Source organism: Sphingomonas sp. GC_Shp_5 (assembly GCF_026540855.1).
In the GTDB taxonomy this organism is placed as follows: domain Bacteria; phylum Pseudomonadota; class Alphaproteobacteria; order Sphingomonadales; family Sphingomonadaceae; genus Sphingomonas.
In genome coordinates, this window is the sequence record NZ_JALNUP010000014.1 from 1 (window position 1) to 54396 (window position 54396).

Annotated in this window: 62 protein-coding genes, 2 tRNA genes, 1 other RNA gene, 1 pseudogene and 1 other annotated feature (1 of these 67 only partly in view); of the genes and pseudogenes, 44 read left to right on the forward strand and 22 right to left on the reverse strand. The window is 66.1% G+C overall.

Features of this window, described 5'->3' with window-relative positions:
* The first annotated feature begins 203 nt into the window (after positions 1-203).
* The 6 genes from OXR60_RS12055 to OXR60_RS12080 all read left to right on the forward strand — a co-directional run bounded on the left by OXR60_RS12055 (position 204) and on the right by OXR60_RS12080 (position 8081).
* On the forward strand, positions 204-785 hold the full coding sequence (locus OXR60_RS12055; protein ID WP_267396159.1) for a CvpA family protein: 582 nt from the start codon (positions 204-206) through the stop codon (positions 783-785).
* A complete protein-coding gene (locus OXR60_RS12060) occupies positions 782-1231 on the forward strand; it encodes an iron-sulfur cluster assembly scaffold protein (RefSeq protein WP_267396160.1) in 450 nt (149 codons plus the stop codon). The genes OXR60_RS12055 and OXR60_RS12060 overlap by 4 nt, the downstream gene beginning before the upstream one ends.
* Entirely contained in the window at positions 1224-2987 is a 1764-nt protein-coding gene (locus OXR60_RS12065; RefSeq protein WP_267396161.1) for a cation:proton antiporter, read from the forward strand. Before OXR60_RS12060 ends, OXR60_RS12065 begins: the two co-directional genes overlap by 8 nt.
* A complete protein-coding gene (locus OXR60_RS12070) occupies positions 2984-3310 on the forward strand; it encodes a DUF423 domain-containing protein (protein ID WP_267396162.1) in 327 nt (108 codons plus the stop codon). The genes OXR60_RS12065 and OXR60_RS12070 overlap by 4 nt, the downstream gene beginning before the upstream one ends.
* Before the next feature lie 76 nt (positions 3311-3386).
* Positions 3387-3442: a sequence feature (sul1 is cis-regulatory element that is thought to sense ions involved in sulfur or methionine metabolism; They are found in Alphaproteobacteria), on the forward strand.
* A gap of 70 nt (positions 3443-3512) precedes the next feature.
* Positions 3513-4985: a SulP family inorganic anion transporter gene (locus tag OXR60_RS12075; RefSeq protein ID WP_267396266.1), complete on the forward strand. Its 1473-nt coding sequence runs from the start codon at positions 3513-3515 to the stop codon at positions 4983-4985.
* A gap of 249 nt (positions 4986-5234) precedes the next feature.
* The gene (locus OXR60_RS12080; RefSeq protein WP_267396163.1) at positions 5235-8081 is read left to right on the forward strand and encodes a TonB-dependent receptor; all 2847 of its coding nucleotides are present in this window, start codon (positions 5235-5237) and stop codon (positions 8079-8081) included.
* Between the two features lie 78 nt (positions 8082-8159).
* On the opposite strand, the gene aroB is transcribed toward OXR60_RS12080, so the two are convergent.
* On the reverse strand, positions 8160-9260 hold the full coding sequence (aroB, locus tag OXR60_RS12085; protein WP_267396164.1) for a 3-dehydroquinate synthase: 1101 nt from the start codon (positions 9258-9260) through the stop codon (positions 8160-8162).
* Positions 9257-9823 (reverse strand): shikimate kinase, encoded by a 567-nt coding sequence (locus tag OXR60_RS12090; RefSeq protein WP_267396165.1) that lies wholly within the window; start codon positions 9821-9823, stop codon positions 9257-9259. The genes aroB and OXR60_RS12090 overlap by 4 nt, the downstream gene beginning before the upstream one ends.
* 71 nt (positions 9824-9894) lie before the next feature.
* Between OXR60_RS12090 and OXR60_RS12095 the strand changes: the two genes are divergently transcribed.
* From OXR60_RS12095 to OXR60_RS12110, 4 genes are all read left to right on the forward strand, one after another.
* Positions 9895-10029 (forward strand): hypothetical protein, encoded by a 135-nt coding sequence (locus tag OXR60_RS12095; protein WP_267396166.1) that lies wholly within the window; start codon positions 9895-9897, stop codon positions 10027-10029.
* On the forward strand, positions 10013-11818 hold the full coding sequence (locus OXR60_RS12100) for a hypothetical protein (protein WP_267396167.1): 1806 nt from the start codon (positions 10013-10015) through the stop codon (positions 11816-11818). Before OXR60_RS12095 ends, OXR60_RS12100 begins: the two co-directional genes overlap by 17 nt.
* Positions 11819-11948: 130 nt before the next feature.
* The gene (locus OXR60_RS12105) at positions 11949-12863 is read left to right on the forward strand and encodes a tyrosine recombinase (RefSeq protein WP_267396168.1); all 915 of its coding nucleotides are present in this window, start codon (positions 11949-11951) and stop codon (positions 12861-12863) included.
* 9 nt (positions 12864-12872) lie between these two features.
* The gene (locus tag OXR60_RS12110; protein ID WP_267396169.1) at positions 12873-13820 is read left to right on the forward strand and encodes an acetyl-CoA carboxylase carboxyltransferase subunit alpha; all 948 of its coding nucleotides are present in this window, start codon (positions 12873-12875) and stop codon (positions 13818-13820) included.
* A gap of 118 nt (positions 13821-13938) precedes the next feature.
* On the opposite strand, the gene OXR60_RS12115 is transcribed toward OXR60_RS12110, so the two are convergent.
* Together OXR60_RS12115 and OXR60_RS12120 are read right to left on the reverse strand one after the other, a co-directional pair.
* Positions 13939-14106: a Flp family type IVb pilin gene (locus OXR60_RS12115; protein ID WP_267396170.1), complete on the reverse strand. Its 168-nt coding sequence runs from the start codon at positions 14104-14106 to the stop codon at positions 13939-13941.
* A gap of 117 nt (positions 14107-14223) precedes the next feature.
* The gene (locus OXR60_RS12120; protein WP_267396171.1) at positions 14224-14424 is read right to left on the reverse strand and encodes a Flp family type IVb pilin; all 201 of its coding nucleotides are present in this window, start codon (positions 14422-14424) and stop codon (positions 14224-14226) included.
* A gap of 31 nt (positions 14425-14455) precedes the next feature.
* On the opposite strand from OXR60_RS12120, the gene OXR60_RS12125 reads away from it, so the two are divergent.
* The 5 genes from OXR60_RS12125 to OXR60_RS12145 all read left to right on the forward strand — a co-directional run bounded on the left by OXR60_RS12125 (position 14456) and on the right by OXR60_RS12145 (position 17860).
* Positions 14456-14884, forward strand: coding sequence for a (deoxy)nucleoside triphosphate pyrophosphohydrolase (locus tag OXR60_RS12125; RefSeq protein WP_276046567.1), 429 nt, complete (start codon positions 14456-14458; stop codon positions 14882-14884).
* Positions 14885-15040: 156 nt separating this feature from the next.
* Positions 15041-15289, forward strand: coding sequence for a hypothetical protein (locus tag OXR60_RS12130; RefSeq protein WP_267396172.1), 249 nt, complete (start codon positions 15041-15043; stop codon positions 15287-15289).
* Between the two features lie 474 nt (positions 15290-15763).
* Positions 15764-16213, forward strand: a complete 450-nt coding sequence (locus tag OXR60_RS12135; protein ID WP_267396173.1) for a zinc-finger-containing protein — start codon at positions 15764-15766, stop codon at positions 16211-16213.
* A 184-nt stretch (positions 16214-16397) separates the two neighbouring features.
* Entirely contained in the window at positions 16398-17258 is an 861-nt protein-coding gene (locus tag OXR60_RS12140) for a hypothetical protein (protein WP_267396174.1), read from the forward strand.
* A gap of 68 nt (positions 17259-17326) precedes the next feature.
* On the forward strand, positions 17327-17860 hold the full coding sequence (locus tag OXR60_RS12145) for a hypothetical protein (RefSeq protein ID WP_267396175.1): 534 nt from the start codon (positions 17327-17329) through the stop codon (positions 17858-17860).
* Positions 17861-17883: 23 nt separating this feature from the next.
* Here OXR60_RS12145 and OXR60_RS12150 read toward each other — a convergent pair whose 3' ends face one another.
* Together OXR60_RS12150 and OXR60_RS12155 are read right to left on the reverse strand one after the other, a co-directional pair.
* Complete coding sequence (locus OXR60_RS12150) at positions 17884-18336, reverse strand: hypothetical protein (RefSeq protein ID WP_267396176.1); 453 nt, start codon at positions 18334-18336, stop codon at positions 17884-17886.
* 426 nt (positions 18337-18762) lie between these two features.
* Positions 18763-19218, reverse strand: a complete 456-nt coding sequence (locus OXR60_RS12155; RefSeq protein ID WP_267396177.1) for a hypothetical protein — start codon at positions 19216-19218, stop codon at positions 18763-18765.
* A 408-nt stretch (positions 19219-19626) separates the two neighbouring features.
* Between OXR60_RS12155 and OXR60_RS12160 the strand changes: the two genes are divergently transcribed.
* From OXR60_RS12160 to OXR60_RS12215, 12 genes are all read left to right on the forward strand, one after another.
* Positions 19627-19854, forward strand: a complete 228-nt coding sequence (locus OXR60_RS12160; RefSeq protein ID WP_267396178.1) for a hypothetical protein — start codon at positions 19627-19629, stop codon at positions 19852-19854.
* On the forward strand, positions 19851-20036 hold the full coding sequence (locus tag OXR60_RS12165; RefSeq protein WP_267396179.1) for a hypothetical protein: 186 nt from the start codon (positions 19851-19853) through the stop codon (positions 20034-20036). The genes OXR60_RS12160 and OXR60_RS12165 overlap by 4 nt, the downstream gene beginning before the upstream one ends.
* Before the next feature lie 156 nt (positions 20037-20192).
* Entirely contained in the window at positions 20193-20345 is a 153-nt protein-coding gene (locus OXR60_RS12170) for a hypothetical protein (RefSeq protein WP_267396180.1), read from the forward strand.
* 94 nt (positions 20346-20439) lie between these two features.
* Positions 20440-20631 (forward strand): hypothetical protein, encoded by a 192-nt coding sequence (locus OXR60_RS12175; protein WP_267396181.1) that lies wholly within the window; start codon positions 20440-20442, stop codon positions 20629-20631.
* A gap of 517 nt (positions 20632-21148) precedes the next feature.
* The gene (locus tag OXR60_RS12180; protein WP_267396182.1) at positions 21149-21427 is read left to right on the forward strand and encodes a hypothetical protein; all 279 of its coding nucleotides are present in this window, start codon (positions 21149-21151) and stop codon (positions 21425-21427) included.
* A 278-nt stretch (positions 21428-21705) separates the two neighbouring features.
* Positions 21706-21945, forward strand: coding sequence for a hypothetical protein (locus tag OXR60_RS12185; protein ID WP_267396183.1), 240 nt, complete (start codon positions 21706-21708; stop codon positions 21943-21945).
* Positions 21946-22041: 96 nt separating this feature from the next.
* On the forward strand, positions 22042-22227 hold the full coding sequence (locus tag OXR60_RS12190) for a hypothetical protein (RefSeq protein WP_267396184.1): 186 nt from the start codon (positions 22042-22044) through the stop codon (positions 22225-22227).
* Positions 22228-22316: 89 nt separating this feature from the next.
* Positions 22317-23018 carry a hypothetical protein gene (locus tag OXR60_RS12195; RefSeq protein ID WP_267396185.1) on the forward strand — a complete coding sequence of 234 codons (702 nt, stop codon included), beginning with the start codon at positions 22317-22319 and terminating at the stop codon, positions 23016-23018.
* 1 nt (position 23019) lies between these two features.
* An RNA gene (locus OXR60_RS12200) (hammerhead ribozyme type II) lies at positions 23020-23098 on the forward strand.
* A 14-nt stretch (positions 23099-23112) separates the two neighbouring features.
* Positions 23113-24219 carry a hypothetical protein gene (locus OXR60_RS12205; protein ID WP_267396186.1) on the forward strand — a complete coding sequence of 369 codons (1107 nt, stop codon included), beginning with the start codon at positions 23113-23115 and terminating at the stop codon, positions 24217-24219.
* On the forward strand, positions 24219-25052 hold the full coding sequence (locus OXR60_RS12210) for a hypothetical protein (RefSeq protein ID WP_267396187.1): 834 nt from the start codon (positions 24219-24221) through the stop codon (positions 25050-25052). The genes OXR60_RS12205 and OXR60_RS12210 overlap by 1 nt, the downstream gene beginning before the upstream one ends.
* Before the next feature lie 3 nt (positions 25053-25055).
* Entirely contained in the window at positions 25056-25499 is a 444-nt protein-coding gene (locus tag OXR60_RS12215; RefSeq protein WP_267396188.1) for a hypothetical protein, read from the forward strand.
* Positions 25500-25569: 70 nt separating this feature from the next.
* Here OXR60_RS12215 and OXR60_RS12220 read toward each other — a convergent pair whose 3' ends face one another.
* From OXR60_RS12220 to OXR60_RS12260, 9 genes are all read right to left on the reverse strand, one after another.
* A complete protein-coding gene (locus OXR60_RS12220) occupies positions 25570-26076 on the reverse strand; it encodes a flagellar basal body-associated FliL family protein (RefSeq protein WP_267396189.1) in 507 nt (168 codons plus the stop codon).
* 39 nt (positions 26077-26115) lie between these two features.
* Complete coding sequence (locus tag OXR60_RS12225; RefSeq protein ID WP_267396190.1) at positions 26116-27714, reverse strand: EAL domain-containing protein; 1599 nt, start codon at positions 27712-27714, stop codon at positions 26116-26118.
* Between the two features lie 298 nt (positions 27715-28012).
* The gene (locus tag OXR60_RS12230) at positions 28013-28801 is read right to left on the reverse strand and encodes a hypothetical protein (RefSeq protein WP_267396191.1); all 789 of its coding nucleotides are present in this window, start codon (positions 28799-28801) and stop codon (positions 28013-28015) included.
* Complete coding sequence (locus tag OXR60_RS12235; protein ID WP_267396192.1) at positions 28801-29187, reverse strand: hypothetical protein; 387 nt, start codon at positions 29185-29187, stop codon at positions 28801-28803. The genes OXR60_RS12230 and OXR60_RS12235 overlap by 1 nt, the downstream gene beginning before the upstream one ends.
* 22 nt (positions 29188-29209) lie before the next feature.
* A complete protein-coding gene (locus OXR60_RS12240; protein WP_267396193.1) occupies positions 29210-31222 on the reverse strand; it encodes a hypothetical protein in 2013 nt (670 codons plus the stop codon).
* Positions 31223-31227: 5 nt separating this feature from the next.
* A complete protein-coding gene (locus OXR60_RS12245; protein WP_267396194.1) occupies positions 31228-31482 on the reverse strand; it encodes a hypothetical protein in 255 nt (84 codons plus the stop codon).
* Positions 31483-31496: 14 nt separating this feature from the next.
* A complete protein-coding gene (locus OXR60_RS12250) occupies positions 31497-31910 on the reverse strand; it encodes a hypothetical protein (RefSeq protein WP_267396195.1) in 414 nt (137 codons plus the stop codon).
* Positions 31910-32149, reverse strand: coding sequence for a hypothetical protein (locus tag OXR60_RS12255; protein WP_267396196.1), 240 nt, complete (start codon positions 32147-32149; stop codon positions 31910-31912). Before OXR60_RS12255 ends, OXR60_RS12250 begins: the two co-directional genes overlap by 1 nt.
* The gene (locus tag OXR60_RS12260) at positions 32146-32502 is read right to left on the reverse strand and encodes a hypothetical protein (protein ID WP_267396197.1); all 357 of its coding nucleotides are present in this window, start codon (positions 32500-32502) and stop codon (positions 32146-32148) included. The genes OXR60_RS12255 and OXR60_RS12260 overlap by 4 nt, the downstream gene beginning before the upstream one ends.
* A gap of 53 nt (positions 32503-32555) precedes the next feature.
* Between OXR60_RS12260 and OXR60_RS12265 the strand changes: the two genes are divergently transcribed.
* Positions 32556-32756, forward strand: a complete 201-nt coding sequence (locus OXR60_RS12265; RefSeq protein ID WP_267396198.1) for a hypothetical protein — start codon at positions 32556-32558, stop codon at positions 32754-32756.
* A 1-nt stretch (position 32757) separates the two neighbouring features.
* On the opposite strand, the gene OXR60_RS12270 is transcribed toward OXR60_RS12265, so the two are convergent.
* From OXR60_RS12270 to OXR60_RS12285, 4 genes are all read right to left on the reverse strand, one after another.
* Positions 32758-33315, reverse strand: coding sequence for an N-acetylmuramidase (locus OXR60_RS12270; protein WP_267396199.1), 558 nt, complete (start codon positions 33313-33315; stop codon positions 32758-32760).
* Positions 33316-34067: 752 nt separating this feature from the next.
* A complete protein-coding gene (locus tag OXR60_RS12275; protein ID WP_267396200.1) occupies positions 34068-34436 on the reverse strand; it encodes a hypothetical protein in 369 nt (122 codons plus the stop codon).
* Positions 34433-34762: a hypothetical protein gene (locus OXR60_RS12280; RefSeq protein WP_267396201.1), complete on the reverse strand. Its 330-nt coding sequence runs from the start codon at positions 34760-34762 to the stop codon at positions 34433-34435. The genes OXR60_RS12275 and OXR60_RS12280 overlap by 4 nt, the downstream gene beginning before the upstream one ends.
* A 104-nt stretch (positions 34763-34866) precedes the next feature.
* The gene (locus OXR60_RS12285; RefSeq protein WP_267396202.1) at positions 34867-36261 is read right to left on the reverse strand and encodes a hypothetical protein; all 1395 of its coding nucleotides are present in this window, start codon (positions 36259-36261) and stop codon (positions 34867-34869) included.
* Positions 36262-36267: 6 nt separating this feature from the next.
* Between OXR60_RS12285 and OXR60_RS12290 the strand changes: the two genes are divergently transcribed.
* From OXR60_RS12290 to OXR60_RS12310, 5 genes are all read left to right on the forward strand, one after another.
* Positions 36268-36774: a hypothetical protein gene (locus tag OXR60_RS12290; protein WP_267396203.1), complete on the forward strand. Its 507-nt coding sequence runs from the start codon at positions 36268-36270 to the stop codon at positions 36772-36774.
* Positions 36771-37049, forward strand: coding sequence for a hypothetical protein (locus tag OXR60_RS12295; protein WP_267396204.1), 279 nt, complete (start codon positions 36771-36773; stop codon positions 37047-37049). Before OXR60_RS12290 ends, OXR60_RS12295 begins: the two co-directional genes overlap by 4 nt.
* On the forward strand, positions 37042-38043 hold the full coding sequence (locus OXR60_RS12300) for a tyrosine-type recombinase/integrase (RefSeq protein ID WP_267396205.1): 1002 nt from the start codon (positions 37042-37044) through the stop codon (positions 38041-38043). The genes OXR60_RS12295 and OXR60_RS12300 overlap by 8 nt, the downstream gene beginning before the upstream one ends.
* Positions 38031-38507 (forward strand): GIY-YIG nuclease family protein, encoded by a 477-nt coding sequence (locus OXR60_RS20015; RefSeq protein WP_267396206.1) that lies wholly within the window; start codon positions 38031-38033, stop codon positions 38505-38507. The genes OXR60_RS12300 and OXR60_RS20015 overlap by 13 nt, the downstream gene beginning before the upstream one ends.
* Before the next feature lie 97 nt (positions 38508-38604).
* Positions 38605-38678 (forward strand) — tRNA-Cys (locus OXR60_RS12310).
* 22 nt (positions 38679-38700) lie between these two features.
* Here OXR60_RS12310 and OXR60_RS12315 read toward each other — a convergent pair.
* Complete coding sequence (locus OXR60_RS12315) at positions 38701-39015, reverse strand: hypothetical protein (protein ID WP_267396207.1); 315 nt, start codon at positions 39013-39015, stop codon at positions 38701-38703.
* 196 nt (positions 39016-39211) lie between these two features.
* Between OXR60_RS12315 and OXR60_RS12320 the strand changes: the two genes are divergently transcribed.
* The 6 genes and pseudogenes from OXR60_RS12320 to OXR60_RS12345 all read left to right on the forward strand — a co-directional run bounded on the left by OXR60_RS12320 (position 39212) and on the right by OXR60_RS12345 (position 48819).
* Complete coding sequence (locus tag OXR60_RS12320) at positions 39212-39901, forward strand: protein-L-isoaspartate O-methyltransferase (RefSeq protein ID WP_267396208.1); 690 nt, start codon at positions 39212-39214, stop codon at positions 39899-39901.
* A 25-nt stretch (positions 39902-39926) separates the two neighbouring features.
* Complete coding sequence (locus OXR60_RS12325) at positions 39927-41465, forward strand: TolC family outer membrane protein (RefSeq protein ID WP_267396209.1); 1539 nt, start codon at positions 39927-39929, stop codon at positions 41463-41465.
* Between the two features lie 28 nt (positions 41466-41493).
* The gene (locus tag OXR60_RS12330) at positions 41494-42069 is read left to right on the forward strand and encodes a DUF2497 domain-containing protein (RefSeq protein WP_267396210.1); all 576 of its coding nucleotides are present in this window, start codon (positions 41494-41496) and stop codon (positions 42067-42069) included.
* A gap of 197 nt (positions 42070-42266) precedes the next feature.
* Positions 42267-44303, forward strand: a pseudogene (locus tag OXR60_RS12335) (S9 family peptidase).
* 211 nt (positions 44304-44514) lie between these two features.
* A complete protein-coding gene (locus tag OXR60_RS12340) occupies positions 44515-47205 on the forward strand; it encodes a valine--tRNA ligase (RefSeq protein ID WP_267396211.1) in 2691 nt (896 codons plus the stop codon).
* Positions 47206-47376: 171 nt separating this feature from the next.
* Positions 47377-48819 carry an MATE family efflux transporter gene (locus OXR60_RS12345; RefSeq protein ID WP_267396212.1) on the forward strand — a complete coding sequence of 481 codons (1443 nt, stop codon included), beginning with the start codon at positions 47377-47379 and terminating at the stop codon, positions 48817-48819.
* Positions 48820-48859: 40 nt separating this feature from the next.
* Here OXR60_RS12345 and OXR60_RS12350 read toward each other — a convergent pair whose 3' ends face one another.
* Positions 48860-49744, reverse strand: coding sequence for a diacylglycerol kinase family protein (locus OXR60_RS12350; RefSeq protein ID WP_267396213.1), 885 nt, complete (start codon positions 49742-49744; stop codon positions 48860-48862).
* A gap of 69 nt (positions 49745-49813) precedes the next feature.
* Between OXR60_RS12350 and hemB the strand changes: the two genes are divergently transcribed.
* Positions 49814-50803, forward strand: coding sequence for a porphobilinogen synthase (hemB, locus tag OXR60_RS12355; protein WP_267396214.1), 990 nt, complete (start codon positions 49814-49816; stop codon positions 50801-50803).
* Complete coding sequence (locus OXR60_RS12360; protein ID WP_267396215.1) at positions 50796-53021, forward strand: fused MFS/spermidine synthase; 2226 nt, start codon at positions 50796-50798, stop codon at positions 53019-53021. The genes hemB and OXR60_RS12360 overlap by 8 nt, the downstream gene beginning before the upstream one ends.
* 22 nt (positions 53022-53043) lie before the next feature.
* Here the strand turns inward: OXR60_RS12360 and OXR60_RS12365 are convergent, their stop codons facing one another.
* Positions 53044-53553, reverse strand: a complete 510-nt coding sequence (locus tag OXR60_RS12365) for a hypothetical protein (RefSeq protein ID WP_267396216.1) — start codon at positions 53551-53553, stop codon at positions 53044-53046.
* An 80-nt stretch (positions 53554-53633) separates the two neighbouring features.
* Between OXR60_RS12365 and OXR60_RS12370 the strand changes: the two genes are divergently transcribed.
* From OXR60_RS12370 to OXR60_RS12380, 3 genes are all read left to right on the forward strand, one after another.
* A tRNA-Arg gene (locus OXR60_RS12370) sits at positions 53634-53710 on the forward strand.
* Positions 53711-53849: 139 nt separating this feature from the next.
* Complete coding sequence (locus OXR60_RS12375) at positions 53850-54221, forward strand: hypothetical protein (protein ID WP_267396217.1); 372 nt, start codon at positions 53850-53852, stop codon at positions 54219-54221.
* Between the two features lie 61 nt (positions 54222-54282).
* Positions 54283-54396 carry the 5' end (the start) of a bile acid:sodium symporter family protein gene (locus OXR60_RS12380; RefSeq protein ID WP_267396218.1) on the forward strand. Its footprint extends 891 nt past the window's final position, so 114 of the gene's 1005 nt are visible here — the first part of the coding sequence; its start codon is at positions 54283-54285; its stop codon lies beyond the right edge, outside the window.

Consider the following 54396-nt stretch of genomic DNA (forward strand, 5'->3'; position numbering starts at 1 on the left):
CTCCATCGTCACCCCAGCGCAAGCTGGGGTCTTTGTGGGGCCGGGCGACGACCGCGCCACGAGGAGACCCCAGCTTGCGCTGGGGTGACGCAATGGTGCGCGAGGGTGACCGTAGGCGTCAGCGGGCAGCCCGGTCGGGATTCCTCCCGTACCCCCGTAACCCCACCCTAGCGATCCGGCGCGCGGGCCCCTATCAAGATCCCATGGGGCTTACCGCATTGGACATGATCGTGCTGATCGGCGTTGCGGCCGCGGCGTTGCTCGGGTTGAAGCGCGGCTTCGTCACCGAGGTGCTGTCGCTGTTCGCCTGGGTGGCGATCGTGGCGATGCTGAAGCTGTTCCACGTGCCGCTCGCGGCGATGCTGAGCCGCAGCATCGGCACCGTCTCGGGCGCGGCGGTGGCGGCGTTCGCGATCATCGCCGGCGTCACCTATCTCGGCGGCCGGCTGGTCGCGACCGCGATCGGCAACCGGACGCGGACCTCGGTGCTGGGGCCGGTCGACCGCGCGCTGGGGTTCGGCTTCGGCGCCCTCAAGGGCCTGATCCTCGCGAGCCTCGCCTTTCTGCTGACGACGCTGGTGATCGACACGGTCGGCGGCGGCCCGTCGCGGCGGCCGGCGTGGATGACCGCGTCGCGCACCTATCCGTTGCTCAACGCGACCAGCGCCAGCATCGCCGATTTCGTCGACCGCCGCCGCCGCGGGCTGCCGGTGTTCGGCAGCCGCACGCCATCCGCCGCCCAACCCGCCGCCACCACCGTAGGCAACGAGAGCGACCCGTCATGACCGCGCCTTTGTACAATGCCGAGATCCTGCGGCTCGCCGCCTCGATTCCCCACCACGAGCGGCTGCCGGCGCCGATGGCAAGCGCCGAGCGGCGCTCGCCGATCTGCGGCAGCCGGGTGACGGTGGACGTCATCGTCAACGCGGCGGGGCGGGTGAGCGACGTCGGGCTGCTGGTGCGCGCCTGTGCGCTCGGCCAGGCATCGTCGTCGCTGCTCGCCGCGCATGTGCTCGGCCGCACACCCGAGGAGCTCGCTGCAGCGCGCGACGGGCTGACCGCCTGGCTGGCGCGCGAGGGCGCGGCGCCGGACTGGCCGGGGATGGACGTGTTCGCGCCGGCGCTCGATTATACCGCGCGCCACCCCTCGATCCGGCTCGCGTTCGAGGCCGCTGCCGAGGCGGCCGCGACCGCGCGTGCCACCGCCGACGGAGCGCCCGCGCATGCATGATGCCGCACCGGGATCGATGCTGCGCGACGGCATGGTGCTGCTCGGCGCCGGGCTGTTCTTCGTGCTGCTGTTCCGCCGGCTGGGGCTCGGCGCGACGCTGGGCTATCTGGTCGCGGGCGCGGTGGTCGGGCCGCACGTGCTCGGGCTGGTTGGCGATGCCGAGAGCAAGATGGGGATCGCCGAACTCGGCATCACCCTGCTGCTGTTCCTGGTCGGGCTCGAGCTCAACCCGTCGCGGCTGTGGCGGATGAAGCATGAGATCTTCGGGCTCGGGCTGATCCAGGTGACGCTGTGCGGGGTGGCGCTGACCGCGGTGGTGTGGCTGTTCGGGCGGTTCTCTCTGCCCGCGGCGCTCGCGCTGGGGCTGCCGCTGGCGCTGTCGTCGACCGCGCAGGTGCTGCCGATGCTGCAATCGGCGGGGCGGCTGCGCACGCCGTTTGGCGAGCGCGCCTTCTCAATCCTGCTGTTCCAGGACCTGTCGATCGTGCCGCTGATCACGATCGTCGCGGCGCTGAGCCGCAACCCGGCGGATGCCAACGCGCCGCCCGGCTGGCTGCTCGCGATCTACACGCTGATCGCGGTCGGCGGGCTGATCCTCGCCGGGCGCTTCCTGCTGCGGCCGCTGTTCCGGCTGATCGGCAATCTCGGCGAGCGCGAGATGTTCGTGTTCGCCGGGCTGTTCACGGTGATCGCGAGCGCGGCGGTGATGGAGGCGCTCGGCCTGTCGACCGCCTTGGGCGCGTTTATCGCCGGGGTGATGCTCGCCGACAGCCCGTATCGCCACGAGCTCGAGGCGGATGTCGAGCCGTTCCGCTCGATCCTGCTCGGGCTGTTCTTCCTCGCGGTCGGCATGCTGCTCGACCTCAACGCCATCGCCGAGCGGCCGGTGTTCGTGATCGCGATGGCGCTGGCGCTGATCGCCACCAAGACGGCGGTGATCTCTGCGATCGGCATGGGCTTCAAGATGACCTGGCGCAGCGCGCTGGCGCTGGGGCTGCTGCTCAGCCAGGGCGGCGAGTTCGGCTTCGTGCTGTTCGCCCAGGCGCAGGCGGGCTATCTGGTGGCGCCCGAGGCGGTCAGCCTGTTTACCGCGATCATCACCGTGTCGATGGCGACGACGCCGTTCCTGATGGGGATCACCCGCCGCTTTCGCGAGGAGCCGGTGGCCAAGGACCAGCAGCGCGACGGGCCGACCGCGGACGGCGCCAATGCGATCATCGTCGGCTACGGCCGGTTCGGCCAGACGGTGGGGCAGATGCTCAGCATGCAGGACATTCCGGTGACGCTGATCGACACCGACATCGAGATGATCGACATCGCCGGCGAGTTCGGCGCCAAGGTCTATTATGGCGACGGCACCCGGCTCGATTTGCTGCGCCAGGCGGGCGCCGCCGATGCCGAGATGATCTGCTTCTGCATGGATGGCGACCAGATCCAGCCCGACACGCTGGAAGGTGTGCACGAGGCCTTCCCCAAGGCGGCGATCTACGTGCGCGCGTTCGACCGGCGGGCGCTGGTCAAGCTCAAGAAGGGATCCGCCGATTACGTGGTGCGCGAGGTGCTCGAATCGGCGGTGAAGATGGGGCGGGTGGCGCTGCAGGGGCTCGGCGTCTCGACCGCCGACATCGACCGCGCCGAAAGCTCGTACCGCGCGCGCGACAAGGAACGGCTGCGCATCCAGATCGAGGCGGGCGACATCCGTGCCGCGCGCTCGCTCGTCGCGGCGCAGCAGCCCTGGGGCAATGAGCCGCGATGATCGTCGCGATCCTGGCGGCGCTGTCCGGCGCGCTCGCGGTGGCGGCAGGGGCGTTCGGCGCGCATGGCGCGCACGGCGAGGCCGCCGAATGGCTCAAGACCGGCGGCCATTACCAGTTGATCCACGCGGTCGCGGCGCTGGTCGCAGTGCGGATGGAGGCGCGCGGGCCGGCGTGGCTGTTCGTGGTCGGTGGCGCCCTGTTTGCCGGGACGCTGTACCTGATGGCGATCGGTGCGCCGCGCTGGTTCGGCGCGATCACGCCGATCGGCGGCGCGCTGCTGATCGGCGGCTGGCTGTGGCTGGCGTGGCGTCTGCGCGGCTAGGCTGCCGTCACCGCCGACCTGGCTCGGCCCGGCGGTTTGCATCGATCGTGGTCGCGGGGTAAGGCGCGGTCATTCGCTTGGACCCGGTGAAATTCCGGGTGGCTATTCCGGCCGCCGATCCGCCGGATAACGCAACGCCCCTGCATCTCACACGCGCACCGCCCGGCGGCGCGCGCGGCGGCTCATGCGGACTTTCTCGATCATGACCTTCTCCTTTTCCCGCTATCGCGGCCAATGGTATGCCGGCCCTGCCGCCGCCCGCGGCGACGTGCTCGCCGGCATGGTCGGCACCTTCGCATTGATCCCCGAGGTGATCGCCTTCTCGTTCGTTGCCGGGATCGATCCCGAAGTCGGCCTGTTCGCCTCGTTCGTGATCGGCATCGTGATCGCCTTCACCGGCGGCCGACCGGCGATGATCTCGGGCGCGGCAGGATCGGTGGCGCTGGTCGCCGCGGCGCTGGTCCATGCCCATGGCCTGCCGTATCTGCTCGCGGCGACCCTGCTCGCCGGGCTGTTCCAGGTCGGCTTCGGCCTCGCCAAGCTCGACGTGCTGATGCGCTTCGTGTCGCGATCGGTGCGCACCGGTTTCGTCAACGCGCTGGCGATCCTGATCTTCTCGGCGCAGGTGCCGCAGATGCTCGGCGTCAGCTGGCACACCTATGCGATGATCGCGCTGGGTCTGGCGATCATCTATCTGGTGCCGCGCGTCACCAAGGCGATCCCCTCGCCGCTGATCTGCATCGTGGTGCTCACCGCGATCAGCATCTGGGTGCCGATGCCGCTGCGCACCGTCGCCGATCTCGGCCGGCTGCCGGCGTCGCTGCCGCACCTCGGCTGGCCGGGCGTGCCGCTGGACTGGGCGACGCTCGCGATCGTCGCGCCCTATGCGCTGGCGATGGCCGCGGTCGGCCTGCTCGAATCGATGATGACCGCGAGCGTAGTCGACGAGCTCACCGAGACCACCAGCCCCAAGGCGCAGGAATGCACCGGGCTCGGCCTCGCCAACATCGCCGCCGGCCTGTTCGGCGGCATCGCCGGCTGCGGGATGATCGGCCAGACGGTGGGCAACGTCCGCTATGGCGGGCGCGGGCGGCTGTCGACGCTGGTGGCGGGCGTGTTCCTGCTGGTGGTGATGGTGCCGCTGCGCCACTGGGTGGCGCAGGTGCCGGTGGCGGCATTGGTCGCAATCATGATCATGGTCTCGGCGAGTACCTTTGCTTGGGGCTCGCTGCGCGACCTCGGTCGGCATCCCAAGGTGTCGGGTGCGGTGATGCTGGCGACGGTGGCGGTGACGGTGGCGACGCACGACCTTGCCGCCGGCGTTGGCGTCGGCGTGCTGCTGAGCGGCGTATTCTTCGCGTTCAAGGTGACGCGGATGATGGACGTCGCGATCGGCTATGACGCGGCGGGCGATACCCGGATCTATACGGTGACCGGGCAGGTGTTCTTCGCCAGCGCCGAGATCTTCGCCGATCGCTTCGATCTGCGCGACAGCGCGCGCGCCGTGCGCATCGATCTGCGCGCCGCGCATTTGTGGGACATTACCGCGGTCGGCGCGCTGGAAGACGTGGTGGCGGCGATGCGCCGGCACGGCATCGTCGTCGAGGTGGTGGGCATGAACGAGGCGAGCGCGATCCTGGTCGATCGGCATGCGCCGCTGGTAACGGCGGGGTAGAAGCAGAGGCTGGCGGGTCTCCAGCCGTAGATATTCCTACTCGCACCGCCCGCCGCCGAGGCACCAAGCGACCGGGATTGTTGCCAATTAAACGCGGTTCGACACAATTCGGATATGTCGGACAAAATCGTGTTGCGACACGGACACAATCATTTTAGCAGGAGCCCGTTAGCCGCCAGACGACAATCGCGGCAATGAAGGGGAGAGGGTATGAAAGCGAAGGCACTTCTGTGCGCGTCCGTGGCGACCATGACCATGGCATTGGCGGGATTGACGCCGGCAACTGCACAGACGACGGATCAGGTGGCCACCAGCGCGAGCGATGTGCAGGCGACCGGGCAGGAGTTGCCCAAGCCGACCACCGCTTCCGACCAGAGTGCCGATCCGGCGACGCCGCAGCCTTCGACCCAGGAAAGCCCCACCGAAAGCGGCGGCGACATCATCGTCACCGGGCTTCGCCGCAGCCTCGAATCGGCACAGACGATCAAGCGCACCTCCGACGGCATCGTCGACGCGATCGTCGCCGAGGATATCGGCAAGCTGCCGGATACCTTCGCGTCGTCGGCGCTGCAGCGTGTTGCCGGCGTCGCCGTGACCCGCGGTGGCGGCGAGTCGGCGGGTGTCACCGTGCGCGGCCTGCCCGATCTCACCACCACCTATAATGGCCGGCAGATCTTCACTGCCGAAGGGCGCTACGTCCAGATCCAGGATTTCCCCGCCGGTACGGTTGCCGCGCTGGAGGTGTATAAGTCGGGCCTCGCCAACCAGATCGAGGGTGGCATCGCCGGCGAGATCAACGTGCGCGGCCGTCGACCGTTCGATTTCAACGGCTTCGAGCTGTCCGGCTCGCTGAACGGCGTGCTCTCGCAACAGTCCGAGAAGATCGTGCCCAACGGCAACCTGCTGATCAGCGATCGCTGGAACACCGGCATCGGCGAAATGGGGCTGCTGCTCAATGCGTCCTATGTCGGCATCAACTTCATGGATTCCTCGCGCGAGCAGTCGGTGGTGATCGCCACGACCAATACGCCCAATGCGGATGGCACGGTGGGGAACAGCGCGCCGGGTGCCGCGGCTGGTCTCCGCTTCCCCGACGCGCAGGGCAATTTCCTCGGCTATGGCGCGCGCTATCGGCCGTCTGCCAACGCCGCCTTCCAGTGGAAGCCAACCTCCAACCTGGAGATCTACGCCGACGGCCTGTACCAGGGCTTCCGGTCGAAGGATTACAACCGCTGGATGTTCATCCCGAACTTCGGCGCGATCACGCTGACGGACGTGACCACCATCCCGGGCACCAACCAGATCGCCAGCGCGGTCGTGAGCGGCGCGGTGCGACCCGACGGCTATACCGGTTCGTTCAACGGCAAGACCGACACCTACCAGGGGGGCGCCGGCGCCAACTGGACCAAGGACCGGCTGCAGATCTCGGCCGACGTTGCCTATACGGACAGCACCTACACCGCCAATCTGGTCAACGTCGACTATGCCACGCGCGGCGTGCCGAGCCACTTCTCGAACTTCGACGTGTCGGCAGATCAGGATGGCGGGCCGTCGCAGACCTTCCTCAACTATAACATCGCCGATCCGGCCAATTTCGTCGCTCGTGGTCTCTACCAGGAACTGACGGTGGTGAGCGGCAAGGACTGGCAGGCGCGCACCGACCTTTCCTACGACCTCGACCTCGGCTTCCTGAAGCGGCTGCAGCTCGGCGTTCGCTATGACGATCGTGACGCTGCGCGCGATTTCGGCAGCATCTACAACAATGTCGCGGTTCCCGGCGTCAACGGGGCGCCGAACATCCTGTTCGAAGACCAGGGCATACCGCTGACCTCGCTGCCGGGGGCGGACGTGCGGGCCACCCTGCCTGGCTTCACCTTCAACAATGCACAGCCGAACGTTGCCTATGCGGCGCTGACCCGCGACAGCATCCGCGACAATCTGGCCGCGTTGCGCACCTTCTTCAGGGAGCCGGCAGGGACCGTCGCCTTCGATCCGCTGCAGCGCTTCCGGGCGAACGAAAAGTCCTATGCCGCCTATGCACAGCTGAAATACGGCTTCGATCTCGGCGGCATCACCATCGACGGGCTGGCCGGCCTGCGGGCGGTGAAGACCAAGACCCGCGTCGATGCCACGTCGAGCATCGACGGCGTGATCGCCCCGAGCACGGCCAAGAACGATTATACCGATTATCTGCCAAACGGCAGCGCGCGGATCGCGTTCACCGACAAGCTGCAGCTGCGGCTTGCCTATACGAAGACGCGGACCCGGCCGAACTTCATCGATCTGCGGCCCAACCTGACGCTGGGGACCCCACCGACGTTCCCGGAGGGTAGCCCCTGTCTCGATCCGACGAGTTCGACCTACAACAGCCGCAACTGCGCGCGGGGCGGATCAGAAGGCAATCCCGATCTGAAGCCGCTGACCTCGAACAACTACGACGTCAGCCTGGAATATTACTTCTCGCGTACGGGTTCGTTCACGGCGGCGGTCTTCCGCCACGACGTGAAGGGCTTCCTGGCCACGGTCAACAATGTCTACCGCGATCCGACCTATGGACTGGTTGCGGTCGACCAGCCGGTCAATCTCGGTCGCACCCGTCTGCAGGGCGCGGAAGTGCAGTTCACGAGCTTCCTCGACATCAACGGCCTGCCCGAATGGGCGAAGGGGTTTGGCGTCCAGGCCAACGGCACCTTCATCGATGCCAAGGGCGATCTCCAGCCCAACTTCGGCGCCACCTACGACAACCAGCAGCAGCGCTTCCCCGGCGTGTCGAAATGGGCGTACAACGTGATCGCCCTGTACGAGAAGCCACGCTTCTCGGCGCGGCTCGCCTATAATTACCGCTCTGATTTCGTGTCCTATTATTCGCTGGAGACGTTCGACCCGATCGCGCATCCGACGATTGAAAAGGGTCGTGGGCAGCTCGACTTCTCGACGACGATGACCCCGCTGCCCAACATCACGCTGGCCTTCGACATCGTCAATCTGCTCGGCAACCCGATCCAGCGTGACCGCCAGTATGACGACGGCAATTATCGCCGCCAAGTGCTGTATATCGAGCGGGCCTATTCGCTCGGCGTGCGCTTCCGGTTCTGACCGGGGCCATCACGGCTACCGTCGCGCCCGCTCGTCATCCCGGATTTTTGCTGGGATGACGGGCGGTGTGGGCTGTGTTCAGCGCAGTTGCGCGTCGAGGAACTGCTCGACCACCGCGAGGTCGACAGTCTTGTCGAGATAGGTCTCGCCGATACCGCGGGCGAGGAGGAAGGGCAGGGTGCCCGCCGCCATCTTCTTGTCGTGGCGCATGTGTTCGACGAGGCGGGCGCCCGACGCGGCGATGCCGGCGGCGGCGAGGCCGTCGGGTAGCCCGACGTGGCGCCAATGAGCGGCGACGCGGCCGGCGTCCTGGCCGGTGCAGATGCCCTGGTTGGCGGAGAAGGCGAAGGCCAGCGCACAGCCGGCGGCGACGCCCTCGCCGTGGATCAGCGCTGACGAGAAACCGGCCTCGGCCTCGAGCGCATGGCCGAAGGTGTGGCCGAGGTTGAGCAATGCGCGGATGCCGTTGGTCTCATGCTCGTCGGCGGCGACGATCCGCGCCTTGGCGGCGACGGCATGGGTGATGGCCTGTTCGCGCGCCGGCAGGTCGCCGGCGAGGAGCTTGGCACCATTCGCCTCGCACCACTCGAAGAAGGCGCGGTCGTCGATCAGGCCGTATTTGACCACCTCGGCATAGCCCGCGCGCAGCTCGCGGGGTGGCAGCGTCTCGAGCACCAAAGGGTCGATCAGCACCAGCGCGGGCTGATGGAAGGCGCCGATCAGATTCTTGCCGGCGCGGGTGTTGATCGCGGTCTTGCCGCCGACCGAGCTGTCGACCTGGGCGAGCAGCGTGGTGGGGATCTGGACGAAGCGGCAGCCGCGCTTGAGGATCGCGCAGGCGAAGCCGACGAGGTCGCCGATCACGCCGCCGCCGAGCGCGATCACATGGTCGCCGCGCTCGATGCCGAGCGCGAGCAGCGCGTCGCACAGCGCCTCGAGCTGCGCCCAGCTCTTGGTCTTCTCGCCCGGCGGCAGCACGATCGCCTCGCTGGCGACCCCGGCGGCGTCGAGCGATGCCTGAAGGGTGGCGAGATGGGGACGGACATGCTCGTCGGTGACGATCGCCATTCGCCGGCCGCGCGCGAGCGGGGCGAGATGGTCGGCGGCGCGGGCGAGCAGGCCCGCCTCGATGTGGATCGGGTAGCTGCGCGCGCCGAGCGACACGGTAATGGTGGTCATGCGGGGGGCGCCTTGGGTGCGATGGCCTTGAGGATGGCCTGCACGGTCGATTCGTGCGGGCCCTTGTTGCTGATGATGTGGATATGCGCCTCGGCGTAGATCGGGTTGCGGACCGCGGCGAGCTCGGCGAGCACCTGGCGCGGGTTGCGGCCGCGCAGCAGCGGCCGGGTGTCGCGGCGGCCGACGCGCTCGGCGAGCACGTCGGGGTGGGCGTTAAGCCAGATCGCGGTGGCTTCGGCGAGGATCAGCGCGCGGGTCTCATCGTTGATGAACGCGCCGCCGCCGGTGGCGATGACCTTGGGGCGGCCGTCGACCAGCCGGGCGATGACGCGACGCTCGCCGTCGCGGAAATAGGGCTCGCCGAACCGTTCGAAGATCTCGGGGATGCTCATCCCCGCGGCTTCCTCGATGGCGTGGTCGGCGTCGACGAACGGCAGGCGCAGCCGGCTGGCGAGGCGGCGGCCGACCGTGGACTTGCCGACGCCCATCAGCCCTACCAGCACGATCGGGCGTGCGGGTAGACCGTCGGGCCCGACCGGCCGGGGGTTGGCGCTTTGCAACATGGCTCAGCGCGCTATACAGCGGGCAACCGCCGGGCAACAGGCTCCGGCGGCGTCAGTTCACAAGGTTTGGTATGTCACGCTTCGCGATCTCGGTCATCGTCCTCGTCGTGGTGGTAGTGGGCGGGCTGTTCCTGCTGGCTGGCCGGGCCAGCGAGCGGCCGCAGACCCATGTCGAGAAGGCCGTGACGCTTGCGAATCTCAGCTAGCGCGCGCGCCGGCGTCGCGCTGCTGGCGCTGGTTGCCGCGGGCGCCGTCGCCGGGCTGCCGGCCTTTGGCCAGGACAAGCCGCAGTCGATCCTGCCGCCCGGCTTCGGCGAGCCTGCCGCGCCGCCCGCGCCGATGCCGCGACCGACGGGCAATGCCCCGGCACCGGTAGCGACGCCCGTCGTGCCGCCGCTCGCGACGGTGCAGCCGCTGCCCTTCCCCACGCCCAGTGCGACGCCATCGCCGACACCGACGCCCGCGGCGATCGATCCCGCGGTGCTCGCGCAATATGAGATGCCTGTCTCGGCGCGGCGCTCGCTCGACCTGGTCGGGCCGGCCGGGCCGCGCGAGGGCACGCTGGCGGCGGATGCGTTCGGTGATGCCGATGGGCGGTATCTCGAAGGGCTGATGCGGCGCACCGCGGCGCCGCTGCCGTCGCGCTGGCTGTCGATCCTGCTGCGGCGGACGCTGGCGGCGCAGGTGCAGACGCCGACCAACCTCAACGGCGCCGACTTCGCCGCCGAGCGCGCCTGGCTGTTGCTGCGGATGGGCGAGGCGGTGGCGGCCCGCGCGGTGGTTCAGAGCGTCGACAACGCCCATTATACGCCCAAGCTCTACCAGGTGGCGATGAACACCGCGCTTGCGACCGGGGACCCGGCCGAGCTGTGCCCGCTCGCCGACGCGGGTCTCGCCACGACGCATGAGCGCGGCTGGACGATGGCGCAGGCGATCTGTGCCGGGCTGGTCGGCGAGCCGGCGCGCGCCAAGGCGCTGCTGACCGCGGCGCGGCGGCGCAACATCGCCACCGGCGTCGACCTGCAGCTGACCCAGAAGGTGGTCGGCGCCGGACCCAACGGCGCCCAGGCGGTGACGATTGAATGGGCCGGGGTGGACCGGCTGAGCGCGTGGCGGTTCGGCCTCGCCACCGCGACCGGGGTGGCGATCCCCGACGAGTTGCTGGCCTCGTCCGGCGCGCAGACCCGCTATTGGTATGCGCTGTCGCCGAGCATCCGGCTCGCCGACCGGCTGAGTTCGGCGGAAGCGGCCGCGGCGCAGGGCGTGTTGTCGTCGGCGGCGCTGGTCGATGCCTATGGCGCGGTCGATGCCGGCGACGACATGCCGAGCCAGGCGGCCGCGGCGGCGAACGACCTGCAGGCGGCCTATGTCGCGCCAACCTACGATGGGCGGGTAACGGCGATGCGGCAATTGTGGGGCGCGACCAGTGCCGATCCCGCTTATGCGCGGCTGGTGCTGACCGCGGGCGCCGCCGGGCGCCTGCCGGCACGCACGGGTGTCAACGATGCCGGCTGGTTGGTCGCATCGATGCTGTCGGCCGGGTTCGACCGCAGCGCGGCGCGCTGGTTGGACGCGGTGCCCGAAGGCAGCGACGCCTGGGCGATGATCCTGCTCGCCGATCCCGATCGTGACGCGCGGCGCAGCTATCGCGACCTTTCCACCTATGCCGGCCACGGCGATGCCGCGTTCAAGCAGCGGCTGTTCTTTGCGGGGCTTGCGGGGCTAGGGCGATTGTCGCCCGACGATGTCGAGCGGGCAGCCCAGGCGCTCGACGTGCGGGTCGGCGCCACCAACCGCTGGACCGAGGCGCTCGACCGCGCCGTCGCTGCCAACCAGCCGGGCACGGTGGTGCTGCTCGCGGCGATCGGCATGCAGACCTCGTCGTGGAAGGGGGTCGCGCCGGCGATGCTCTACCGGATCGTCAGCGCGCTGCGCGGCGTCGGGCTCGATGGCGAAGCGCGGATGATCGCCGCCGAGGCGATTGCGCGCGGCTGACGCGCCGAACCAACTATGCCGTTCGCCCTGAGCCTGTCGAAGCACATTGAGACTCATGCCCTTCGACAGGCTCAGGGCGAACGGATGGGGGCGGAAGAGTGACATGGCAAGGGAAGCGGGGGGCGGCGACATGTCGACGGATCGCGCGCTGATCGAACGGTTCCTCGAGATGCTGACCGCCGAGGCCGGTGCGGCAGCGAACACCGTCGCCGCCTATCGCAGCGACCTCGCCTTGGCCTCGGCCGCGATCGACGGCGGGCTCGCGACGGCGGATACCGCGGCCTTGCAGACGCTGGCGGCGGAGTGGATGCCGCTGGCGCGCTCGACGGTGGCGCGCAAGTCGGCGGCGCTGCGCCGGTTCTTCGCCTTCCTCGCCGACGAGGGGCTGCGTGCCGATGATCCGGGCGCAGCGCTGCCGCGGCCGGGCACTGGGCGGTCGCTGCCCAAGGTGCTGAGCCATGCCGATGTCGACCGGCTGTTCGCGGTGATTGCCGAGCGCACCGGTGCGGTGCATCCCCTCCCCAACGACCTCAGGCTGTCGGCGCTGATCGAGCTGCTCTACGGATCGGGACTGCGCGCCACCGAGCTGGTCAGCCTGCCGCGCAACGCGGTGGCGCCGGACCGGCCGTTCCTGATCCTCAAGGGCAAGGGCGGGCGCGAGCGGCTGGTGCCGATCTCCGACCGCGCCCGCGCCGCGGTGGCGGTGTGGCGCGATCATGTCGCCGCTGACCGCGCCTGGCTGTTCCCCTCGGGCAAGGGGCATCTGTCGCGGATCCGATTGTACCAGCTCGTCAAGGCCCTGGCGGCGGAGGCGGGCATCCCGCCCGACCGGGTCAGCCCGCACGTGCTGCGCCATGCCTTTGCGACCCATCTGCTCGAGGGCGGCGCGGACCTGCGTGCGTTGCAATCGATGCTCGGCCATGCCGATATCGCCACCACCGAGATCTACACCCATGTCGACGCCAGCCGGCTGGTGGAGCTGGTCAATACCCGCCACCCCCTTGCCGATGCGCCGCTCGTTGACGTAGCCGCGCGGCCCGCTTAACCGCCGCTCATGGTAAGTTTCCTCGACTTCGAGAAGCCGATCGCCGAGCTGCAGGGGCGGATCGACGAACTCCGCGACACCGCCGCCGATGGCGAGGTGGACCTCGCCGCCGACATCGCCCGGCTCCAGGCAAAGTCCGACAAGCTGCTCAAGGATACGTTCGCCAAGCTGACGCCCTGGCAGAAGACGCAGGTCGCGCGCCACGCCGAGCGGCCTCACTTCAAGGAATATGCCGCCGGGCTGTTCGACGAGTTCGTGCCGCTGGCGGGCGATCGCGCCTTTGCCGACGACCAGGCGATCATGGGCGGCTTTGCCACCTTCCGCGGCCGCAAGGTGATGGCAATCGGCCATGAGAAGGGCGACGACACCGCGAGCCGGCTGCGGCACAATTTCGGCATGGGCAAGCCCGAGGGCTATCGCAAGGCGATCCGGCTGGTCGAGCTCGCCGACCGGTTCGGGCTGCCGGTGGTGACGCTGATCGACACGATGGGGGCGTTCCCGGGCATCCAGGCCGAGGAGCGAGGCCAGGCCGAGGCGATCGCGCGCTCCACCGAGGCGTGCCTCAACGCCGGGGTGCCGGTGATCGCCGCGATCGTCGGCGAGGGCGGCTCGGGCGGCGCGGTGGCGCTCGCCGCGGGCAATCGCGTGCTGATGTTCGAGCATGCGATCTATTCGGTGATCAGCCCCGAGGGCTGCGCGTCGATCCTGTGGCGTACCGCCGACAAGGCCGCCGACGCCGCCGAGGCGATGCGCGTCACCGCGCAGGACCTCAAATCGTTCGGGGTGATCGACACCATCGTCACCGAGCCGCTCGGCGGGGCGCACCGCGCGCCCAATGTGGCGATCGCGAGCCTGGGCGATGCGATCGAGGAGGCGCTGGCGGCGCTCGACGGCATGGACGCCAAGGCGCTGCGGCAGAGCCGGCGCGAGAAGTTCCTGGCGATGGGGCGGCTGTAGGCGCTCGAGACCTCAGCCTGCGCTGAGACGACCACTGAAGTGCGGCGAGTACCCACAACGAAAGGGCGGCGGCACCGTGGTGCCGCCGCCCTCGTGTTCGTTCGAGGTAACCGGCTGCTTAGGTAGCCGACATGTTGCTCGAGACGTTGTTGAAGGTGGTCTTGAGCTTGTTGCCCAGGCCCTGCATGGCGGCGATGGCGGCCACGGCGATCAGCGCGGCGATCAGGCCGTACTCGATTGCGGTCGCGCCCTTGGAGTTCTTGATGAACTTGCGAATGTTCTGCATTCCGGTCTCCATATTCAAAAGCTTCAGTCACCCGGCTGAACCGGGGTTACCGGACCAGCAACCGTTCACTACGTGTTCGAGGTTGCCAAAGGTTTAAGGTCTCGGCGGATTTTACGGTCAGCTGGCCTGATCGACTTTGGTGCTGACGTTGTTCCACATGCCGATCGTGGTACCGGCCAGGTTCTTCAGCGCGACGATCATCGCGATCACGATCATCGCGACGATCAGCCCATATTCGATCGCCGTCGCGCCGCGGTTGTCGCGCAACACGCGCGGCAGGCGGGAGCGCAGTTGCTGGAAGGTGCGGCGGCATGGCATGCGGGCTGATTACCGGAGGAGTGCTTAATGAATGGCTGACACGGCTGTCATGTTCGCGACCCTGCTGCCGGTGGTCGCCGCGGCGCTGATCGACGACGAGGGCCGCGTGCTGCTCCAGCGCCGCCCCGACGGCAAGGAACTGGCCGGCCTGTGGGAGTTCCCCGGAGGCAAGATCGAGCCCGGCGAACGGCCCGAGGCGGCGCTGGTGCGCGAACTCGGCGAGGAGCTTGGCATTGTTGTCGATGTGGCCGACCTCACCCCGGTCGCCTTCGCCAGCGCCGATCTCGGGCGCCGGCACCTGCTGCTGCTGCTTTATGCCGTTTCCACGTGGCGGGGCGTCCCGCAGGCGCTGGAAGCGAGCGAGCTGTGCTGGGCGCGACCCGAGGATATGGCGGGGCTCGCGATGCCGCCGGCCGACGTGCCACTGGTCGAGGCGTTGCTGCGACGGAAAATGGGGTGAGCGTCCACTGATGTCGCACTAACTATGATCATTAAACCAAATGATAAATGTATTTTCGCGTTACATTTCGTCGTGATCAGTACACGGTTCGTCGCAGTGCTATAGTAAATCGTCAGTGAAGGGCATGCACTGAGCACTCACAAGAGGAGGCGCATCATGATTGCCAAATCCCTATTGGCGCTAGCCGCTGCCGCGCTGGTGGCGGCACCAGTTGTGGCGGCACCGGCAAACCCGGCTGCCAGCCTGTCGGTCGCGAAATCGGCGCGGATCGGTACTCCGACGGCCAAGAAGAACAATCTTGCCGGTGGGGGCTTCATCATCGCGGCGATCGCAGTCGTGGCGGTGATCGCCGGCGTAATCATCATCGCCGACAGCGATGACAACGACGATTCGGACAGCAACTGAGCGTTTTACTCGGCGAGCCACCGTCCCCGACCCAAGATGCCGGCGGCTCGCCGTGGATTTGTGCTGTCCTGCGCGCCCGAAAAGAGGGCGGTGCCCTTAGTCGATCTAAGCGCTGCACGCTTTGCGCCATTGCTGCGGCGATCCGACGGGCGCGGTGCTGGACTGCTTGCGCTTTCCGGCAAGGCCACATTTCGTGCCGCGCGACGGCCCTTGGCGGCAGCCCCATGAGGAATTTACCTCGGCGGCCACGCGGGTGGTTGACCGGCCGGGAAAAACCTCCCATCAGCCGCCCTCCCACGCTCCTGAGGCCCGATGGCGGAGTGGTGACGCAGAGGACTGCAAAGCCTCCTCGACCCCAGCAAAACAGCCGATAGTTTGCAGTATTCGCGGTTCGTTCCACCCACGGTTTTCCGCGGGTTTTCGGGCCCACTGCAAACTTGAACAGGCGCTTTTCTCGCCGAGTCGCGGTGTCGCATGAGCGCCGACATTGCGGTCGACCCGCGCGACTTCACGCCGGAGGCGCTCGCCTCCATCGCGCCAGCGTGCGCTGACTGTTCCGACGGCCAGGTGACGATGGTGGGCGGCTCTGCCGTCTACCCACACCGGCCCGATCTCGCGGACAAATGGCTCTGGCGATGCAGCTGTGGTGCTTACTGCGGCGTCCATCCCGGCACCCTCAAAGCGCTTGGCTCACCAGCTGGACCGGTGACGCGCCGCGCGCGCTCGGCCGCGCACGCTGCGTTCGATCCGCTGTGGGAAAAGCGGCAGCGCCTGTCCGGCCTCAGCAAGGGCCATGCCCGCGGGAAGGGGTACAAATGGCTAGCTGCTCAACTCGGGGTTGAGCCGAAGAACTGCCACATCGGGATGATGGACGCTGCTACGGCGCGGCGGGTCGTCGAGATCTGCCGGAGGGCCGAGGCATGATGCACGCCCCGATCACCCCGAAGCCCAGCTTCGCACGCGCCGTCGCTGGCGGCATTGTTCGCCGGATCGGCTGGTTGCTCCGCGGCGCGCCAAAGCACGAGCACTGGCCCCATGCCTTGCAAGGCTCCGGCCCCGGCGCCCGCTGGCGCCGGTGCTTCGAGTGCGGCCACATGGAGGTCGAGTGATGACCCTCTACAAGCAAGACGCCTTGGATCTAGCTGCCTTGGAGGACCAGGTCGCCGCCAACATCAAAGCGCAGTTTGGCGGTGGCTTGGTCGAGCAGAACAGCGTCCTCTACCATGCGATGCGGACCTGTTCTCTGCGGGCGCTGGCGCTCACCACGATCGCGGCGACCCTCGACAATGCACCGGCGACGTCGACTCCCACGCCGAGCCCGACACCAAGCCCCAGTCCCACGCCTACGCCGACACCATCGCAGACGAAGATGCCAGCGCCGTCGACCTCAACCGCGTGGACGGCGACCGGGCGTGTCTGCAAAATCAACTGTGACCAAGATAGCCCAGGCAATCCGGTGCCGAGCTGGAACGAATGGTTTCACAACCAGCAGACCAGCTCGACGGTGCTGCGTGATGGCGATCAGAACAAGGCGTTGCCCTGGGTCATCCAGCCGCGCACCGGCAATCTGTCAGATGCCAACGGTTATGGGCAGCTGCCCGATCCCACCAGCAGCGGGAACGCGCCGTATCAGGTGATCCAGTCCAACCACACCAACCTTGCTGGCTATCCGATCAACGACGCCATCGCCGGTTTCGAGCCAAGTTACGCCTTTGATTTCGAGTTTTACGGCAGCAGGCAGCAAGACGGCAGCTACACGCAATTTGATGTCGGCGACCCGGGCAACGTCGTTGCCTCTCAGTTTCTCGATGTCGGCCGCAACACGAACCGCAAGCTGGTATTTCCCAAGCTACGATGCGCCCCGAACGGCCAGATCTACTGGAGCTGGTACGATGTGGCCGTGAACGGCGTTCAGAGCGGGCACGCCTGTATGGCAGCTGTGCTGATCAGAGAATACGCGCCAGCATGAGGGCCCGCTGTATACAACAAAACCTTAATCTCTCTTGCGTAGTAACCGCTGAAACAGGCCGGATCGATATGGCTTTTGGTGGAGAGGGCATCGGGCGGTTGGCGCCTGGATTTCGCAACCGCGAACTGCGGCAGCGCGTTGCTTTGTCTGTTCGCATCCGCGTGGCTGACGTTTGGTCGGATGCAACTATCCTGAATTGGTCGTCGCGCGGCTTGATGCTGCGATCGAGTGTTTCGCCAAGCCCCAGAAGCTATGTTGAGATCCGCCGCGGCTTGGCGACACCCATCATCGGAAAGGTTGTCTGGGCTGCAGATGCTCAATTCGGCGTACGGACGCAGGACAGGGTCTACATCCAGGAGCTCACCAGCTGCGCGCCGGCGCGGGCGCCTCATGGTAAAGTTGAAGCACTCGGGGACCGTCGCGCCGTCCCGCGAAAGCGCACGCGCTCCGTTCAGCAGCAGCTCGAGCATAGCGCGCATATGTCAGCAATCATCCAGTTCGTGGTCATTGTGGCCTTTGGTGCTGGATGCGCGCTGTTGGCGGAGAGAACTATCGTAATGGCGCTGGCTAAGCCCCTCCAAACCGTCAGCGATCATCTATAAGCATCTACCTGGATGCCTTCCGGTCAACCGCCATTCAGAAGGCGATCTATCCCAACCTGCTCGATCTGAAGATGCTTCAGCAATTGGTCCGTGACAGCAATGACGTCGGCCTTGAACATCGGCCACACCACACCAGGATCGGAATGCTGCCACCGCGCATGGAACGCAGAGAAGCATTCACCCATGAGAATGCACTCGACCTTCAGGCCCCGGGCCGCCTGGGAGCGGCGTGAACACACAAATGCGGGGTCAAAGAGCATCCGATGCTTAAATAGCTGGTATTCGCCCAGCAGGTCTGCCGCCTGCAGCCGATAGGTTCCCAGCAACGCTACCTCGTCAGTCCGGTCTTGCTCCACCAAATCGCGCGAGCGGCTTATCAAAATTAGCGCTCGGGCTACGTAAGATGCAGTTTCGGCTCGGAGCTTGGGAGCGCCCTCATAGGAGAAGGCTGGCACAATCTCGACCGGATTTAACATCGCCTGTTGATAGGTTGCTGCTAGTTAAAGGGTGGTTGCGATTTGCATGAAATAGCGTTCATAATCAACTCATTAGACTCCGAGCAGGACACCGTCTAACTGCACGGGGGCGAGGGGGACATTGAAGACGACGCCGGCACGACCACCTCCAGTCCAGACAGCTCGCCCTGATCGCCTCAGCGGGCCGCAGGTTAGCGTAACCAACTGTCCTACAGTCACCGTGCCATCCAGGTGAACCAGCGCTCCTGAAAGCGAGATGTTCAGCACGTGGGCTTTCCGTTGCACACGATCTATTTCGAGCTGACATGGCTGGAACACTTTGTGTCGTCGATCGCGTTCTGCCGCGAACCCATTGATCTCAGTCACAGATCACATCTCCCAAAGATCGAACGAGTTAGAACCAATGACTGATCTACTGGTTCTGGATCAGGATAAGGCGTTGCTCGTCACTTGATCCTGGCGAGCAGCGGTGAAAAGTCGCTGAGCAACCGGGAAAAGAAAGCCTTCTTCGAGGCGAACTAGCTTCTCAATGGTTCCGAGTAGCTTCCGAGTTGATTGAACGTATCCGTTCCAATTCTCCGAGATTGCGCGGCGGTTCCAGGCCCCGATGTGCTGTGAATAAGCTGTCCGGGCCAGCTGAATTTCCTCTGCAAGAAACGCGAAATTGGGTATGCTGCCTGTGAGGCCGCGTTGCCGTAAGGGCTCGTAGAGCACCTGATTCTCGGTGATGAGATGGGTCTGGATCAAGCCGGCCAAGCGCATGCGCACCTGTGCTACGGCTGGAAGTTCGTTCGGTGTCGCATTCGCGAGAAGTTGGTCGAGATCACGTGCGGTGTTTAGGATCTCTGCGTGCTGGCGCTTGAGAAGCGCGAAATCTGACATGGAAGGTCTGCATCCGTAGAAGAGGCGGTACCGGGTTTGGCAGCTGAAGACGACCTAAGGGCCATTCGTTAACGCTTCCATGCCGGGACTACGGCGCCACATTAAGGCGATAGCGGCCAGTTTAGGCGGAGAGCCAGGATCCTTCTTGCCGGGAGGGATACCAACGCCTCCCTGCGCGTCCAGCGAGCTGATGTCGTATCATCCCGAACCCCGTCCCTTTCGACGTTGGACTTCCAACGATGATCTTCAACTACAGGAGGTGATCACCAACGGGCTGAAGGTACCCGCGATAGCCACAGCGCTAGGACGTACCAAGGCGGCTGTCGTAGCTCGCAAGGAGAAGCTGCGCTTGAGCCTGCGCCCGGATCGGGCTTAAACGGGCAAGCTGCCAGATCCGGAATATCGCTGATGCCGTTTGCCCCTTATGACGATGAAGACGACAGCTCCCTCGGTTCCGCTGGGCTAGAGGTTCAGCGTAGTCAGCAGCTAGACGGCTCCATCGGCCGGTTGCACAGCTTCGCGGTGCTCCATGGCCCGGGAGAGATAATCGACGATATCAGCGGCTTGATGACCGAGGATCTACACCTGCTGCTTGACGCGCTTGAGAAGGCCAAGTCGCGTACAAGGCGGCCATGAGCATCCAAGATGTTTGGGCAGTTGTGGCTATGGCGATCGAGAAGCACGGCGACGAGATGGCGTTCGAGGCGGTTCTGTCCCAAATCAACCTGTGCCTGGAAGCGAGTGATGTGCCTGGCGCAGCCAAGTGGCGGTCCGCGGCAATCATGATCGATGAGCTGCTGAGTGGCTTAGCCCATTAGCCCGTGCGGGCTTCGACCCATCCTAACATCGGGCAATTCGCCGGACATGTTTGTCGGCTAATACGGACGGGAATGACCAGCGAGACTGCAGCAAGGGACTTGCGACTGCGTGCGCAGGGGTACCGTGATCTCGCGAGTCACCTTGATCCATCTGGCATGCGCGAGTCGATGCTGGATGCGGCTAATGCTCTCGATGCCCGGGCCGACGCGCTAGAGATGGTCATAGCTGCCGCTGAAGCTCGAATTGCTGAGTTGTTGGCCATCGGCACGGGCTCGCGGGAACCTGGCAATGACGTGCTCGGGAAGTGACCGGTCGGGATTGGAGTCGAAGCTCCGAGTCAGCTTAAATAGGCGCGGCCAAGCTCGGCTTGAGGTCTCGTGGAATGAACGGTAGCCAGCATAGATGAGCAACCTCACCGCTGCCGAGCAGGCGACTATCGATGCAGCAAAGCATGACGGGCAGGGGTGGGCCATCCCGGAGGACACTGAGGGCGGTGTGCTAGATGGGCTGGCGACCAAGAGCCTGATCCAGCTGCGCGGCCGCTGGGAGCTCACGCCACTCGGCTATAGTCGAACCTCTCGTGCCAATCAGTGACCTCGGGCTAGCTGTTTGGATGCGCATTCGAGGTGACGTCAGCGAGCATCGGGCTTAGCGCCAAAATCGCATAAACTTTGATTAACTCAGGCATCCTGAACGGCGTTACGGCGTAGTTGCAGGTATGACTACGAACCTGGAACGCCTCATAAATTTGCGGGATATGCTAGCCGAAGCCTTGCACCTTCTACAGGCCAGTCACGAAGCTGGCGCCGCATCTGAAATCGCTCAGGCGCTGGAGCACGTGAACTGGCTCATTGCTTCAGTGCAGTAGAGGGCCCGGCACCGGGGAGCTAGCCTCTGCTGCTCCTTCTTCAAGCAGTTCGATGGCGTAACAGATATGCGCGGCGATGATGGCGCTGCCATGTTCGTCTTGGAGGCGCATAGCGGCTCGGAGGAACTCTAGCGATTGATCTCGATAGGTCATCTTTGTCTCCCGATTTCATCGTAGTAGCTTGCCGGGCTGAACCACGCTTTAACCTGGGATGCGATGGGACGCGGGGTCGTCAAAGACCGCTTGCCGAATCTGTTCTCGTTGCGTTCCAAGGTCGCGATGAGCGACGATGCGGATTGGAGCGGCGAGGCGCGCTGGATGGATCTCGCCAATATGCGCAGCCTGGGCGTTCGATCGGACCAGCTGCACTGCTCCTGCCACCACTGGGCGATCGCGAACGTCGACCACCTGTCCGATGCCATGAAGGTGCCGAACGTAAGGCTCGGGTTCCGCTGTTCGGAATGCGGCAAGCGCCCCTCGTCATCGCGTCCCAACTGGCTGGAGCGTGACGGCACTCACTGAAATGTGCGGTGCTACACGCAAATGTGTTGCTCGATCCATCTTTGACTAACCCTAAGTATTGAGGGTGGGGCACATCTGCAAAAAGGGGTCCCAAGCCGCTTACCGTCTGTCGCATCCCTAGGTAGGACCCATTCGAAACGCTTGAACATCTTACGTGCATCTGCATTTATACAGTCACCGCAGCGGAGACGCGGCGGGAATAGGTGCCCGGATGGGCTGACTAGGACGGGACGACGGGGCGGGCATTGATCCGCCCCCGCATCCCACGGAGAATGTAGATGAACGCCCCCTTTGATACTCTGGAGTTCGCCCAGCGCGTGAAGAACACGCGGTTGGGCAAGGATGGCGCCGACACTCTGGCGCGTGCTATGGCTGATGTCGCAATGCGTGACCTCGTCACCCAACAAGCGATGGAAAAGGCGCTCTCTGGCCAGCTCGTGAAGCTGGCAGCGATCAACGTTGCCACCATCACCATTGCCGTCGCCGTCCTCGGCGCTCTCCTCTCCCTCCTCAAGTAAGGCGAAACGGCGCGCGCCCTGCGGGGCGTGTTGCTGTCCGGCCGATCTGGGCAAGCGGCCGCTGATGAGCCTGCCCAATACGTAGGGACTAGGACAATGTTTGAAGCAATCGAGAGCGCGCACCCGCACCTTATCCGCGCGTTGCGCCGTGCTGCGGGCCTCTCGCACATGGAGGCGGTCGGGGTGATCTACGCTCACCGCTACGGCGATGGGTGCGGCGGGCTGATCAGCCGGGCCATCCGCCATTGCCGCGCCTATCCGGCGCTACGCCTCGCAGCATAGGCGAAACGCGTGGCCATGCGCCGCGCGTCCGATGGGACAGCCTGCCCCGTCGCTGATGAGCCAAGGCAATAGGACTAGGAGCAACCACCATGGGTGACGTCATCAACTTCGCTGCGATCTTACAGGCCCGCCGGGTCGCCGCCGCTGTAGACGCGCAGCAGGCTGCAGCTGCGAAGCGGGCCAACGATCGCCGGACCGAGCTGCACGACAGGGCAGAGAGGGCAGGCGCTGGGCTGGCGGGCCGCATCATGGCGGAGGCGATGGCCAACGTCGCGGATGCGAACGAAGAGCGCGAGCGGGCTAGCCGCTACATGCCTGCCTATTGCGACCCCGCCAATGAAAGCCGGGGCAGCAAGTATGAAGCAACCCGCAACCTGCCGCTAACGGAAGTGGCCAAGCGCATGCGGGCCGACATCAAGGCCGCGCAGGTAGCCGGCACGTTGGCTGTAGGGCTCAAGGTATCCGTGCGGGTGGCGCACCATACAGCGATCGACGTTCGCGTGACCGCAGCACCGAACGGGTTCGCGTTCCACAACCCCGCTGCCCTTCACCACGAGCATGAGACGCGGAACGGGCCATGGAGCCCCTTCCATAGGGAACGCTACTCGCCCGAGTGGAAGGCGGCGAAAGATGCGCTCGAGGCAATCCATCGTTCATACAACCGCGACAATAGCGACAGCATGACCGACTATTTTGACGTGCGTTTCTATGGGGATGTCGGGATCTGGTGGGAACTTGAGCGCCCCACCCGCGAGCGCGAGCTGGCCACCGCCTTAGCCGCAACCAACTGACAGGCGAAACGCCCGTCCGGCCGCGAGCTGGGCGCGCGTCGCGCGGAGCCGGTCGCCCCGCGCCTGATGAGCCGACCAATAGGACACCCCCACCATGACGCGATCGCACCCCATCAATCCGAACGATCCCGCGCCGCAGGCCGATGATCCCGCTCGCAATTATCTCCAGTGGCTGGCTGGGCGCCGCGGAATCGACCTGCCAGAGCGGGCTATCTATCGCCTTGATGGGATCTGGAGCGACATCGGCCGCGGCGCCGCGCTGCTGCTGGCCATGCCGGGCTATGGCGCCTCGCAGGTCGTCACCATGGAAACGCTCGACGAAGCGGGCAACGTCATCCGCTCGCAGTCCGTCACCAATGCCAAGCGCGGCGGGATCTCGCTAAGCGCTGACCAGGTGCTTGCCGCCACCGGCTTGACCAAGGGCCGCAAGTCGCGCGCGTCAAAGCCTCGTTTCCCGCTCGACCCGCGCCACGCGCTGCGGATGACGGCTGCCGAGATGCAGGCATATTGCGACGCGGCCCGCGCCGGCGAATCGGTAGCAGCCGTCCCCGCCGAGCCCGCCGCCGTCATCGAGGCCGCGCCGGTTGACGAAACGTCGACGAATTCGGATCCGGTTGCGCCGGTGCTTGAGGCTGATCCCGCCCCGGTCGATGTCGCCGCCTTGGTCGCGCGCATTGCGACCCTCGAGGCTGCCGTCGACCAGCTGCTGCTCTATACGCTCCAGGCCGCGCCCCCTGCCGTGGAAATGACCGCGGCCCCCGACCGTGGGAATGGTGATGCCGTTGCGCCCGACCAGCGCTCCGATGCCGAACGCCGGGCGATCGTGCGGGCATGGCGCATGCGTGGCGAGATGCGGGCACGCGCCGATCTCGACCGCCGGGCGCTGCAGGCGGCAAACGGGGCCTATCGCGGTGCCGTCGACGCGCTGGGCGCATCCAACGCCGAACGGGACGCCGCGCGCGCCAAGGTCGAGAGGCTGGAATTCGACGCCGTCGATATGGCCCAGCAGCTCGCCGCCGCGACAGCCCGCGCGAACGCGGCCGAGGCGGTGACCATGCCCGCGCTTGATGAGGCGCACGGCCGCCTGGTCAAGCTCGAGCGGGAGGTCGCCACCTGGCGGGGCAGGGCAGAGGGCGCGGGCTGGCGCCCGACATTCAATGTTGCCGGCCTGATGGGCACCGCAAAGCCGAGGGCAGCGTAATGGGCGACGTCATCCCCTTCGTGCCGCCGGTGCTCGCGCCGCGCGACCCGCGCTTCACCCCCCGTCCCGTGGAAATGGCGATGCTGGCCGGTGTGTGGGGCGGTGCCCCCCTATCGGGGCAATGGGACGCGGAGGAAAAGGTCGACGGCGTGCGGGCGATCTACATGGAAGGCGGGCTCTGGAGCCGGGAGGGCGTGCCGCTGGAGGTGCCGCACGTCACGGCCGAGCTCGCGCGGCTGGAGCGCCGGTTCGGCGAACGGGTGGTGATCGACGGGGAGTTTCAGACGCCGGGCGGGTTCCTGCCCACCCTGTCGGCGATCCAGGGCAAAGCGCCAGCGACCACGGGCACGTTCCACCTCTTCGACGCGCTGCCGCTTGGCGACTGGCGGGAGGATAGCTCAGCGGAGCCGCTGGCCACACGCCGGCATTGGATCGGCCGCGCGCTTGAGGGCTGGAGCCCTACGCATCTGCGGCGCATCGAGGCACGGCCGATCAGCACCGCGGCCGACGTCGAGCAGCTGGCCGGCGAGATCTGGGCGCGGGGCGGGGAGGGGTTGATGCTCAAGCGTCGCGACAGCCTCTATCGTCGGGCCCGGTCTACAGCCTGGCTCAAGGTCAAACGCGAGATCACCCTCTCCGGCGAGATTGCCGAGGTTGTGGCCGGTAAGCGCACCGCGCGGGTGACGATCGCGGGCAAGGTGGTGCGGATCGGGCTAACCGAACAGCAGGCGGGCACCCTCACCGTGGGAATGGCAGTCCAGATAGAGGCGATGGAGTGGACAGAGCCTGGCCAGCTGCGGCATGCCCGTATCGTGGCAATAGGAAAGGTCTAGGACTTGAAACGCATCATGATTCCGAGCCCCGAGGCTGACGCGATGCTCGAAGAAATCCTTGAGAACGGTTTGAACTCGAAGCAGCGCCTTCGGGTAAACAATGCCCCCGACGTTCATTTCAAAGGCAAGATGTCTCACGAATACACGACCCAGTCTAAGGACAAGTCCAAGGATAGGTGGACTGAGTTGCGGCTCTGGGAAACCGAGGGTGGGGCTTGGATTGCGGAGAAGGTCGGGTGCTCCAGTCGATCCGGAGAGGCTGAGCTCCGCGATGTCCTCGTAATCGAGGGCGTGACAGGCGAATTTGACGAGTTCGTTGACGACACGACGCGCTTAGCTGTGGAGCTTCAAGCGCAAGAGCAGGTAATGGCGTTCTTCGGCTGGACCGTCGTCGCCAAGGCATTCGCCAAGCAGGCTGGCTGGGACGTTGTGCGTCACGTGGGGTAGCAGCGCTACGGCAGCTATCGCCCAAATTTCGTCATTCCCGGATGCGATTGGCGTTGCCCATTGCGGACGTTCAGACGCCATCATCAACCTGATCAGTTTGGATGATAAAGCTGCTGAAATATGCGGCCTCAACCATGCCCTTGTAGCCGTCGCGCCGTAGCTGCTGGTTGATGGCGTTCTTCACGCTGGCAAGGAGCTGGGCCTTGCCCGCGTCGGTTGTAGCAGTATCGGGATCGGCGTCTGACAGCGCCGTAAGGATGACGGAACGCAATGCCGGATCATCATCTTTAAGAGACTGGTTTACCGCGGCATAATGTGTGCTGGCTGAAATGCCGGCCTGCAAAATACCACCACCTGTTTTTAGGTTGACGATGATCGGTGGATCAAACTGATAGTATATCGGCTCGTTTTGGCGAACCAGATCCTGAGGCACAGCTTCTGCTTCTGAAGCAACTGCGTCTGCATCCCTATCTGCACGTGCGACAATCCCGTCGCGCGTCATCCAAATGCCAAGCGCGGCACTGGCCAGGACGATCACGACAGCGGCGAGCGCGCCAATAAGTCTCTTCTTGGTCATCTTGTCACCGCGATTTATCATCTTATCCCAGACCGTGCATCAGCCTGCCGCTTGATGCGCGGCGGTCGCGGATTGTTCGAGCATTGCGAATGCCTGCCCGGCATCCACGGCCTTGCTGAAAAGGTATCCTTGGCCTTGGTCACACCCTTGCGCTTCGAGAAGGGCGAGTTGCTGTTGGTTCTCCACACCTTCGGCTGTGATCTTGGCGCCGAGGCCTGAGCCAAGGCCTATCAGCGCATTCACGATCGCGGCACTGTCAGCGTCATGCTCCATGCCATCGACAAAGCTACGGTCGATCTTGATCTTGTCAGGCTTGAAGGCGCGGAGATGATAAAGGCTGGAGTAGCCGGTGCCGAAATCATCAAGTGCTATGCGAACGCCGACACCGCGGACGATGTCCAACGCTGTTCGTGCAGCTTCAAGATCCCGGACCAGCGCGCTCTCCGTAATCTCAAGCTCCAGGCGATGTGCCTGAAGCCCGGTCTCGGTGAGTATCTGCATGATCCCCAGGCCGAAGAGAGGATCCTGGAGGGCGGCGCCCGAGACGTTGAACGAAAGGGTGACATTCGCCGGCCAAGTCACTGCCGTTGCACAAGCCTGCTTAAGCAGGAGAACAGTTAGGTCGCGTATCAACCCGGCATCTTCCGCAACGGCGATGAACCGCTCTGGAGGAACGTCTCCGAGCTGCGGCGATGTCCACCTCGCCAGCGCCTCGAAGCCGACTATCCCGCTGCCGTCCAGCGCAACCAGAGGCTGGTAGAACGGCTTGATATTGCCCTCGGCGATGGCTTGCCGCAGCTCTCGTTCAAGCTGGTCGCGCTCTTCGGCCTGAGCGTCCATTGCCACCTCGAAAAACCGCATAGCCGATAGCTTGTGCTTTTTCTCTTCCTTAGCCCGGTACAATGCGACGTCAGCTTTGCGCAGAAGAGCATCCGCGGTGTCCCCGTCGCTGGGGATTAACGCGATGCCAATAGCGACGCCGACATCATGCTGACCTTCGCCAGTAGAAATTGGCTGCGCCAGGGCGTCGATGATGCGGCCAGCCAACCCTGTTGCGGACTCCACGCCTGCAGTGTGCATCGCGAGCACGGCAAATTCATCGCCTCCTAGCCGTGCCACCAGATCACCGTCGCGCACCGCGCGAGCAAGACGGCCACCGACTTGGACGAGTACTTCGTCGCCTGCTTGATGGCCGTAGAGATCGTTGACCCGCTTGAACCCGTTGAGATCCATGAGCAGCAGCACGTGACTGCCGCCCGACCGTGGAGGAGATGCGATAGCAACCTGCAGCGCCTCATCGAAGTTTCGGCGGTTCGGCAGGCCGGTAAGCGCATCATGCAGCGCCATACTTCTGGCTTCACGTTCAGCTGCTATACGTCGCAGGGTCTCACGCCGCGCCTCCTTCAACCGTCGTAAGGCAAAGATGGTAAGGCCTGCGCAGAAGATCGCTGCAACGATCATCACCTCTTCGAGCGTGATCATTTTCACTGCCGTGGAGGACTCATCTGACGCAAAAACGTCCACCTCGAAGCAGTAGAACGCCGCGAGGCATGTCAGTACAAGCACGAGGGAGCCGTCAACCAGCTTGAAACGGTGACGGATCAACTGAGCCCACAACCTTGCCGCGCGTGTTGCCATAGCCATCCACTCTCTCATGTGGTCTGGACGTAACAGATCGGGCTTACTAATCTGCTAATTGCAGATGGATAGGTGTTCAGCCTCAACGGCTTGGCGCCACAGGTATGCGCTTATGATATGTCCGCTTTTCGCGACAAGCACCTGAAAGGAGACTGTCGCCAATCCACCAGAGTCAGACGTTCACTCTGAACCCGCTCAAGCCCCGGCAGCGTCGGACAACGAAAAACCGGGCGAGGCCGTCGCCCCGCCCGGTTCACCTATTCACCGAATGAATTCACTTAACGCAATCGGCTGATCCTCAGAAGAGCGACAGCAGCTGATAGTTCCGCTCGAACTGGTTGTACGCGACCTTGCCTATCGACGGCGCCTCCTCGTTCCAGCCGAAGAACGTCCGTCGCTGCCGATAGATGGTCGGTGCAGGGTCAAAGCACGTCAGGAACGGCACCGTGCGCCCGGTGATGTCGTCGAGCGGCGCCAGCATCGTTTCGGCCTCTGCCTCGGTGACCCAGCCCAGCGTGTAATCCAGCGCGCGGAGCTTGGCTCCCGCCGCGATGCCGGGCACCCCGTTTCGCGCGAAGGTGATCGAGCCCAGATCCCGCGTGCCCGTCTTCCACGTGGACTCGTAGTATTTGGCGACCTGGATCTTGGCCCCCATCACCAGCATCGACGCTTGAAAGTCGCCAGTATGGCCGCTGATGTCGATGCGCCACCAGCTCGCCGTGATCGCAGCCGAGAGTTCGAGGTGGGAGTGGTAGACGCCATCCGTCCGCGTCACCGCTGGCGAGATGAAGGGCAGCACGCCGCTGTCGTACGGGGCGGTGCCGTCGACCTGAGCCGAGGTGGTGCCCAGGCGCACCCGAATGGTCGTGCCGGGCAAGGCGAGCGCGCCCAGCATGCCGACATAGCTGACCAGCTGGGCGGTGGTCAGCGCGCCCTTGACCCACAGCGCACCATTGCCTGCTGATTGCCACACCATGCCGCGGTACAGGAACTCGCCGAGATTGCTTCCGGGCGCCGCGGGGCGGGCGTTCCCACTGGTGATGCCTGTAAGCTGCGCCGGGAGCACCATGAATGGCTTGTCGGCCATCAGAGCACGCCCCAGCTGGCGAGCGTGGTCTGCTCGGCGCCTGTGTCGTACGCCTCGATGCTGACGATCGCGGCCGGCATGTTGGCCACGAGCTCGTCGTCGACGATCTGGGTGCCGGGCAGCGCGGCCGTCATCGCGTATGCGCCGTCGAGGTCCACGAGGTGGTCGACCTTGGTGCGGAAGGCGCGGGCGTGCCGCCCAAGCAGGGCACCGCGCTCTGCCGCCATCATCTGTACCGCGGCCATATCATCGAAATAGGTGTCGATCGGGGTGTCGCCGGTATCGCGGGCAACCTTGCCGTAGAGCGTCTGGACGTTCGGGTCGCTCCACACGAAGGAGCGAAATTCCTCGCTGACGAATGCAGCGCGTTCAGCCGTAGCAGGCATATAATGATCCTCTATTCAGTGCTCAGCCGCTAACCGTTATCCGGACGGCGTCCTTGAGATCCTCGCCGAGGCGCGTCTTGGCGGTCAGCACGATGGTGGCCTGGCCAGCGGCCACCGCACGGACCTTCACGGTGTGCAGGGTGCCCTCGATCTCTTCCTGCTCGATCGAGCAAAGGCCATTAAGGCACTCGACGGATCGATCGGTGATTTCGTCCCCGGCAAGCAAGCTATCTCCCCACTCCGCCCCCAGGATCATGGCAGCCCCGACGCGCATGTTGGGCCAGATCAGCAGCATTCTCTTATCCCTCACGATGGTGACCAGCCGGGCTTTGGCTGGGATGGTGATGCGCCGCTGGAGCCGCGGCATGCGAATGATCTGCTCCGGAGGCGGTAACGGTATTGCGGCGCCACCGCTGATCGACAGGGTTGCTGACCCTACCGACAGCACCAAGCTTGTCGGGCGAACTCTGATCCGGTGACCGAGCCGAAGCGTCGGGGCCTGGCCGACGTAGCTGATACTGCCGCCGCCCGCTTGAAGCAGTAGGGAGCGCAGCGGGCGTGCATCGGGGCCGACCAGCGCGAACACGCCGGCGCGCGCGCCCAGGGTAAGGCTGCGCAGCCGACCGAGGGCAGCGGCAAGTCCCATGGCCGCAAACGCCCCGGGACCGGCAAGCAGGCGCCGACGAAATCGGAGCATCGCTGGTTGCCCGGAGTAGAGCAGGGAACCGCCGCCAGCATCCAGCGCCAAGCGGTTGGACCGCGCGAGCGTTACGCTTTGCCCGACGAATTGGAGGGCACCAGGCTCAGCGACGACCCGGTGGGAGGTGCGAAGTGTTGCGGGTTGCCCGCCTGCAACAAAGGTTCCGCTCTGCGCCGGCAGAACGAACCCGTGGAGCAGGTTGGCACCTTGGCCATAGAGCGCGAGCCGGGCTCGGTCGGCAGTCAGCTGTCGCGACCTGGCGAGCGCCGCCGCAGCGCCCGTCATTGCCAGCACCCCGGCCTGTGCAGCCAGGAGGCGCGACTGCCGCAGGGAAGCGTCCTGGCCGACCAGCGCCAGTGCCGCCGGAGCCGAAATGATCCGGCGTGACGCGGCAACACGAACCGCCTGCCCGTTGAAGGTGACAGCGCCTCGCGCGGCCGGCAGCGCATGACCGAGCAGCAGGTTCGCGGTGCGGCCGGTGATGATGATCGCACCGTTTCCTGCCGCGAGCGTCGGCCCGCCGCTGTCCATGACGGTCGGCGCCGCGGCCTTGTAGGTGGCGCCGCTGGCGATCTTATCCTGCTGGCCCCACTTCCACATCGTGCCCTGGGTGATGCGATCCCAGGTGTCGCCAGCCCCGAAGATCGCCGGGATGATCGCGAACTCACCGAATGCGCCATTGAAGGCGGTTGGCGTGTCCCCTTTCTTGCCACCGATCTGGAAGCCCGTTCCGAACAGCGTGCTACCGAAGTCGAGCTTCTGATTTACGTTGCTGGCCGGAGTTATCATGGCTCCGTTGAGGAAGATCCGCGAGTTGGCGCCGTTGAATTCGATGACGAGCACGTTGACCGAGCCGAGCGGGTTGTTGACCTGCTGTGGAATCTGAACACTGGCGCCGGGAGCGATCATCCAGATCGGCGTAGTGCCGCCATAGACGCCGAACAGAGTCTGGTTATTGGCTCCGTTGCTGTTGCTGAAATCGACGACGACTTCATAGGCCAAACGGGTCGCCGCCGGCTCCTGCCAGACGAACACGCCCGTTGCCGGCTGAGGGACGCCGAAGGCCGATGCGCTAGCGATGAGATCGAAGCGGCTCGAGGAGAAGGTGATCGCCGGAAGCGAGCCGTTGAAGCCCGTCGGGTTATAGAGCGGAGCCGTGGCCGCGGTGTACGGGGTCAGCGGCGCCAAGCTGGCCGCGGCAGAACCTTTGAAGGCGAACGACGCCAGGCGCAGCGAACTCGCGTCATAGGAGACGGTGGCGGCGTCCTGCGTATCCGCCCAGCCGAAGGGCTTGGTCGGCACATCGTTGAGGGTCCAGGAGCGCAGTGCCGCCACGTCGCTTATGCCTCGACCTGGTCAGCGCCGCCGGTTTTCCCGCCCAGCGCGCGCGCAATCAGCGCCCGCTCCTGGTCGAGGTCGAACATGCCCAGCTCGGCCGCCCGGATCTGCGTGTCGAGTTCGGCGATGCGGGTCTGAGAATCGCGGGCGATCTCGTCGCGCTGCTCGCGCAGCGGCCCCGAGGCGACCAGCATGGCGTCGCGCTGCTCGCCCAGCTCGGCGAAGCGCGCGCGCAGGTTTTCAGGAGTGAGGTCCATCTATTGTCTCCGGATCAAGCGAGGGTGAGGACGCCAGCGGCGTCATCGAAATCGACGGTGAGCGTCTCGCCGCTCGCGAGCGTGAAGCTGGCGCCGTAATCCCACCAGCCGATCAGGCCGCCGGACGTCGCGTTGTAGAGCACCGCGTAGCGCGCTGGGCCGATGGGGCCGCCCGCGGCGGTGATGACCGTGTCTGCCAGCGTCAGCTTGTAAGTGCCGGCGGTCTGCGCCGATGCGTTGACCGTCGCCTGAGCCCCGCCCGCAACATAGCCGTTGGCCGCCGCGATCTCGGTGATGTCAGCTTTCACCGCGTTAGTGCCCGCTGGTGCGGTGTTGCTCAGCATCACCTTGAGCGTGTCGCTCTGGAGGTTGTGCTGCTTCTCGGCCAACGCCTCGACGAAGGCCTGGAACTTGTTGAACGTCGCCATCAGGCGTCTCCTTGTGGGTAGTGGAACTGGCTGCCGCCCTCGACCCAGTCGAGGAAGGCGTAGGCCGTGGTCTGCAGGTCAAAGGTGGGGCTGATCTTGCGGCAGTGGGACGTCGGATCTTCGCCGGGCATCTGCACGCGGACCGACCATCGCTTTCCGTCGAGCGACACGAAGGCTCGACCGCCGGCAGGGATGCGCGGCGGGTCCTTGCCTGCCGCGCGGCCGAGCCACCCCATCACGCCCGGCGCAGTATCTTCAGCAGGGCGGTCGCGATCGTTAGCAGCGAGGTCTGCTTGACCTGGGCGACGACCTCTTCGACGACCATGCCGGCGAAGTGCTCGACGTCATCGACGATCGCCTTGAGCCCGCCCTTGGCCGCCTCGGCGATGATCACCGGCTTGATGGCGGCGATCACCTGATCCTTCTTCTCGGCTCCGGTGAGGGCGGTGCTCTCCGCCGCATTGACCGCGGCGAGAGCGGCATCGCCGATCGGATTGCCCTTCTGCGCGACCGCGGCGACCGCGCGGGTCAGCGCTGTGGCCGCCACGGCGATAACGTCCTTGGTGGTGATGGTGAGGCCGAGGATCTTCATGGGTGTTCTCCGTTGGTGAAGGATATCCAGCCGCCAGCGTTGGTTGAACGCGCATGTTGCGTCCCAACCCTTCAGCCAATGGCGGCTATTTGAGCGTCATCGTGATGGTGCTTATCTTCGCGCTGGTGCTGGCGATGACCGCCTATGAGCACCGCAAAAGTTCGCTGGCGCGGCACGCTGCGGCGGCTGCGTCGACAGCACCAAAGTCTGGCAGCCCGGGTCCGAGCGGCCAGCAAAAGCATATTGCTCCCTAGATCAGGCGGCGAGCAGCACGCGGTTGCGCAGCCAGCCCCAACCAAATGCCTCCTGCGTCGGGCTGCGCGCGATGATGTCGAGGTAGCGAGCACCCTGCTGGACGTTCACGGCCATCAGCAGGACGTCCTCCCACTGTTCGCCCACGCGGCGCTTCTGGCAGGCCGCGAGGGCAGCGTCAGTGCGTGCGCCGTAGCTGCCGTCGATCTTCGGCAGGTCCGGCCAGTCGTTACCACCCGTGTTTAGGGCGTTCAGCGCCGTCTGGAGGAACATGATGCCCCAGGGCGCGCCCATGTTGACGCCGGTGTCCAGCGCCTCGGCGGCCAGCCGCGGCGAGCGCTTGGCGAGCAGGTCGATCCCGGGAACGGTGATGAAGTCCTGCCAGTAGATCTCGCGTGCCTTGCTCTTGGGCAGGTTGCGCATGTCCCCGGTATAGCCGTGCTCACGGGCCTTGGCCTGAGTTATGCCCCAGCAGGTAGGGCCGCCGTGATCGGCCGGGTGGTTCACGTACCCGCCTTCGCGCGCGACCAGGTCGTCGATCATCTGATCGATCGTCTTCATGATGTTTCTCCGGAACGGCTTGAGGTGCGAGGGATTGAGACGGGCGGGCCCATTCACCCCCCGTGCGTGGCCTGGCGCTCCGCCCGCCTCCGTTCACAACGAGCTGGCGTGGCGTCTCTTGCGAGGTTCATCAGTTGGCCGTCACGGCCACTACAGAGGGGCACCTGCGGGATGCTGCCTCGGCACTCCGCTGGTGTAAGGGCCAGCGGAGTGCTTCCCGTCATCGTGGGGCGGATCGCAACGGTCTCAACTGAGGACGCATGGGGGGAGGAAACCCTCTGCCCACTGATCTAGATCATTGTTAGGAGGCGCCGCGGCTCACAAAGGGTCGTCGTCCCACGGCGTACCTTTGACCATGCGCCGTGGGGCGCATCAGGCACCGTCGAGACCAATGGCTGTTGCCAGCGACGATCTGCTCGTTTTTCCGATCTTCATTGTTCGACATTATGCAGATACGCGGGGGCAGCCAGGACGCTGGACGCCCTCGGCGCCCCGCCAGCGTGTCACTACGGAATGGCGGGGCGCCTTACCGTGACATCGGGCATCAAAGTGCTAGGGGACTTACGAGGCGATGCCGTCACATAGCGCGCCTCGGCGCCCCGCTAAGGTCCTGGGATGGCAGGTGGGGCGCCATACGGCTGGGCAACCAAGCCTTTGTTAACCACTGGATGCTATTCGGGTCTTGAGATGCTGCAGTCTCGGCACTCCGCTTGATCCTGTGTCACTACGGACAGGCGGAGTGTTCCCCCCTCTCAGCGACGCCGCGGTGCGCACCTTGCCATCGCCGTGATGCGGTTGAGCCTTTGCCACACTTCAGCCGGCAACCGCTGGTGCAGGACGTTGGCCAGCAACGAGCCCTTGTAGATCAGCAGCGCCAGCCCGAGCGCCGCGCCGGCTGCCGTTGCACCCGGTGGGGATGCCTCACCGAGATACCACGCAAGCAGGAAGCGGCTGCCGAGGAAGATCAGCACGGTCGCGAAGCCGAAGAACACCGTCAGCAGCCAGCGCGGCGCCTGGGGATAGTTGGCGACCTTGGGTTCGAGCAGGAAGTGGCGGACGAGCCCGCAGCCGCCTGCCAGCACCAGCGAGACCCCTGCGACGAGGGAGTTCGAGATGGTCATTTTGCACCTCCAATGAGAGCCCGGAACAGGTTGGCGATGTACTCGACCACGAGCGGGGCGAGCGTCTTGACCAGCGGCTGGGCTACCGGGTTCACCAGCAGGCCGATCGCGAAGGCGAGAGGACGGCCGTCGGGACGCACCATCCAGGTAAAATGGGCGCCGATGACGCCGACCAGCGGGTCGGCGACGAGGGCGCCTACCACCAAGGCCATGACGAAGATCGGCAGCGCGTCGCCATCCTTGGCCTTCCGCGCTGCCAGGAACATCGGGAAGGCATAGAGCAGCGCTCCGACACCCCCGAACACGTACAGGATCAGGTCGTTCACTTGCCCCTCCCTGGGGTTGATGGTTGTTATGATCGATCGGCGCATGAGCCGACGCTCTCGCGGCCTCTGAGCCGCGAAGCTGCTATTCCCCGGCGAGACCCTACTCAGCCGATGAAGTTGGCTTGGAGCCCATCGATGTAGAAGCTCATCGGCGGGATGCTCTGGCAGTCGATCGCGATCATCCAGTGCGTCGCCCACTGCGGCGACTTGTCCGACTGATCCTCGTTGTCGGAGGGCGGCTGGTAGAGCGAGTTGAAGGTGCGCTTCACCCAATCGCGACTGCCCTTGAACAGCACCGGGATGCCAGACTCTCCCTTGAACTGCGCACGATCGGAGAGGATCGGCCGGCCGAGCGCGTCGGTACCGATCTGCTGCACCCAGAAGTAGCGGAAGTAGATCGGCACCCCGTTGGGGAACTTGGGTCCGCCGGTCTCGGGGTCGATCGCCTCGGTGAACGCGGGGTCGGTGATGTCGTTCGGGAACAGGAACTGCATGCGCCCGAGGATATTCCCCCGCGTGGGGATCGGGATCATGATCTGGATCTGGTTGAGGACGTTGTTGTCGTAGTGGCCGTTCTTGTCGACGCGCAGCGACTTCGTTCCGCTGTACTTGTAATCCGCGCTGATGCTGAGCTTGGTCTCAGTGCTGTTCCACTGATCGACCATGCCCCCGGTGTAGGGCAGGTTGAACAGGCCGCCCTGGAGCATGACGCCGCTGCCAGCGCGCTGGTTGACGAAGTAGACTTCGCCATTGGGATGCCCCTCGAACAGCCCGGCACCGCCGAGCAGATCCTGCTGCCGAGACTCGGTGAGCAGCTCCAGGCCGATGTTCGGATTACCGTTGTTGATGAAGCCGAAGGTCTCCATCCGCCCCGGCCCGACCGCCGCCACCCCCGCCTTGGAACTCATGTTGTAGATCTGGGTACTGTGGAACTCGATCGACGCCGACGAGGTGTCGAGCTTGGCTTGCGGGTGGAGCACGCTGCCCACCGAGCCAGCGAACAGCACGAACGACGCCTCGTAGATCACCCGGCCGGTGGTGCAGTGCCACACCGGATCGTTGGCCGGCAGGTACTGCTCGTGCCGGGTGCCGATCAGACGGATCAGGCCGGCATTGTTCACGCACACGCCCTTGCCGGAATAATCGGTGGCAGTGCCGAACAGCGTGATCTCGGCCGCGCCCGGATTGTTGAAGATGTAGTTGCCGGCCGCTGCCACGCCGCCGAAGAACTTGATGTTCTCGCCGGCATTGTAGGAGCCTTCGGCGAAGTACATGCCGCGCCCCTCGGACAGCATGTAGCAGTGGTAGTAGTGGAGCAGGTAGGCGCCATCCGACCACTCGGCCGCGCTATCCCACCCGTAGGTGCGGATCTGCTCCCAATCCTGAAGGTCGCCGTCGAGGCTGACGAACGACTTCCACAGCCCGCAGGTAAGGCCAACCCAATCCTTGCCCGACTGCAACGGCCCCAGCAGGTTGGCGCGACGGAACCGCTTGGCCATGAAGTTGTGATCGGGCGTGCGGTCGCGGTTATTGAGGATCGCGCAATTGGGCACGAACGGCATAATATCGAGCCGGGTGACGCCGTTGAGAAGTCGATTGCTGAGATCGTCGGCTTGGTGAAGCGTGCGGGTGCGCAGCGGGTGGCTCAATACGAGGAGCCGGACCGGTTCACGATCCAGTTCGAGCTGTCCGAGCGCCTGGTGCGTTTCCGCGTGTCCCTTCCAGCGCTCGGTGAGACACCCCAGCGCAACGGCCGAGGCACGGCGCTCCCCGCCGGCCAGCGGCGCGAGAGGATGCTACAGATGCACCGGCAGCGCGCCCGTGCGCTGATGCTGGTGATCAAGGCCAAGCTCGAGAGCGTCGAGAGCGGCGTGGAGACATTCGAGCAGGCCTTTCTGCCCAACGTCGTCATGGCTGATGGAGCCACCGTCTACGAGCGGATCTCGGCGCCGATCGCGCTCGAGTATCAGAACGGTGCCCCGTCGGCCCTGTTGATCGAGGCGCGCTCGTGATGGTCGCCGAGGCAACGCCGCCGGCGCGCCGTTACTGGCCGCGGCTGATGCGCGAATCGGAAGCCGCCGACTACCTGTCGATCGGCACCACCACGCTGCGGGAGAAGGGGCCCGAGCCCAAGCACATCGGCCGCAGCGTCCGCTACGACATCAACGACCTGGACCGCTGGGCAGACCGCCTCGACGGCCAGCCGCTTGCGCCGGAGCAGATCGAGGAAGAAACAGACGCAGTCACCCGCCGGTGGCTGGAGAAGCGGAAAAATGGCCGTGGCTAGTCTGCCCTACACCTATGTCGTCAAAGGCAAATACTGGCGGTTCCGCCGGGGCGATCTCAACGTGCCCTTGCCGGGGCAGCCGGGAGACGTCGAGTTTCACGCAAAATACTCGTCGCTGCTGAACCTTGGCGGGCAGACGACCGAGCTGGACCGCGGCAGCGTGGCTTGGCTGATCAAGCGGTATCGCGCGAGCGCCGAGTTCAAGGCGCTGCGCGAGCCGACCCAGCTTGATTACGGACGCACGCTCGACCTGCTGGAGACGGAGCTCGGCGAAGAGCCGTACCGCTATATCAGCCGGACGATCATCAAGACGCTGCGCGACGAGCACGCGGGCACCCCGCGCAAGGCTCACAAGATCAAGCAGATGGTCAGCCGCCTCTACACCTGGGCCGGCGAGGACGATCTGGTGCCCGAGGGCTTCAACCCGGCCGAGAAGATCAAAAAGCTCAAGACCCGGGCGAAGACGATCACGCCCTGGAGCGAGCACGAGATCGCGATGTTCATGGCCGCGGCGCCGGAGCACGTGAAGACCGCGGTGCTGCTATGCCTCTACACGGGGCAGCGCGCTGAGGACGTGGTCACCATGGAATGGAGCGCCTTCCAAGGCGACACGATCCGGGTGCTCCAGTCGAAGACGAATGAGCCGCTCGACATCGCCTGCCACCCGATCCTCCGCGCCAGGCTGCAAGCCATCAAGACGAAGTTCGGCGGGCGCATTGTCCGCAACGCCGTGGGCAAGCCGGTGACGGCCAACGCGTTTGCACAATCAGTCCGCTCGGTCGTCGAATCGCTCGACGAGATGCCGAAGGGCCGGAGTCCGCACGGGCTGCGCTACGCCGCGGCCGCTCGCCTGGAGGAAGCTGGCTGCACGATCGGCGAGGCCACATCGGTGCTCGGACACAGGACTTACCAGATGGCGATGAAATATCTGACGGCTCGGAAAGCCTCGCAATCCGCGCTGGAAAAGCAGGAGGCTCAGGAGTGGCAGGCGTAACAAAGACGCTGCCCTACACCTTCGAGACAAAGGGCCGCTGGTACTTCCGTCACGATAAGACGGGTGTGATCCCACTGGAGGGGGAGGCGTTCAGCCGCGCCTTCATCAACGACTATCGCGCTTTGCTCACGCGTGCTGGGCTGTCCTTCAAATCGGTCGGCGCCCACAAGGTGCTCCAGGCTCGCGAAGCGCAGGCGGCATATTGCAGGATCTACTTCATGGGCGTGGTGCCGGACGGCCCCGTGAAGATCGGCACCACCTATGACCTCCCGCGCCGCCTGCGACACATCCAGGCGGCATGTCCCTACGAAGTCGCGCTGCTCGCTGATTTTCCTGGCAGCTACGGCTTGGAGGCCGAGCTGCACGAAGGATTTCGGCAGCACCGACTGAAGGGAGAATGGTTCACGCGAGCCCCCGAAATCCTCGAGAAAATCGAGCAGCTGAGACAGGAGAACGTATCGTGAAACTGAATACCGGAACGGATCCGACTGCAAACTTTTCGGCGACGGCCGTTGACGCCGGAGGGAAAACCACGCAATTGCGCGCCTCCCACGCTTCTGAGGCCCGATGGCGGAGTGGTGACGCAGAGGACTGCAAATCCTTGCACCCGGGTTCGATTCCCGGTCGGGCCTCCACCTTCCAGCTCCGGGCGTGCCGTCAGCGGCGGTGCCGCAGCAACGGCCGGAAGCGGATGCCGAGGCAGATCACCGTCGGCCAGAACATCGTGTTGACGATGTCCGACGAGGTGTCCTCCCAGCGCCACGATCCGTAGTTGAGCCGGTCCATCAGCTCGTTCATCCCTTCGGCGAGCGCCACCACCGACAGCGGCACGAAGCTGCCGAGCGAGCGGCGGCTGAGCACCCGCGCGATCATCAGCACCGCCATGCCGGCGTGGATGTGGAGCATCGTGTCGGGCAGGCCGGTGCCGTCGCCGATCCAATCGATGAAGCGGTGGTAATAAGCTGGGAGCATCGCCGCCCTCTACGGGCAAGACCGGCGGCGGGCCAGACGCAACGACCCGAGGCCCACCGCGAGCCGGAATGGCATTTTTGGTGGCGAGGACGCACCGGGCGCAGCATCCGCTTGGCGACGCCCCTGCTGCGCGGTACAGATCGGCTGACCAAGAAGTGTATTGCATGGCTAAGACAGTTATGCGACAGGGGTAATCATGACGACCAGCTTCGATACTGCCGAGTTCCAGGGCGCCCTTTCGTCATCGTCGCAGGCGATGCGTACAGCGATGGTGTCCAGCCAGTTGCGCACCACCGCGGTGAGCGATCAACGCGTGATCGCGGCGATGGCGCGGGTGCCGCGCGAGGCGTTCGTGCCCGCCGAGCTGCGCGAGATCGCCTATCGCGACGCGCTGCTGCCGGTGAGCGGCGGGCGCACCATCAACCTGCCGATGGCGACCGGGCGGCTGCTCACCGAAGCCTATCTGCGTCCGACCGATCGGGTGCTGCTGATCGGCGCCGCGGGCGGCTATACCGCAGCGATCCTCGCCGAGATCGTCGCGCATGTCGTCGCGGTCGAGCAGGATCCGGCGCTGGTGACGCTGGCGCGCGAAGCGCTCGCCGGGTTCGGTACGGTCGAGCTGGTCGAGGCACCGCTCACCGGCGGCCATCCTGCCGGGGGACCTTATGACGTGCTGGTGATCGACGGCGCGATCGAGGCGGTGCCCGATGCGCTGGTCGGCCAGGTTAAGCCCGACGGGCGCGTGGTCACCGGGCTGATCGATCACGGCGTGACGCGGCTCGCCAGCGGCCGCAAGACCGATGGCGGTTTTGGGCTCAGCGCCTTTGCCGACAGCGAATGCGCGAAGCTGCCGGGCTTTTCGACGCCGACAGGATTTCGCTTCTAGACTGATCCCGGGGGAGGGGAGGAGAATGACGACACGGCTTCTGCTCCTTGCCGGGGCAGCCTTGGTCTTGACCGGCGCACCCGCCGGGGCGGAGACGCTGCGCGATGCGCTGATCAAGGCCTACAAGGACAATCCGACGATCACCGCGCAGCGCGCGGCGCAGCGCGCTACCGACGAGAATGTGCCGATCGCGCGCGCCGCCGGGCTGCCCTCGATCAGCCTCACCGGCAACTACACCGAGAATCTGTTCGCCGCCGATGGCAACAATGTGCTCAACGGCAACAACAGCTTCGCCAATCCGGCGCGCCAGCTGACCAGTTCGGGAACGGTGTCGGTGCCGATCTACAACGGCGGCGGCGTGCGCAACGCGATCACCGCGGCCAAGACCCGGGTGGACGCGGGCCGGGCAACCTTGCGCGGCACCGAATCGGATCTCTTCACCGCGGTCGTCCAGTCGTACATGGACGTGATCCGCGACGAGGCGATCGTCGGGCTCAACCAGCAGAACGTTCGCGTGCTCGAGGTCAATCTTCAGGCGAGCCGCGACCGCTTCCAGGTCGGCGATCTCACCCGCACCGATGTCGCCCAGTCCGAGGCGCGGCTGGCGGTGGCGCGCGGGCAGCTGCAATCGGCCGAGGCGAGCCTGATCACCAGCCGCGAGACCTATATCCGCGTGATCGGGACCCCGCCGGTGACGCTCGAGGAGCCGCCGGCGATCCCGGGGCTGCCGGCGACGCCGCAGATCGCGGTGACCACCGCGCTGCGCGACAGCCCGCAGTTGCTGGCATCGCAACGGCTGCGCGATGCCACCCGCTATGACATCGATGTCGCCAAGGCCGGCCGGCTGCCGCAGATATCGATCGGCGGCGGCGGCAACTATTATAACTATCTCGGCGCCCTCGGCGCCGGCAGCGGCATCCGCGTCGGCCAGTCCGGCACCTCGGGGACGCTCGGGGTGGGCGTGACCGTGCCGCTGTTCCAGGGCGGACGGGTCGGCGCGCAGGTCCGCCAGGCGGAGGCGCTGCGCTCGCAGGCGATCGAAAATGCCACAGCGACCGAGCGCGCGGTGATCGCGCAGACCCGATCGGCCTATGCGGCCTGGACCTCGGCGCAGCAGGTGATCCAGTCGTCTGAGGTCGCGGTCAACGCCAACAAGCTCAGCCTGGAGGGCGTGCGCGCCGAGAATGGCGTCGGCAATCGCACCATCCTCGACATCCTCAACGCCGAGCAGGAATTGCTCAACAGCCAGGTGACGCTGGTGACGGCGCGGCGCGACGCTTATGTCGCGGGCTTTGCGCTACTCGCGGCGATGGGCAATGCCGAGGCGCGCGACCTGGGGCTGGACGGCGGCCCGTTGTATGATCCGGTGGCGAACTACAACCGCGTCCACCACAAGATCAGCGATTTCTCCAGCGACGGCGAGCCGGCGGCGGTGGCGACCTCGACCGCCGCGAGCCCTGCGCAAAATGCCACAGTCACGAAGCCATCGGATCCTTTGCTCGATACGCCGGTTGACAGGAGCCCGGCATTGACGACAGGTGCTGACGCACCGAGCCGCCGTTAGGGCGGGTCGCACAGGGGTGAACAGGGCGATGGGAGATTTGAGCGTCGAACCGTCGATGGAAGAGATTCTGTCGTCGATCAAACGGATCATCGCCGAGGAGGGGGACGGCAGCCAGCCGCGCACCCGCCGCGCGCCGCGCGCCGCGCCGGCCCCCGTCGTCGACGCCTATGACGACGATGACGACAGCGAAGTGCTCGAACTCAGCGATCCCATTCCCGAGCCGATCGCGCGCGCCGAGCCGGCGCCCGCGCCGCGCGTCCCGCCCCATCTGCAGCCGGTGAAGGCCCCCAAGGCAGCGGCGCCCGCGCCGGCGCCATCCATCCCGCAACAGGAGCCAGAGGCGCTTGCGCCCAAGCCAGCCATGACCAGCCAGCAGCCCGAATCCATCCTGTCGCAACAGACTGCCGCGGCGAGCCTCGGCGCGCTCGAGACGCTCAGCAAGCTGATCACCAAGCCCGATGCCAATGGCGACGGCACGCTCGAGGGACTGGTCCGCGAGATGCTGCGGCCGATGCTGCGCGACTGGCTCGATGCCCATCTGCCCGACATGGTCGAGACCATCGTCGCGCGCGAGATCGCCAAGCTTACCGCGCAGGTGCGCTGAGGAAGCTCGATGGCTGACGTGGCGGGGTGTCCGCTGCGTCGGCTCCGTCGACTCCATGCTGAACTTGTTTCAGCGTCCGTCACCTGCCGCTTCTATGCGATCCTGAAACAAATTCAGGATGACGGTTGGCTGGGATAAGCGCCAGAGTCCCGCGGCGCGTCGTTGCCCGGCCGATCGCGATCTGCTCTACCTGCGGCATGAAGAAGACCCTCGCCGCGAGCCTGCTCGCCCTCGCCCTCACGCTCGCGGCCCCGGCCGCCGCCCGCCAGCTGACCATCGACGATGTCACCACGCTCAGCCGGATCGGCGCGCCAACCGTGTCGGCCGACGGGCGCTGGCTGGTGTGGGCGCAGCGCGAGACCGATCTGGCCGCCAACCGCGGCCGCTATGACCTGTGGAAGCTCGACCTGGCACGCAAGGGCGCGCGTCCCGAGCCGCTGCTCGCCGAACCCGAGGTCAACGAGAATGCGCCGCAGATCGTGGGTAGCACGGTCTACTTCTAGTCGGACAAGGGCGGCGACGACGCCCTCTGGTCGATTCCGGTGGTTGGCGGCGCGCCGCGCAAGCTGACCGGGTTCCAGGGCGGGTTCGCCGGCTTCAAGGTATCACCGGCGGCTGACAAGGTGCTGATCTTCGCCGATCGGCTGCCCAACGCGCCGAGCCTGGCGCCGGCGCTCGCCAAGAAGGATCCCGGCGCCGGCGAGGCGCGTGTGTATGACAAATTGTTCGTGCGCCACTGGGATACATGGGCGGACGGCACCCACTCGCAGCTGTTCGTGCTGCCGCTGACGCCAGCGGGCGCGCCGGGCGACGGCGTCGCCATCGAGCATGGGCTGGACGGCGATACGCCGTCGCGGCCTTATGGCGGAGCCGAGGAAACGTCGTGGAGCGCGGATGGCAAGACCGTCTATTTCGCGCTGCGCGTCGCCGGCACCACCGAGCCGCGCTCGACCAACCTCGATCTCTGGTCGGCACCGGCGGACGGCTCGGCGGCGCCGGTCAATCTCACCGCCGCCAACCAGGCGACCGACACGCTGCCCACGGTATCGCCCGATGGCCGCAGCCTTGCCTGGGTGGCGATGAAGCGACCGGGATTCGAATCCGATCGGCAGGTGCTGATGGTGCGCGATCTCGCCAGCGGGCAGGTGCGCGCGCTGACCGAGGGGTGGGACCGGTCGGTCGGCTCGATCAACTGGTCGGCCGATTCGAAGAAGATCTACGTCACCGCGCAGGACACGCAGGAAAACCCCTTGTGGTCGGTCGATGTGGCGAGCGGCAGGCCGACGCGGCTGACGCGCGAGGGCCATGTCTCCGGCGTGGCGGTGACGCCGAAGGGCGTGGTGTTCTCGATGAACAGCCTGGTGGCGCCGGACGATTTCTACAGCCTCGCGGGCAAGGGCCGACCGGCGCGGCTGACCAGCGTCAACGCTGCCCGGCTTGCGGGGATCGACATGCCGAGCGTCTCCCGCTTCAACTTCGTCGGGGCGCATGGCGATACCGTCTGGGGCTATGCGGTGAAGCCCTATGGCAGCACCGGCAAGGTGCCGGTCGCCTATATGGTCCACGGCGGGCCGCAGGGGTCGAGCGACAACAGCTGGTCGTACCGGTGGAATCCGGCGGTGTTCGCCGGCGGTGGTTACGGGCTGGTCGCGGTCGATTTCCATGGGTCGACCGGTTACGGCCAGGCCTTCACCGATGCGATCAGCAACAATTGGGGTGGCGCGCCGCTCGAGGACCTGCAGAAGGGCCTCGCCGCAGCAACCGCCAGGTTTGGCTGGCTCGACGGGGATCGCGCCTGTGCGCTCGGCGCCTCCTATGGCGGCTATATGATGAACTGGATCGAAGGCCGCTGGGCAGATCGCTTCAAGTGCATCGTCCAGCATGACGGCGTGTTCGACGCCCGCGCCATGGCGTACGAGACCGAGGAACTCTGGTTCGACGAGTGGGAGCATGGCGGCAAGGCCTATTACGAAGACCCTGCCGCGTTCGAGAAGTGGAACCCGGTCAACTACGTCCAGGACTGGAAGACGCCGATGCTGGTGATCACCGGCGAGAAGGACTTCCGTATCCCCTACACCCAGGGGCTGGCGGCGTTCACCGCGCTGCAGCGGCGCGGCATCCCGTCACGGCTGGTGGTGAACCCGAACGAGAACCATTGGGTGCTCAAGCCTGCCAACAGCCGGCAATGGTATCGCGAGGTGCTGGGCTGGATGAATAAGTGGACGGGGAAGTAGGCGTTCCGTTGTCGATATTGCTCTGACGCCGTCACCCCAGCGAAAGCTGGCGTCTCGTGGGGCGCGGGCGGACAGGAGCCGCTTGAGACCCCAGCGTTCGCTGGGGTGACGGATCGGTGCGGGGGTAGCGGATGAGGGCCGAGCTGGCAGCTTGGTGGTAGAGCCCGGCGGGGGGTGACGAACCGCGACTTGCCCCGCTAAAGCCACCCGCATGAGCGACCTTCCCAAGACCTTCGACCCCGCCGCGATCGAAACCCGCTGGTACCAGCATTGGGAGGCGAACGGGCTGTTCCGCCCCGACCGTCCGGGGGCGGAACCGTGGACGATCGTCAACCCGCCGCCCAACGTCACCGGCAGCCTGCATATCGGCCATGCGCTCGACAACACGCTGCAGGACATCCTCGTCCGCCACGCGCGGCTCAAGGGCAAGGACGCATTGTGGGTGGTCGGCACCGATCATGCCGGCATCGCCACGCAGATGGTGGTCGAGCGGCAGATGGCCGCGCAGGGCGAGAAGCGCACCGACCTCAGCCGCGAGGATTTCATCGCCAAGGTGTGGGCGTGGAAGCAGGAGAGCGGCGGCGAGATCACCCAGCAGCTGCGCCGGCTCGGCTGCTCGATGGACTGGGCCAACGAGCGGTTCACCATGGACGAAGGCTTCTCCAAGGCGGTGCTCAAGGTGTTCGTCGAGCTCCACAGCCAGGGGCTGCTCTACCGCGACAAGCGGCTGGTGAATTGGGACCCGGGCCTCGGCACCGCGATCTCGGATCTCGAGGTGGAGACGCGCGAGATCAAGGGCAGCTTCTGGCACCTCGATTACCCGCTTGCCGACGGCAGCGGCACCATCCGGGTGGCGACGACGCGGCCCGAGACGATGCTCGCCGACATGGCGGTGGCGGTGAACGCGAGCGACGAGCGCTATGCGGCGCTGGTCGGCAAGCAGGTGCGCCTGCCGATCACCGGCCGGCTGATCCCGATCATCACCGACGACCATGCCGACCCCGAGCTCGGCTCGGGTGCGGTGAAGATCACGCCGGGGCACGACTTCAACGACTTCGAGGTCGGCGTGCGCGCCGGGATCGCCGCGCGCGACATGCTCAACATGCTCGATGCCAAGGCGCGGATCGTCCAGACCGCCGACGGGCTGATCCCCGATGCGCTGATCGGGCTCGATCGCGCCGAGGCGCGCAAGGCGATTGTTCAGCTGCTCAAGGATGCGGGCGTGCTCGTCGCGCACCTCGACAAGGATGGCGAGGCGCATGACGCCGAACCGCGCACGATCCAGACGCCCTATGGCGACCGATCGGGCGTGGTGATCGAGCCGTGGCTGACCGATCAATGGTATGTCGACGCGGCGACGCTGGCGCAGCCGGCGATTGAGGCGGTGCGCTCGGAGAAGATCAAGATCGTCCCCAAGACCTGGGAGAAGACCTTCTTCAACTGGATGGAGAACATCCAGCCGTGGTGCGTGTCGCGGCAATTGTGGTGGGGCCATCAAATCCCGGCATGGTTCGCCGGCGACGGCCGGGTGTTCGTCGCCGAAACCGAGGCGGAGGCGCAGGCTGAGGCCGGCGAAGGAGTGGCGCTGGTGCGCGATCCCGACGTGCTCGATACCTGGTTCTCGAGCGCGTTGTGGCCGTTCGCCACGCTGGGCTGGCCCGACCCCGCCGATCCGACGCTGGGCGGCCGCTATCCCAATGACGTGCTGATCTCGGGCTTCGACATCCTGTTCTTCTGGGATGCGCGGATGATGATGCAGGGGCTGCACTTCATGGAGGCGGTGCCGTTCCGCACGCTCTATCTCCACGGGCTGGTCCGCGCCGCCGATGGCGCCAAGATGTCCAAGTCGAAGGGCAATGTCGTCAACCCGCTGGGGCTGATCGACCAATATGGCGCCGATGCGCTGCGCTTCTTCATGGCGGCGATGGAGAGCCAGGGCCGCGACATCAAGATGGATGAGAAGCGCGTCGAGGGCTATCGCAACTTCGCGACCAAGCTGTGGAACGCCAGCCGCTTCTGCCAGGCCAATGGCATCGGCGGGTCGACGACGCTCGAGGCGCCGGAGGCGTCGCTCGCGGTCAACCAGTGGATCATCGCCGAGACCATCCGTACCGTGCAGGCGGTCGATCTGGCGCTGGCCGACTATCGCTTCGATGGCGCCGCCAATGCGATCTACCAGTTCGTGTGGAGCCGTTTCTGCGACTGGTATCTTGAGCTGATCAAACCGGTGTCGGTCGGCGACGAGCGTGGGCAGATCGACGCCGAATCGAAGGCGGTCGCTGGCTGGGTGCTCGACCAGATCCTGGTGCTGCTCCACCCGTTCATGCCGTTCATCACCGAGGAGCTGTGGCACGCGATGGCGCCCGCGGGGGCGCCACGCGGGCACGACCTGATCGTCGCGCACTGGCCGATGGCGGATGCGCGCAGCCTCGATCCCGCGGCGGAGCAGGAGATCGATTGGCTGATCCGGCTGGTCAGCGAGGTGCGCGCGGCGCGGACCGAGCTCAACGTGCCGCCGGGCGCGCGGCTGGCGCTCCACGTCCGCGACGCCGGCAGCGAGACCGCGGCGCGGCTCGAGCGGCAGGCGGCGGTGCTCGCGCGGCTGGCGCGGGTGACGCTCGCCGCGGGTGACGCCCAGGGTGGCGCGGCGCAGGTGGTGGTCGACGAGGCGACCTATGTGCTGCCGCTCGAGGGCGTGATCGATCTCGAGGCGGAAAAGGCGCGGCTCGCTAAGGCGATCGCCGCCGCCGCCAAGGAACGCGATGCGCTCGCCGGGCGGCTCGGCAATGCGAGCTTCGTCGAGCGCGCCAAGCCCGAGGCGGTGGAGAAGGCCAAGGCCGATCATGCCGACAAGGCGGCCGAGGCCGAGCGGCTGGGCGCGGCGCTGGCGCGGCTGGGGTAGCCGCCGGTCGTCATGCCAGCGCAGGCTGGCATCTCGTGCGGCTCAATCCTGGAAGGAGCCGCATGAGGCTCAGCGTTCGCTGGCGTGACGGTGTTGGTCGCGGAACAAGCGGGTGGGATCGCCTTCAGCCCTCGACGGTTGAGCGATCCACACCGCAGGAGAGGACAGGATTTGGCGAAGCCCCAGCGTGACCTCACCAGCGGCTCGATCGGCTCGACGTTGCTCGCCTTCGCGCTGCCGACGCTGGGCTCCAACATCCTCCAGTCGCTGAACGGCTCGATCAACACGATCTGGGTCGGACGCTTCCTCGGCGAGGGCGCGCTGGCGGCGACGTCCAACGCCAATATCATCATGTTCCTGATGTTCGGCGCGGTGTTTGGCTTCGGCATGGCGGCCACCATCCTGGTCGGGCAGAGCTTCGGGCGGCGCGACCTTGAAGGCGCGCGGCGGGCGTTCGGCTCGGCGGTGGGGCTGGTGCTCGGCGGTTCGGTCGTCATCGCGCTCGCCGGCTGGATGTTCTCGGCCAATATCTTGAGGCTGCTCGCGACGCCCGGCAGCGCGATGGGGCTGGCGGAGGATTACCTCCAGGTGATCTTCCTCGGCCTGCCCGCATCGATGCTGCTGGTGCTGCTGATGATGGGGCTGCGCGGCACCGGCGATTCGATGACGCCATTGTGGTTCATGGGGCTGAGCGTGGTGCTCGATTCGGGGCTCAACCCGCTGCTCATCGCCGGGATCGGGCCGTTTCCCAAGATGGGGATCGCGGGCTCGGCGACGGCGACGCTGATCGCCAACCATGTGTCGGCGCTCGGGCTGGTCGCCTATGTCTATGCGCGCGACCTGCCGATCCTGCTGAAGGGCCATGAGCTCGCCTGGCTGGTGCCGAGCCGCACGCTGGCGGCGACGATCATCCGCAAGGGGCTGCCGATGGGCGCACAGATGCTGGTGATGAGCACCGCGGGGCTGACCATGGTCGGGCTGGTCAACCGGCTGGGCGTGGATACCGCCGCGGCTTATGCGGTGAGCCAGCAATTGTGGACCTATATCCAGATGCCGGCGATGGCGATCGGTGCCGCGGTAAGCGCGATGGCGGCGCAGAACATCGGCGCCGGCCGCTGGGACCGGGTGGGCAACATCACCCGCTACGGCCTGTTCTACACCGTCGGGCTGACCGGGGTGATGGTGGTGGCGATCCTGCTGTTCGATCGCGAAGTGATGACGCTGTTCGTCACCGGCGGCTCGCCGGCACTGCCGATCGCGCGCCATATCCAGCTGATCGCGAGCTGGAACTTCGTGATCTTCGGCATGACGATGGTGCTGTTCGCCACCGTGCGCGCCAATGGCGCGGTGATCGCGCCGCTGATCTGCCTGATTATTGCCATGTATCCGGTGCGGCTCGGCTTCGCGCTCGGCGCGCGGGAATGGATCGGGGCCGATGCCTTGTGGTGGAGCTTCCCGCTCGGCTCGGGCGTCAACCTGGCGATGGCGATCGCTTACTATCGGTACGGCAATTGGCGGCACGGCTCGGTGGTGGTGCCGCCGGATGCCGACGAGGCCGGCGAGCATGCCCATGCCGCGGGCGAGCCAGGCGGGCGGTTGCAACCGACGGGGTGAACCCGAGCCATGCTGATCCGACGCGGGGCAGGTCTTGGTGCTACGCCTCGTTCGGCACCATTACCTCGATCACCCCGGCGGCGATCTTCGCAGTCACTGGGGTCTTGGCCAGCACCTCGCCATCGATCGAGATCGGCAACGGCGGCTCGGTGCGGACGGTGAGGCTCTTGCCGCGGAAGTCACGGGTATGCTCGTGGCGGGCGTCGTGGCGGAACACGCTGGCGACCCAGTTCTTGACGAGGTTGCGCTTAACGTGGCCGCACACCGCCTGGATGACGATCTCGCCCGAATCGACCTCGGCGGCGTCCACCAGTTCCTGGCCGCCGTGATAGGGGCCGTTGGAGATGCGCACCTCGACCACCTTCATGCGATGCTCCTGCGTGCCGTCGCCGACGATCAGCGTGAACGGCCGAAAGCGCACGAACTGCCACGCCGCCCAGCCGAGGTAGCCGACCCGGCCGAGCACCTTCTTGAGGTTGTGCGGCACCGTCTCGGCGATCTGCGGGCTGATCCCCATCGCCGCGCAATTGGCGAAATAGTCGCCGTCGATCATGCCGAGGTCGATCCGCTTGGGATGGCCGCTGCGCAGCACCTCGATGGCGCCCTCGACGGTGAGCGGCACGCCGAGCGTGCGCGCGAAGCTGTTGGCGGTGCCGAGCGGGAGCACGCCGAGGATCACATTCTTGCCGACCAGCAGGTCCACAAGGCCGCTGATCGTGCCATCGCCGCCGCCGAGGATGACGAGGTCGGGCTTTTTCGCCAGTGCTTTGTTGACCGTGTTCTCTAGATCCTCCGGTTCCTCCACCGCATGCGCGTCGACCGGATAGGGCAGATCGGCCATCGCCGCGCAGGCGCGCTCGAACAGCCGCTGTCCCTTACGCGACTTGGCGTTGACGATCAGCGCGGCGGACTTGATGGCGTTCACTCGATCATTCCCCCATGTTACGCCCCCGCAACGCTTGGCATTCGCCGTCCGATCCCGCAAAGCCGGCGCATGTCCAGCTATCCCGCCCTTCGTCTTCGCCGCACCCGTGCCAGCGCGTGGAGCCGGCGCCTGCACGCCGAGACCGTGCTGACGCCTGCCGACCTGATCTGGCCGATGTTCGTGGTCGATGGTGAGGGCGTGGAACAGCCGATCGGGGCGCTCCCGGGGGTGTCGCGCTGGTCGGTTGACGGCATCGTCGCCCGCGGCAAGGAAGCCCGCGATCTCGGCATTCCGTGCGTGGCGCTGTTCCCCTACACGCCGGCTGAACTCAAGACTCCGGACGGCCGCGAGGGGCTCAACCCGGACAATCTGATGTGCCGCGCGATCCGTGCGCTCAAGCAGGCCGTGCCCGAGGTCGGCGTGCTCGCCGATGTGGCGCTCGACCCCTACACCAGCCACGGTCATGACGGGCTGGTCGACGACGCCGGCTATGTCGTCAACGACACCACCGCCGAGCTGCTGATCGAGCAGGCGCTCAACCAGGCGCGGGCCGGTGCCGACATCATCGCGCCATCGGACATGATGGACGGCCGGATTGGCATGATCCGCGCTGCGCTGGAGGGAGAGGGCGCCCACAATGTCCAGATCATGAGCTATGCCGCCAAATATGCCAGCGGCTTCTACGGCCCGTTCCGCGACGCGGTCGGCAGCCGCGGGCTGCTGAAGGGCGACAAGAAGACCTACCAGATGGACCATGCCAATGCCGAGGAGGCGCTGCGCGAAGTCGCGCTCGACCTGGCCGAGGGCGCCGACACGGTGATGGTCAAGCCCGGGCTGCCCTATCTCGACATCATCGTGCGGGTGAAACAGCGCTTCGAGGTGCCGGTGTTCGCCTATCAGGTATCGGGCGAATATGCGATGATCGAGGCGTCGGTTGCGGCCGGTGCGGGGGACCGCGACGCGCTGGTCATGGAGACGCTGATGGCGTTCAAGCGCGCCGGCTGTTCGGGCGTGCTGACCTATCATGCCGCTCATGCCGCGCGGCTGATGAATGGCTGATTCCGCCGCGGCCAATGGGGCCGGCACGATGGGGCGGGGCGGCCGGGCCTTGTTCGTGCTCACCATCCTGGCCGGATCGTTCCTGCTGTTCCTGGTCCAGCCGATGGTGGCGCGGATGGCGCTGCCGCGGCTCGGCGGCGCGCCGGCGGTGTGGAATTCGGCGATGCTGGTCTACCAGACGCTGCTGCTCGGCGGTTATGCCTATGCGCATGCGCTGGGCGCGCTGAAGCCGCGCGCGCAGGCGGCGATCCACCTTGGCGTGCTGCTGGTCGCCGCGGCCTGGCTGCCGATCGGCCTCGTCGCGCTCGATCTGCCGGCGACACTCACGCCCGCGCTTGGCGTGCCGCTGCTGCTCGGCGCGTCGATTGGGCCATTGTTCTTCGCGATCGCGGCGCAGGCGCCGCTGGTGCAGCGCTGGTTCGCGCTGTCGAGCCGCGGCGGTGATCCCTATGCACTCTACGCTGCGTCCAACGTCGGCAGCTTCGCCGGGCTGATCGCCTATCCGCTGCTGGTGGAGCCGCTGATGGCGCTGCATGGCCAGAGCTGGCTGTGGAGCGGCGGCTATCTGCTGGTGATCGCCCTGGTGCTCGCCTGCGCGACCCGGCTGCCGCGTGCCGCGGTCGCCGCGCATGTGCTGCCGACCAGCGCGCCCGCCAGTCGCCGCCGCGTGCTCCACTGGATCGCGCTGTCGCTGGTACCCTCGGGGCTGATGCTGGCCACCTCGACCTATATTACCACCGATATCGTCGCGATGCCGCTGCTGTGGGTGCTCCCCCTCGGCCTCTACCTGCTGAGCTTCACCATCGCCTTCGCCGCACGACGCGAGACCGCGGACCTGCTCACCCGGGTGGCGCCGATCACGGTGCTGCTGTTCGGCGGCGTGATGATCGGCGGGTTCAACGCCCAGCCGCTGATCAACGTCTCGATGGCGCTACTGCTGTTGTTCATGGTCTCAGTGGCGCTGCACACCCACCTCTACCGGCTGCGCCCGGCGCCCGACCGGCTGACCGGCTTCTATCTCGCCATGGCGCTCGGCGGCGCGCTCGGCGGCGTGTTCGCCGGGCTGATCGCCCCGGTGCTGTTCGACTGGACCTATGAATATCCGCTGCTGATCTTCGCTGCCGGGCTGCTGGTGCCGCAGGTCTATCTCACCGCCCGGATTCGCGATCTATGGTGGGGCAACGGCAAGTTCGCCGCCTATGGCGCGATCGGCGTCGCGCTGCTGATCTTGTTCGTGCTGACCTTCGCGGGCCCGCAGGATCTGTTCGGCGAGGGCCATCAGGGCATGGCCTTCATCGTCATCGCCGGGATCGGGCTGGTCTCGGTCGGCAACAAGCTGCCCTATGCGATCATCCTCGCCGCGGCGCTGACGCTGTTCGGCGGTTATCGCTCGGTGGCCTTGTCGTGGGAGAGCGGGGCGCGGACGCGCAGCTATTTCGGCGTCTACACCGTGCGCGAACGGCCCGGGGTGCGCGAGCTCGATCACGGCACCACGGTGCATGGCATCCAGCTCAAGGGCAGCCCGGCGCGCGAACGCACGCCGACCACTTATTATGCGCGCGGCTCGGGGGTCGGCCAGGCGATGGAACTGCTCGACGCACTTTATGGCCCCCACGCGCGAGTCGGCGTGGTCGGGCTCGGCACCGGCACGCTCGCCTGCTATGCCAAGCCTGGCCAGCAATGGCGCTTCTACGAGATCGACCCCGCGGTGGTGCGGATCGCGCGCGACACCGGGCAGTTCACCTATTTGCATGATTGCCTGCCGCGGCCGACCATCCGGCTCGGCGATGCGCGGATCAGCCTGTCGCACGATACGCCGGCGAGCCTCGATCTCCTCGCGCTCGACGCCTTCTCGTCCGACGCGATTCCTATGCATCTGATGACCGCCGAGGCGTTCGCGACCTATGCGCGGGTGGTCGCGCCCGACGGGCTGCTGCTGGTGCACATCTCCAACCGCTTCCTCGATCTGGAACCCGTGGTGGCCGCTGCGGCGCATGACGGCGGCTGGAGCGCGCTGCAGCTGATGTATCGGCCGAGCCCGCTCGAGCCCGATGCCTCGGCGAGCCAATGGATCGCGCTATCGCGCAACCCCAATGCGTTAAAGGCGCTCAAGGCGCTCGACACCGATTGGGCGCCGATCCACGCCCGGCCGGGGTTCGCCGCCTGGACCGACGATTATTCGACCATCCTGCCGCTGCTCAAGTGGCGGCAGCATTGATCGGCGCCTCCCGCTCCTGAACCTAGGCGGCGGGCAGGGCGTGCTGCAGGCGGGTGATGGTCGCGGTCTGCGCGTCGACCTCTTCCTGGGCCTTGCCGCGCAGGGTGGTCAGCGCCGGATAGTCGGGCGCTAGGCTCGCGGCGCGATCGCTCGCGGCCTGGTCGAGGTCGGTGAGAAGCGACGACGCCTGCGCGCGCCAATCGTCGAGCTGGGCAAGCGCGGTCTGCGCATCGAGCCAGGCATCGCTGCCGACCGCGGCACCGCGCGCCTTGCGGCCTGCCGCATCAGCCTTGGCGGCATCCGCCGCGAAGCCCTTGGCGATGCCCTCGAGCGAGGTGCCGAGCGTCGCGATCCTGGCGTCGAGCGCCGGATCCGGCTTGGCCTCCACGGGCTTGGTGACGGGTTCGGCGAACCCGAGCTTTTCGATCGGGCGCGGCGCCAGCGAGGGATAAGCGCCGGAATCGGTGGCGCAGGCCGCGAGCAGCGGGGCGAGGACGATCGGGCACGCGAGGGCGGCGACGGTGATTTTCATGGTGCGGGTCTATGCGGCGGAGAAAAGTGACGCAACGCACTTGCGCGGTTCGACGCGTCTGCTATCAGCGCGCCTCCAATGCACCCATAGCTCAGCTGGATAGAGCATCAGACTACGAATCTGAGGGTCGGGCGTTCGAATCGCTCTGGGTGCACCACTACCATCCCCGCTCAAGCCCCGGCTTGGCGGGGATTGTCGTTTGTGGCGCCGACGATCGGCGCAGCCTTTCGCATCGACACGGGGAGCGATACATTCGCATCGCCGGGCAGCGACGCCGGCGATGTCGGGAGCAAGCGATGTCGGACAAGCCGATTGCCGAACGGCTGCAGGTAAAAGGCGATCGTCGCCTCGCCGTGATCGATGCGCCCGCCCCGGTCGACGCCGCGATCGGCCAGGTCGAGGCGCGGGTCGCGCCGGACCAGGCCGAGGTGGTGCTGCTGTTCGCGACGGACCGGGCGGCGCTCGACACGGGCCTCGACAGATGGCTGCCGCGCGTCGGCGCGGGCTGCCTCCTGTGGGTCGCCTATCCCAAACTGACCTCCGCGCTGGCCAAGGACCTCAATCGCGATCTGATCCGCGCGGCGATGATCGCGCGCGGGCTCGACACGGTGAGTCAGATCGCGATCGATCAGGACTGGTCGGCGATGCGGCTGAAGCGGATCGCCTGACCCGGCCTACTCCCGGCGTTGGGGGGTGCCAAAGGGCGGTGTGCGCCGCTAAGGCCGCGTGATGATCCGCCGTTTCCTGTCGCTGTTCGAGCCCTTCATTCTGTTGCTGCTCGGCACCGTGCTGCTCGCCACCGTTCTGCCTGCGCGAGGCGAGGCGGCGACCATCGTCGCTTAC

What these genes read in the sequence shown, in the direction of transcription:
- OXR60_RS12270 (WP_267396199.1), bottom strand. Translation starts at nt 33,315, where the DNA reads ATGAAGACGATCGATCAGATGATCGACGACCTGGTCGCGCGCGAAGGC.
- OXR60_RS12110 (WP_267396169.1), top strand. Translation starts at nt 12,873, where the DNA reads ATGGTAAGTTTCCTCGACTTCGAGAAGCCGATCGCCGAGCTGCAGGGG.
- OXR60_RS12340 (WP_267396211.1), top strand. Translation starts at nt 44,515, where the DNA reads ATGAGCGACCTTCCCAAGACCTTCGACCCCGCCGCGATCGAAACCCGC.
- OXR60_RS12140 (WP_267396174.1), top strand. Translation starts at nt 16,398, where the DNA reads ATGACCCTCTACAAGCAAGACGCCTTGGATCTAGCTGCCTTGGAGGAC.
- OXR60_RS12315 (WP_267396207.1), bottom strand. Translation starts at nt 39,015, where the DNA reads ATGCTCCCAGCTTATTACCACCGCTTCATCGATTGGATCGGCGACGGC.
- OXR60_RS12205 (WP_267396186.1), top strand. Translation starts at nt 23,113, where the DNA reads ATGACGCGATCGCACCCCATCAATCCGAACGATCCCGCGCCGCAGGCC.
- OXR60_RS12160 (WP_267396178.1), top strand. Translation starts at nt 19,627, where the DNA reads ATGCCGTTTGCCCCTTATGACGATGAAGACGACAGCTCCCTCGGTTCC.
- OXR60_RS12260 (WP_267396197.1), bottom strand. Translation starts at nt 32,502, where the DNA reads ATGAAGATCCTCGGCCTCACCATCACCACCAAGGACGTTATCGCCGTG.
- OXR60_RS12145 (WP_267396175.1), top strand. Translation starts at nt 17,327, where the DNA reads ATGGCTTTTGGTGGAGAGGGCATCGGGCGGTTGGCGCCTGGATTTCGC.
- OXR60_RS12245 (WP_267396194.1), bottom strand. Translation starts at nt 31,482, where the DNA reads ATGGACCTCACTCCTGAAAACCTGCGCGCGCGCTTCGCCGAGCTGGGC.
- OXR60_RS12230 (WP_267396191.1), bottom strand. Translation starts at nt 28,801, where the DNA reads ATGGCCGACAAGCCATTCATGGTGCTCCCGGCGCAGCTTACAGGCATC.
- OXR60_RS12185 (WP_267396183.1), top strand. Translation starts at nt 21,706, where the DNA reads ATGAACGCCCCCTTTGATACTCTGGAGTTCGCCCAGCGCGTGAAGAAC.
- OXR60_RS12220 (WP_267396189.1), bottom strand. Translation starts at nt 26,076, where the DNA reads ATGACCAAGAAGAGACTTATTGGCGCGCTCGCCGCTGTCGTGATCGTC.
- OXR60_RS12190 (WP_267396184.1), top strand. Translation starts at nt 22,042, where the DNA reads ATGTTTGAAGCAATCGAGAGCGCGCACCCGCACCTTATCCGCGCGTTG.
- OXR60_RS12095 (WP_267396166.1), top strand. Translation starts at nt 9,895, where the DNA reads ATGTCACGCTTCGCGATCTCGGTCATCGTCCTCGTCGTGGTGGTAGTG.
- OXR60_RS12105 (WP_267396168.1), top strand. Translation starts at nt 11,949, where the DNA reads ATGTCGACGGATCGCGCGCTGATCGAACGGTTCCTCGAGATGCTGACC.
- OXR60_RS12055 (WP_267396159.1), top strand. Translation starts at nt 204, where the DNA reads ATGGGGCTTACCGCATTGGACATGATCGTGCTGATCGGCGTTGCGGCC.
- OXR60_RS12090 (WP_267396165.1), bottom strand. Translation starts at nt 9,823, where the DNA reads ATGTTGCAAAGCGCCAACCCCCGGCCGGTCGGGCCCGACGGTCTACCC.
- OXR60_RS12235 (WP_267396192.1), bottom strand. Translation starts at nt 29,187, where the DNA reads ATGCCTGCTACGGCTGAACGCGCTGCATTCGTCAGCGAGGAATTTCGC.
- OXR60_RS12285 (WP_267396202.1), bottom strand. Translation starts at nt 36,261, where the DNA reads ATGGCCAAGCGGTTCCGTCGCGCCAACCTGCTGGGGCCGTTGCAGTCG.
- OXR60_RS12165 (WP_267396179.1), top strand. Translation starts at nt 19,851, where the DNA reads ATGAGCATCCAAGATGTTTGGGCAGTTGTGGCTATGGCGATCGAGAAG.
- OXR60_RS12150 (WP_267396176.1), bottom strand. Translation starts at nt 18,336, where the DNA reads ATGTTAAATCCGGTCGAGATTGTGCCAGCCTTCTCCTATGAGGGCGCT.
- aroB (WP_267396164.1), bottom strand. Translation starts at nt 9,260, where the DNA reads ATGACCACCATTACCGTGTCGCTCGGCGCGCGCAGCTACCCGATCCAC.
- OXR60_RS12225 (WP_267396190.1), bottom strand. Translation starts at nt 27,714, where the DNA reads ATGGCAACACGCGCGGCAAGGTTGTGGGCTCAGTTGATCCGTCACCGT.
- OXR60_RS12375 (WP_267396217.1), top strand. Translation starts at nt 53,850, where the DNA reads ATGTCGGACAAGCCGATTGCCGAACGGCTGCAGGTAAAAGGCGATCGT.
- OXR60_RS12120 (WP_267396171.1), bottom strand. Translation starts at nt 14,424, where the DNA reads ATGCCATGCCGCCGCACCTTCCAGCAACTGCGCTCCCGCCTGCCGCGC.
- OXR60_RS12360 (WP_267396215.1), top strand. Translation starts at nt 50,796, where the DNA reads ATGGCTGATTCCGCCGCGGCCAATGGGGCCGGCACGATGGGGCGGGGC.
- OXR60_RS12170 (WP_267396180.1), top strand. Translation starts at nt 20,193, where the DNA reads ATGCGCGAGTCGATGCTGGATGCGGCTAATGCTCTCGATGCCCGGGCC.
- OXR60_RS12175 (WP_267396181.1), top strand. Translation starts at nt 20,440, where the DNA reads ATGAGCAACCTCACCGCTGCCGAGCAGGCGACTATCGATGCAGCAAAG.
- OXR60_RS12320 (WP_267396208.1), top strand. Translation starts at nt 39,212, where the DNA reads ATGACGACCAGCTTCGATACTGCCGAGTTCCAGGGCGCCCTTTCGTCA.
- OXR60_RS12070 (WP_267396162.1), top strand. Translation starts at nt 2,984, where the DNA reads ATGATCGTCGCGATCCTGGCGGCGCTGTCCGGCGCGCTCGCGGTGGCG.
- OXR60_RS12275 (WP_267396200.1), bottom strand. Translation starts at nt 34,436, where the DNA reads ATGACCATCTCGAACTCCCTCGTCGCAGGGGTCTCGCTGGTGCTGGCA.
- OXR60_RS12155 (WP_267396177.1), bottom strand. Translation starts at nt 19,218, where the DNA reads ATGTCAGATTTCGCGCTTCTCAAGCGCCAGCACGCAGAGATCCTAAAC.
- OXR60_RS12195 (WP_267396185.1), top strand. Translation starts at nt 22,317, where the DNA reads ATGGGTGACGTCATCAACTTCGCTGCGATCTTACAGGCCCGCCGGGTC.
- hemB (WP_267396214.1), top strand. Translation starts at nt 49,814, where the DNA reads ATGTCCAGCTATCCCGCCCTTCGTCTTCGCCGCACCCGTGCCAGCGCG.
- OXR60_RS12265 (WP_267396198.1), top strand. Translation starts at nt 32,556, where the DNA reads ATGTTGCGTCCCAACCCTTCAGCCAATGGCGGCTATTTGAGCGTCATC.
- OXR60_RS12365 (WP_267396216.1), bottom strand. Translation starts at nt 53,553, where the DNA reads ATGAAAATCACCGTCGCCGCCCTCGCGTGCCCGATCGTCCTCGCCCCG.
- OXR60_RS12065 (WP_267396161.1), top strand. Translation starts at nt 1,224, where the DNA reads ATGCATGATGCCGCACCGGGATCGATGCTGCGCGACGGCATGGTGCTG.
- OXR60_RS12135 (WP_267396173.1), top strand. Translation starts at nt 15,764, where the DNA reads ATGAGCGCCGACATTGCGGTCGACCCGCGCGACTTCACGCCGGAGGCG.
- OXR60_RS12080 (WP_267396163.1), top strand. Translation starts at nt 5,235, where the DNA reads ATGACCATGGCATTGGCGGGATTGACGCCGGCAACTGCACAGACGACG.
- OXR60_RS12325 (WP_267396209.1), top strand. Translation starts at nt 39,927, where the DNA reads ATGACGACACGGCTTCTGCTCCTTGCCGGGGCAGCCTTGGTCTTGACC.
- OXR60_RS12250 (WP_267396195.1), bottom strand. Translation starts at nt 31,910, where the DNA reads ATGGCGACGTTCAACAAGTTCCAGGCCTTCGTCGAGGCGTTGGCCGAG.
- OXR60_RS12210 (WP_267396187.1), top strand. Translation starts at nt 24,219, where the DNA reads ATGGGCGACGTCATCCCCTTCGTGCCGCCGGTGCTCGCGCCGCGCGAC.
- OXR60_RS12130 (WP_267396172.1), top strand. Translation starts at nt 15,041, where the DNA reads ATGATTGCCAAATCCCTATTGGCGCTAGCCGCTGCCGCGCTGGTGGCG.
- OXR60_RS12060 (WP_267396160.1), top strand. Translation starts at nt 782, where the DNA reads ATGACCGCGCCTTTGTACAATGCCGAGATCCTGCGGCTCGCCGCCTCG.
- OXR60_RS12125 (WP_276046567.1), top strand. Translation starts at nt 14,456, where the DNA reads ATGGCTGACACGGCTGTCATGTTCGCGACCCTGCTGCCGGTGGTCGCC.
- OXR60_RS12075 (WP_267396266.1), top strand. Translation starts at nt 3,513, where the DNA reads ATGACCTTCTCCTTTTCCCGCTATCGCGGCCAATGGTATGCCGGCCCT.
- OXR60_RS12330 (WP_267396210.1), top strand. Translation starts at nt 41,494, where the DNA reads ATGGGAGATTTGAGCGTCGAACCGTCGATGGAAGAGATTCTGTCGTCG.
- OXR60_RS12115 (WP_267396170.1), bottom strand. Translation starts at nt 14,106, where the DNA reads ATGCAGAACATTCGCAAGTTCATCAAGAACTCCAAGGGCGCGACCGCA.